The organism is Aeromonas enteropelogenes (genome assembly GCF_000819845.1).
Lineage (GTDB): Bacteria > Pseudomonadota > Gammaproteobacteria > Enterobacterales > Aeromonadaceae > Aeromonas > Aeromonas enteropelogenes.
Map to the genome: position 1 here is coordinate 54,224 of NZ_CDCG01000006.1, position 55,782 is coordinate 110,005.

The following is a 55,782-nucleotide window of genomic DNA, read 5'->3' on the forward strand; positions in this document are numbered from 1 at the left end:
GGTGGCCACCTGCTGGGACGTTTTTTGCTGTCGTTTGGTCATTGTTATTCCTGTGAATAGAGGTTGCACATAAAGAGACGCTCGAACACATCTTTCGGGTATTCGTCTTTCAGCTCCTCGATGTCGATGAGGTTGCAACCAAGGCGAATGGCATCCTCGATGGTGATGACGTAACGCCACTGCCGATCAGGGCAGATGCGGCCGCCGTCTCGCAACTCATCATTCCCGGGAAAATAGATCCTAAGTCGCTGGGTGAGGTTCATGTGTCGCCACGTTTCACCAGACCAGAACTGTCTTGCTGTACCGCGGCGATCAGATACTGTGGAAAAGTAAGTTTTGCGCCAGCGCTTATGCATGGCCATGGAACTGGCAAGAGATAAAATCTTTCCGCAGTCTTCAGACCAAAAGTATTCATCGACATAGACATGGCCAGCCTTGCCAGCGAACGTGTGGGAATCGAGCGAGAGAAAGTGCAACTCGGCCCCGTTAGACAGGATGATGGGGCTGCTGTCTGTCAGGGTGATACCGAGGAATCTCTGGGCAATAAAGCGGACGAGTTCGCGGTAAACATCAGCCATCTCTGGGGTGCTGGTGAGAAATATCTGGTTGTCACCGGTCAGCACAGCATCTTCCAGCGCTTCGCCGGAGAAGTAGTAAGACATGCCGACCTGATGGGCTTTCAAGATGTTTCGGGTGCGCGGCAATGCCGAGTCGTTCTTGGCATCACGACAACGAAGTTGATAGCCAAACAGGGATTTTAACCATCCATCAAAGTGCTCTTGGGTTATGTGACTGATATCGTTTTTCATGCGGCCTTCTTGCTGGTTACCCAGGTGGATTTACGTTTGCGGTTGGTATCGAGCGGCTCGTTGGCCACTGCGTGAGCGATGGCAAAAAACACGTCAGCGTGTCCGGTCACATTGTCCCGAGCGGCACGGAACGTCATCTGGCCGCCGCCAGTGGTGCTGCGCTTGATGGCGAGGAACGCCAGCGGGATATCCCGATCTGAGCCGTCCCACTCGATGCGGTTCGCCTCCACCACATCGATCATCTTGAGTACCAGCCGCGATTTGCTCTCGATGCTGTAGTTGATGGGGTGGCACACCCCTTTGAAGGTGGGCTTCAACAGGTCAAACACCCCGGAGCCGATGCCGGAGACATCGACCCCGAGATAGGTGACCCGAAACTTCTTGGCGATGCGCTCGATCTCCTGCGCCTGAAACTGGAAGTTGAGACCGCGCCAGTAGTGCTTTTCCAACACACGGAACCGCTCACCGGCGACCATGGGCGGGGCAACCACCACCAGGGTGGCGTTGTCGCGGGTGCGGCTCGGGTCGTAGCCCATCCACACCTCACGCCGCCCGAACGGGTCAGGCCGCCCGGGCTTGTAGTCCTCCCACCGGCTCGGGTCCACCCCTGCCCGCTCCATATCCTGGAACTTGAACACCGACAGGGCATCATCGATAAACCGGCACATGTAGAGGCGATCGAACACCTCTTCGGGGTACTCGTCCTTGAGCTCCTCGATGTCGATGAGGTTGCAGCCAAGGCGAATGGCATCCTCGATGGTGATGACGTAACGCCACTGCCGATCGGGGCAGATGCGGCCGCCGTCGCGCAGATCATCTTCACCAGGGAAATCGATGGCCACCCGGCTCGGGCGCTGGCCCTTCCAGCGATCCCCCGTCCAGAACCGGTACGCTTCGTGCACCTTGCTCGATGGCGTTGAAAAGTAGGTCTTGCGCCAGCGGCTCTGGGTCGCCATGGCGCTGGCCACGTCCGACAACTTCTCGAAGTTGGGGATCCAAAAATACTCATCGATGTAGACGTTGCCGGAACGGGACTGGGCGCTGTTGGAGTTGGTCGAGCAGAAGTGCAGCTCGGCCCCGTTCGACAGCACAATGGGGTTACCGGTCAGGGTGACGCCGAGGAAGGTATGGGCAATCTTGCAAATGTAGGAGCGGAACACCTCCGCCTGGGCACGGGTGGCTGACAGGAATATCTGGTTGCCGCCGGTCAGTACCGCATCTTCCAGCGCCTCACCGGCGAAGTAGTAAGTCATGCCGACCTGACGGGATTTCAGGATATTACGGGTGCGTGGCAGTGCCGGGTCGTTCTTGGCCTCGCGGCAGCGCAGCTGATAGCCGAACAAGGTACCAAGCCACTCGGCAAAGTCTGCCTCGGTGAGGTGGCCGATCTCGTTCTTGCCCTTCTTGCCACCCTTCCCTTTACGGCCTCCGCCATCCTGCCCGCCCCTGCTGCGCGGGGAACGGTCGGGGGCTGGCTCGTCACCGGATTCACGGCGGGCGGTCAGCGCCTGCTGGCGCTCGGCCCATTTGAGAGCCTTCTCTTTCAGGCTGACATGGTGCCCGACAAGTCGGTCGATTTCGTCGAGTTCTTCGGGGGTTTTCTTCTCTCGGCCAAGCAGAGAGTGCAGGCGGCGGGCAATGGCATCCTCCACCGCCTCTTCGGTCAGCAGGTCACGCCAGCCGTACTTCTCGGCCCAGAAGTAGACTACCCTGCAGGAGTTAAGGCCAAGTTCGTCCTTGATCTCCTGGGGTGTCCAGCGCTTAAGATAAAGCCCCCGCGCAGCATTGCGGATCTCTTCGGGATACGCCACGGCGCCTCCATCTTGTGAATGATGGCGCCATCATAGCCAGCCCCCCGCCCCCACTTATCGCCCTGATGTTCCAACCAATTCGGATATCCCCACGGATCCGAATTGCCTTGAACACAACCGGATGAATACCCCTTGCCGACCCGATAGCCTGAGCCCGTATCAATTGGGAGCAGGCATGAACGAATCAACCTTGAGAACTGGCTTTGTCTGTATCGCCACCGAAGGCAAAGCGGTGGATGGACGAGACATAACTCGCGAATGGCTGGTCGACATGGCCGAGACCTACGACCCGACCTATTACACCGCCGTCATCTGGCCAGAACATGATCGCTGGTCAAGCTATGGCACGGTGCAAGCACTCAAGACCGAAGAGGTAGACGGCAAGCTCAAGCTGTTCGCCGTACTCTGCCCTAATCGGGATCTTGTCTACTGGAACCAAAACGGCCAGTACCAGTTCTGCTCCATCGAGCCGTTCGAGCAATTCGCCGATCTGGGCCGCACCTATCTGATTGGTCTGGGCGTCACCGACCAGCCTGCCAGCACCGGCACCACCCAACTCAAGTTCAGCAAGAGCAGCAAGGGCCAAGTCATCGGCACCAGCGAACCGCTGGATCTCTCCATGCTCAAGCTGCCCAAACAAGAAAAGCCGGATGGCTTTATGACCAAGCTCTTCAGCTTGATGGCCAGCCATGGTGAACCTGAATCAAAACCAACCCCCAGCCATCCAGAGGATGAGGAAATGACCAAAGAACAGTTCGAACTGCTGAACGGGACTCTGACCAGTCTTGGTGCCCAGTTCGCAAGCTTCAGCGCGAAGCTGGATGCCAAACCGGAAGTAAAGACCGATCCGGTGACTGAACCGAAAGACGAAGGCGACAAAAACAAAGTCACTGATGACCAGTTCAGCAAGCTGAACGAGACCATCACTGGTCTGGCCGCCACCGTCAGTGAGCTGAAAGGCCAGATCGACAAGTTCTCCGTTGAAGTGCCGGGTCAACGACCTGATGCGCTCGGCGGTGACGATACCCCCACCGCATATTAAGGAGCGACCGTGAGTCAGACCCTAACCGTCCAGGCACGTCAGCGCCTCGAAAAATACAGTGCTGCCTTGGCCAAGACCTATGGCATCCCAGTCAACGCGCTGGACAAACAGTTCAGCGTCATCTCCGGCCCAGTGGAAACTGGCCTGCGTGCTGGCCTTCTCGCCTCTGTCGAGTTCCTGAGCCTCATCACTTGCATGGATGTGGATCAGATCAAGGGCCAGGTGGTGCAAGTCGGCATCGGCAAGCTGTTTACTGGCCGCAAGAAAGATGGCCGCTTCAACGGCAAGATCGGCGTGGCTGGCAACACCTACGAGCTGACCGAGACCGACTCCTGCGCATCACTGGACTGGGCGACCCTATGCGTCTGGGCCAACGCTGGCAGCGAGGGTGAGTTCATCAAGTTGGTCGGTGAGTTCATCAACACTGCATTCGCCCTCGATATTCTGCGGGTCGGCTGGAACGGCGTATCTGCCGAAGAGACCACCGACCCTGCGGCCCATCCGCTGGGTGAAGACGTCAACAAGGGTTGGCACCAGATCGCCCGCGAGTGGAACGGCGGCAGCCAGATCATCAAGGCGGAAGCGGGTAAGAAGATCTACTTCGACCCGGACGGCAAGGGCGATTACAAGACCCTGGATGAAATGGCGTCTGACCTGATTAACACCACCATCGATCCGCTGTTCCGCCAAGACCCGCGTCTGGTGGTGCTGGTTGGTACCGATCTGGTAGCAGCGGCTCAGGCCAAGCTCTACAGCGAAGCCACCAAGCCGAGCGAGCAGATCGCCGCCCAGAAGCTGGCAGAGTCGATTGCCGGTCGCAAGGCCTACATCCCCCCGTTCTTCCCGGGCAAGCGGATGGTGGTCACCACTCTGGATAACCTGCACTGCTACACCCAGCGCGGCACCCGCAACCGCAAGGCCGAAGATAACCAGGACAAGAAGTGCTTCGATAACCAGTACTGGCGGATGGAAGGCTATGCCCTGGGCGAGCACCTGGCCTATGGCGGCTTTGAAGAGGCAGACATCGAAATCGGTGCTGCTCCTGCCGCTCCCGCAGAAGCGGGTGCGTAAACCATGAGCTCACCCGGTCAACGTCACAAGCAGCGAGTTCATGCCATGCAGGGGGCCGAACAGGCCGCCTGCACTGGCGTGGCCACCGGTGCGGTGGCTGACAGCCTGCACCTGCAAATGATTGCCCTGGAGCAGGACATCGTTCGCCTGCGCAAGCTGGCCCGCATTGGGGACCGGGTGAACATGAAACGCGACGAGCTGATGCCCAAATACCGCCCCTATGTGGAGCGGTATCTGGCCAGCGTGGCCGAGTCCGGCCAGTCCTACCAGAACGAGCTGTTTCAAAGGCTGGTGATCTGGGCCTTCGATGTGGGCGACTTCGACACCGGCATCGCCTGGGCCGAGCTCGCCATCACTCAAGGACAGCGCACCCCGAACAACATCAAGCGCGACTGGGCCACCTTCGTGGCCGACACCGTGCTGGAGTGGGCCGAGAAGCAAGCGGCCGAGGGGCATGCCGTCGAGCCATGGTTCTCCAGGGTATTCGACAAGGTGCGCAACGAGTGGCGCCTTAACGAGAAGCTCACCGCAAAGTGGTTCAAGGCTGCGGGTTGCCTGCTGCTGCGCGACCAGGACGGCCAGCCACGCCCCAGCGCAGTGGGTGACAGCGCCACCCTGGAACAAGCAGCCCACTGGCTGATCCAGGCCGAGAAGCTGCACCGCAAAGCGGGGGTAAACACCCTGCTGCAAAAAATTGCCATGCGCCTGCGGGCGCTCAATCCGGAGCAATAAGACTCTCCGCGCCACCGCACCCCGGCGGGGAGGATAGGCAAGCCGCAAGGCCACCGCCGAATCCTGTGATCCGTGGCTTCAGGGGTGCACCTTTTCTCGCCGCGTCATCGGCGACCTGAGTGATCGGGGAAGTGGTGTTCACATTGGCAAGAATCGACAGAGGGTCAGAGATGTTTGCAGGCAAGGATATCGACTACAGCGCAGCCACTATCCGCAATGACGGGTTTTGGCCTGATGTGGCCGTGGCTGACTTCGAGCGCCGCCGCGCCCTGCCTGCCGACCTCGACCAACAGACCACAAGCGCCGCCCTGCTGGCTGCCGTCTCTGAAATCAACCTGCAACTGGAGATGCGTCAGGCCGCGCTGATGGCCGAGGGCTACGCCAGCGCCGCCGAGGTGCCGGGGCCGAGCCTTGAGGGCGGCACCAATGCGCTGACAGAGCAGTATCTGGCAGCCGTGTTTGCCCGTGCCAAAGCGGCCCTCTTGCCGGAGTTCGCCAGCGTCACCGAGCGGGCCGCCGCAAACAACCAGGTGGAGCGATCCACAGACCAACGCGCCCAGCTGCTGGCCGAGAGTCAGCAACTGGTGCGCAGTATCAAGGGCAAGCGCCGTGCGGGGGTGTCCTTGATATGAGTGAAGGCATGAACGAACAGCAGGCCCAGGGATATTTCCTCCACGCTCTCCACGCCGAGATCCTGCGGGTGCTGCCAGCCAAGTGCCACAAGCATCTGGATAGCTGGATGGAGAACGGCACCATCCGGCTGGAGCCAAAGAACATGGGCCCCACAGGGGTAGATGTGGCATGGCTCACCTATCAGGCGGTGTTCACCGTCGAGCAACTGCCGTTTCGCGAGCTGGATCCGGCCATCGTGCTGGCCTCGGTGGCCGCCTGGGTGCAGGAGCATGACGATTTTCGCGAGCAGTTCGAGCTGGCCGATCCCGAATACGCCGTCACCCCGAACGATGAGAAGACCGCCGATCTCGAGATCCAGCTCGCCTTTACCGAGCCGCTGCGCCTGATCGAACACCCCAAGGGCCCCATCAACTGGATGGGCAAACGCTGGAACGTGGCCCCGTATGAAATCTGGGTAGCTGACCACATCGATATGAACGTCGGTGACACCGGTCATCACCAGATCGGTGACCCGTCATGATCACCATCACTCTCGACACCCAGCGCAGCAAAGACCAGCTCAATCTGCTGGCCCTGCCGCCAAAGAAGCGCCAGCGGCTGGTGTGGCGAGCAGCCAACGAGATGAAGAAGCTGGCCGCCCGCAACGTGCGTCAGCAGCAAGACCCCAACGGCAATGCCTGGGCACCACGAAAACGGGGCAAGCGCAAGATGCTGCGCGGCCTGCCAAAGCTGCTGGTGATCCATGAGCCAAGCCAGGACGTGGCTGAACTCGGGTTCAAAAAGGGCTCGATGAATGTTCATGCCGGGGTAGTCGCCAACACCCACCAGAAGGGACACACCTACAAGGTGACCGCGGCCAGTCGGCGCCGTATCGCCTCCAGCGATGGCGGCAAGAACAAGCAGGCAAGCAAGGCGCAGGCCCGCAAGCTGCGCGAGCTCGGCTTCAAGCGTCCAGGCAAGCGCAAGCGGGCATACCGCTCTGCCTCGCTCGGATGGATAACCGGAAATCTCAACTACGCGCAAGCGGGGTTGCTGATCAAGAAGCTCAAGGACGAGCCGGTGAAAGAGAGCTGGGAGATTGAGCTGCCAGCCCGCCCGTTCCTCGGCGCCAACACCAAGCAACGAGAGCAAGCCTTTGCCCGTGCCCTGCAAAGCATCAACTACGGCTGGGACGTCAACAAGCAAGAGATGAAGAGGAAATAACGCCATGTGGCCTTATGTACAGATCAACAACTTGAACCAGATGCAGGGGCCCGTGACGGAAGTCGAGCGCCACCTGCTGTTCATTGGCACCGCGCCGACCAACACCGGCAAGCTGCTTTCGCTCAACACCCAGAGCGACTTCGACAAGCTGCTGGGCGAGGCCGACAGCGAGCTGAAAACCAACCTGCAAGCCGCCATGGTCAACGCCGGTCAGAACTGGACGGCTGCCGCCTTTGTGCAGCCAACCGACATGGACTGGAAAGATGCCGTCCGTGAGGCCCAGAAGACCCAATCATTCGAGGGCTGTGTGGTACTGGGTCAGGAGTGGGACGAGGCGAAAATCAACGCGGCCCACGCCCTCAACCAGGAGCTGATCGCCAAGTGGGGTCGATGGCAGTTCATGCTGCTGGTCGTGGCGGGCATCGTCACTACCGCAGAAGGTGGCCAGGACTGGAGCGAGTACGAGGCTAAGCTGGTCGCGCTGCAAGATGGCATCAAGGCCGAATCCGTCACCCTACTGCCGCAGCTGTGGCCGAACCTCGCCGGGGCCTATGCCGGTCGCCTGTGCAACCGTGCCGTGAGCATTGCCGATACACCTTGCCGGGTACAGACCGGCGCTTTGGTTGGGCTGGGTAACAAGCCAAAGGACAAAGACGGGGTCGAGCTGCCGCTGGCAACCCTGCAAACCCTGGAACAGAACCGTTATTCGGTGCCGATGTGGTACCCGGACTATGACGGCATCTACTGGGCCGATGGCCGCACCCTGGACGCCGAGGGCGGAGACTACCAGGTGATCGAAAACCTGCGGGTGGTCTACAAGGTCGCCCGCCGGATGCGGGTACGAGCCATTGCCCGAATCGGCGATCGCTCGTTCAACTCCACCCCGGGCAGCACGGCCGCCGCCATCCTCTACTTTGGCAAAGACCTGCGCACCATGGCCAAGGCAGCCACCATCGATGGTAAGCCGTTCCCGGGCGATATCGCCTCCCCCAAAGACGGCGATATCACCATCCAGTGGATCGATAAAAACCACGTCTCCATCTACGTGAAAGTCCGCACCGTGGACTGCCCCAAGGGGATCGATATCAACATCATGCTCGATTTGAGCATCAACAACGGGGAGGGCTAACCCATGACCAGACGCATTTCAGGCCAGAGCTTCGATACCGAACTGATGGGCGCCATGGTGCACGTCGAGAAAGCCAGCCTATCCATCACCGACAACAGCGCCGTGGCGCAAACCCGTGGGATTCCTGACGGCTATGTCGATGGGGATGTGGCCGCAGAGCTGGAGTTCGAGCTCGATGCCAAGAACTTCACCCTGCTGAGCGATGCCGCCAAGCGGGCCGGTAGCTGGCGCGGGATGAAGCCTGACGATGTGCTGTTCTACGCCGACACCGGCGACGAACAGATGAAGGTGGAAGCCTTCGGCGTGAAGCTGCAGATCTCTGACCTGCTGGATGTTGACCCCAAGGGGGGCAGCAAGGGGGTGCACAAGATCAAGGGTTTCGTCACCTCCCCCGACTTCGTTCACATCAATGGCGTGCCGTACCTCTCCGAAGACGACACCCGCCACATGAAGGGCTAACGGATGGATCTGATCGACCGTGCCACCCAACACGCCGAGCGGATGCTGGCGGCCCAGCTGGATAACCAGCTAGGCCGCAGCCACCACCAGGGCGAGAGCCTGCACCACTGCGAGGAGTGCGGCGATCCGATCCCGGAAGCGCGCCGCCTGCATGTGCCGGGTGTGCGCCTGTGTGTCAGCTGCAAGAGCCGCGCAGAACGGCGCGGGCAATAACGAGAACGGGATATGAACCCTATGCCAAACAAAGACCCCACCCTCTGGGCTGCCCTGCTGGCCTGGTTGATGGATAACTGGCCCGCCGTTTCCGGGGCTCTGCTGGCGTTGAGCATTTCATTTATGCGCATCACCTATGACGGCGGCAGCGGGCGCCGCCGCCTGATCGAATCAACCATGTGCGGCCTGATCACCTTGGCCGCCGCATCCGGTACCACCCTGCTCGGCGTCCCCTATGAAGCAGCCCCGTTTATCGGCGGTGTGGTGGGGCTGCTCGGGGTAGACATCATCCGCGAGCGGGCCAAGTTGGTGTTCAACAAGAAGGGAGACAGCAATGCCGCGCAGTAACTGCCACCCGCAGGTGGCCGCCTTTCTCGACATGATCGCCTTTTCAGAAGGCACCAAGGGCCGGGGCGATGACGGTTACAACAAGCTGGTCAATCCGGCGGGGTTCTTCACCGACTACCGCACCCATCCGAACGTGCTGGTGCAGGTCAATCAGACCCTGAAAAGCACCGCTGCGGGCCGCTATCAGCACCTGTCAAAGCACTGGGCCCACTACCGCGATCAGCTCGGCCTGCCGGACTTTGGCCCCGAGTCGCAAGATGCCTGGGCAATCCAGCTGATCCGCGAGCGCAAGGCACTGGACGATGTGCTCAAGGGCCGCATCAGCCAAGCGATCGCCAAGTGCGCCAACATCTGGGCCAGCCTGCCGGGCGCCGGTTATGGCCAGCGCGAACACAAGCTGGCTGATCTGCTGGCCAAGTTCACTGAGTTCGGCGGGGTGCTGGCATGAACATCCTCAAGGAGTTGTTCTCCAACGTGCTGTTCGTACTGGTGCTGGTCCTGCTGGTAACCATACGAGCAGGCTATGGGGTGCTAAAAGAACGCACCAAGGCGCTGGCTGATGCCGACAGCACCATCAGCACCTTGCAGTTGGCTAACCAGTTGATGGCCGAAGACCTCGAAACTCTCTCGAAGAAGGAATCGGGCTTGCGCGCCCTGCTTGAACACCAGAACGCCGCCTTGGCCGATCTCGACCAACAGAACAGGAAGACCGCCGATGAACTGCAACAAGCCTTGGCCACGCCACCGGAAGGCCGCCCGAACTGCGCTAGTGAGCCTCTGCCTGTTGGCGCTCTGCGCCTGCTCCAGCCAGCCCCAGACCGTGGTGCAAACCAAGGTGGTGAAGCGGCTACCGCCGCCGGGGCTGGTACCAAACTGCCCGGAACCTGAATTCACGGGGACGACCTACGGTGATGCCGTGCGGTTTATCCCCACCCTGCAGATGGCCATGCGCCGCTGCCAAACCCAAATCAACACCCTGAACCATTGGATTGAACAAGAGGAAACCACCCCATGACCACACCCATCATCACCCTGGACGTTGCCGGTAAAGAGTTGAAGTTCGCCCCCACCATGGTGGCCTACAACGGCTTTATCAACGACATGATGCCAAGCGACAAGGTAGCGCCGGCCCACAACTACCTGAAAAAGATCGTCTGCCAGGAGAGCAAAGAGGCGCTCGATGAGCTGCTCAAACGCCCGGGCGCGGCGCTGCAGTTGGCGGGTGCCATTAACCAGCAGTTCGCCCCCGATCTGGAGATCACCGTAAAAAACTGACGGCGCGCGCCGAGGCCATCGAGCGCAATCACCTGGAGCAGGCGCTGGCGCTGCGGCGCCACTACCTGCCCCATGACGATGACGATATCGACAGCCTGGCCCGCGCTATCTGGTTAGACAAGCACGTAAGAGAGTCCCACACCGCCGCAGTGGCCGAGGGCATCGCCAAAGCATTCAACGGATAACGGCCTATGAACTGGATGGAAAAATTGATGATGCAGGTGACTTTGGTGGATCAGGTCACCAAACCCCTTGCAGGCATCAATGCCCAGATGGACAAGGTCAGCAAGGCAGGCCGTCAGGGCTGGAGCAGCATGGCAATGGGGGCCACCACGGTGGCCGCCGGTGGCATGGCGATCCAGTCTGCTCTGGGCCCAGCCATCGAAATGGATCGGGCGCTGGGTGAAGTGGCCTCGCTCGATGTGAAAAAGGATGTGCTCGGGGCGTTGGGGCGCGAAGCTCTGGCCCTATCGGTGAAGTACGGCGAATCGGCAACCGAGATTGTCCGTTCCTCCTACGATATCCAATCCGCGATCGCGGGGCTGGAGGGTAACGAGTTGCCCGCCTTTACCCGCGCCTCCACCACCTTGGCCAAGGCGACCAAGGCCGACACCGCCACCATCACCAACTACATGGGCACCATGTACGGCATCTTCGAGCAGCAGGCCAAGATGATGGGTAAAGCCAACTGGGTGGAAGACTTGGCAGGCAAGACCGCTACAGCGGTGCAGATGTTCAAGACCACAGGCCAGGGCATGGCCGACGCGTTCGGGGCAATTGGCGCCAACGCCACCGCCGCCGGGATCTCGATGGATGAACAGTTCGCCGTGCTCGGCCAGCTGCAAGCCACCATGAGCGGCGGCGAGGCCGGTACCAAGTTCAAGGCGTTTCTGGCTGGTGTGGGCGGTGCCCAGAAGGCTCTGGGTCTGCAATTCACCGATGCAGCGGGAAACATGCTGCCGGTGCTCACCGTGCTGGACAAACTCAAGGCACGCTATGGCGAAACCCTGAGCGTGGCCGAGGGTGACGAGCTCAAGAAGGCATTCGGCTCGGATGAGGCGGTCAGCATGATCAAGCTCCTGATGACCAACACCAAGGGACTCGCCACCAACATCAACGCGCTGGCCAACACCCACGGCATGGGCAAGGCCGAACAGATGGCCGCAGCCATGACCGACCAGTGGCAGCGGGTCGAGCAAGCCTGGTTTGCCATTCGCGCCGCCGCGTTCGGGGTAGTGTTGCCAGCCATCAATGCCGTGGTGGGCGCCTTTGCAGATGGCGCCAACGATGTGCTGCGCTGGACGCACCTCTTTCCGAACCTGACCAAGCTGATCAGCTATGCCGCGCTGGCAATCGTGGGTTTGAGCATGGTTACCGGCACTTGGATGCTGGTTGCCGGTATCGCCAAGCTGGCCACGCTGGGGCTAGGTATTGCCTGGTCAATCATCATTGCCCCGCTCAACCTGCTGAAAGCAGGCCTTGCATCGTTTCGCGCCATCATGCTGGCCGTCAACATCGCCATGTATGCCAACCCTGTCGGGCTTATCGTGGCGGGCATCGTGCTGCTGATTGGTGCGGTGGCAGCAGTCATCTACTACTGGGACGACCTGAAAAAGACCTTCTCTGACTGGGGCGTGTTCCAGTTGCTAGGCAAGTCCATCGACTGGCTGATCGACAAGCTGAACATGATCCCGGGCGTCAACATCGAAGCGGGATCGATGCCGGACTTGAACCTGCCGAACCCTGCCAACATCAACGCACCGCTCGCTCGCTATCGCGAAGGGAGCAATGGCTCAGGAATTCCGTCCGGTGGTCTGGGCCAGCAGCTGATCCAGGCCAACGCCGCCGCGACCAGCGCCAACCAGAAACCGGCAAAAGCTCTGAGCATCGGGGAAGTTCATAACCACTTCCAGAACCCGATGACCCCTGAGCAGATGGCCGAAAACGCCTGGCTGGAGACCCCGTGATGAGTGATGCCAAGTACATCGATATTTGGGTGGTAGACGGGGCATGGCAGCTCGATGCCGGTGGCCAGCCCCGTTACACCCAAGACCGCCACAGCATCGGTCAGGACATCAAGCACCGGATCATGGAGTCCGGGCTGGCCCGCAAGCTGATTGGCGAGCGCAGCCCGACCCTGCGCGCCGATGTGATGACCGAGATCGAGCTGCTGGTTGAGAACGACGAGCGACTGGTGCCGGGCACCATCGTGATCAGCGAAGAAGCCCCCGAGCGGGTACTGGTCACCGCTCGCACTTATGAATTTGGCGATCTGGAGGTAACCCTGTGAACCTGCGCCCCAACGTGGATTTTATGACCCTGCTGGCCGAGACCGGCGTGCCGACCACCGAGCAGGCCATGGAGGCAGAGCTCAAGAAAGAGGTCGAGGCCGCCGGCTCCCTTATCACCAACGACAGCGATGTGAGCCCATTCTGGCGGCTGGTACGCGGCGTGGTGATTACCCCGGCGCTCTGGCTTATCCGCACTCTACTGGCAGGTCACGTGCTGCCAAACACCTTTGCCGCTACCGCCACCGATGCCTATCTCGACCTCAAGGCGTGGGATGTGGACTTGACCCGCAAGGGCGCCCAGAAGACCCGCGGGGTGATCAACTTCGTCAAGGCCAACCCGAGCGAAGCAGCCACCATCCCGGCCGATATCTGGATCAGCACCGAGCGCATCAACGGCACCATCTATCGGGTCAAGCCGCTGCAAGCGGTGGTGAGCCCTGCCGGTGAAGCGGTGGCTCGCGTGGTGTGCGAGGCAGAGTTCGCGGGCGCCGCCTGGAATCTGGCGCCGGGCTATTACAACCTGCTGAGCGAACCGGTCACCGGCATCTTGTCGGCCCGTAACGATGACAAGGAGTGGATCACCACCCAGGGGGCCGATGCCGAGAGCAACGATGCGCTGGGGCTGCGCATTCAGAACCAGTTCTCGGCAGTAGGTCGCTATCACATCGATGCCATTTACCGCTCGATGCTGGCAAGCGTCGCGGGCATTCGGGCCGATCACATCTTCTTCGAGCATGAAGCGCCGCGGGGCCCAGGTACCGCCAACGCCTACATCCTGCTGGAGGTGGGCGCCACACCGGCCAGCCTGATTGCCCAGCTTAACGACTACGTGGGCCGCCAGGGCAACCATGGCCACGGAGATGACCTCTTTGTGATGGCGATGCCGGAGACCCAGCACAGCCTCACGCTGGAGCTGTGGCCGGTGGCCAACCTCAACGACGACCAGAAAGCCGCCCTCAAGCAGGGCGCGGAATCGCTGGTAAAAGCGGCGTTTCGCCAGTCGGCGGATTTTCCGGCCGTGACCAGAACGTGGCCACAGGCCAGATTCTCCATTTCACAACTGGGCAAAGAGCTGCATAGCCAGTTCCCGCACCTGCTGAGCCTCAAGTTTGGGCAGGAGGATATCGTCTCGGGGATCTCCATCCCGCGTCTGACCGCGCTGGAGGTCACCCTGCATGACTGATTCACCCCGCATAGATCACAACGCCAATGCACCGGCCATGCCCAATGCGTCTGCCCCGTGGTGGGAAGATGGCCAAACCATCACCGATGGCGTGAAGGAACCCGCCTTTTTGGCGCGCGGTGTCATGGAGTTCTGGCAGTCGATCCGGCGCTGGTTGCTGGCGCCGCTGGCAGAGCAAGACCCGCTGACCTGCTCTCTCTCACTGCTCAACCTGCTGGCATGGGAGCGGGACATTACCCGCTTTGAATCTGAACCGCTGGAGCTGTTTCGCAAGCGGGTCAAGTTCGCCTTTGTGAATGCCCGTGACGCGGGAGAGGTCGCCGGATTCAAGCGCATATTCGAGCGCCTGGGCATCGGCTGGTGTGACATCCACGAACGGCAAGCCGGTGCGCCGTGGGACGTCATCACCATCGAGGTGACCGATAGCAGCATCGCCAACAACCAGAAGCTGATGGAGACGCTGATCCAGCACTATGGCCGCACCTGCCGCCGCTATCGCTTTCAGGTGGTTTACCCGGTCGCCGGTCACATCGGCTATGGCCAGTTTGATATGAGTCAGGAGGTATTTGCCGCCAGCCTCACCCCGCACAAAGCCAGATATCGGCTGGCACCTGGACACATCCAGATGATCCAGCACGTCTATGGCGCAACGCTGAAAACCAAGGAGACCCGATGAGCCAAGTCATCACCAACGCATTCGAGACCTATTGGCAAGGCTGCCTCACCGATCAGGTGCCAGTGGTGCTCGATGAGGTCGTGCTGGCGGATATTCCCAATCTGGATATCACCGCCCCCATCGACCCGAATACCGGCCTGCCGCCGCAGGCGCAGATTGTCCATCGCCATCCGGTGGATCAGCGCGGCCGCATCAACAACAACGCCGTGGCGTATTCCATCGTGATGGATACCACAGTGGGCAACTTCTCATTCAATGCCATGTATCTCATCAACAAGGCCAGCGGCATGGTCGGGATGATTGTTTACAAGGGGCGAGAGACCAAAACCAAGACTGACCAGGCGACAGGTACCACCGGCAACAGCCTGGTGAAATCGATGCTGATGGAGTACGACCAGGCGGCCACCGCCACCGTGACCACCGTTGAGGCAGGCACCTGGCAGATTGACTACTCCGCCCGCCTGCTCGGCATGGACGAACAGCTGCGCCTGCAAGCGATCGCCTGCTTCGGGTCATCGGCCTTCTTTGGCGACGGATTCAAGCTGATCAACAAGGCGGGCAGCTACAAAGTGCAGCCGGGGGTGGCCATGGTCGGCGGCCTGCGTATTCAGCTGGATGCTGAACTGGCTGTGACGGTTGGGGCCAAGCCGGTCGGAGTGTGGGTGGATGTGCATCACGCCGGCACCATCCTGAGCCGCTGGGATAACCATATCGAGTTCAAGACCAGCACCACAGAGCTGACTGATTACACCGACAGCAACGGCTATCGCCACTATGTGGCCAAGCTGGGGGTTGTCGAAGCCAACGCAACCGTCACGGACAAGCGTCCAGCCAATGAGTCTGCCGACCTGTGGGCCGCGTTGGAGGCGCTTCGCAAGCAGACGGAGCAAAGCGCCAGTGACATGGCGAAAGCGCTGGCAGACCATGCCAAGGGGAGAAACCACCCATCTGCCACCACCACCGAACAAGGGATGGTACGACTGGCCACGGTAGAGGAAGCGCTAGCCGGAAATAGTAACACCCTCGCAGTGACACCTGAGGGGCTGGATGCGGTGATCGGGGAGAGATTCCTGGCCGCGGGCTCGGCGTTACCAGCAACGAACATCGGCCCGATCTGGCATGACGACTATGCCAGTTGGATGACATGGCAGGTATTTACCAAGAATGGGGCGGATTATCGGGGGTATGCCTCGGTGGATCTCGGTGCCCTGCTGCTCGATACACAGCCGACCCCACGACAAGGCTACATCAAGTCGGGCGTGCAAAACCTCTCTCGCACAACCTATGCCGCTTTGCGCGCCTGGGCAATGCACCACGGTCGAATGGTTGCGCCTGCTGCATGGCAAGCAGGCTCGATTGTATGTGCAGACAATGCAGACAACTCGACATTTCGGGTATACGACGTGCGCGGCGAGTTCATTCGGGCGTTTGATGACGCCAGAGGGGCAGACCCGGCGCGTGTTTTCGGCAGCTGGCAGAACGGGACGCACATCACCGGGGATCTCGATATCTCCCCAACAGTGCATGGCATTGGAAACCTAACGTCAACAAACGTTGATCCGGCTGATGGTGTTCCTAGACAAATTTTTACCATCAACCCGACCGGTCAATCTACGACAGAGGGCTATTGGGGCAGGGTTAGACCTAGCAACACGGCGCTTTTGGCAACAATAAAGTATTAAGGTGGCTCATGATTATCTATCACTATGACCCGCGCACTGGTTGCGCAATGGAACAGGGCGTTGCAGACATTAGCCCGCTGGATAACGCCGCCCTGATGCCCGCATTTTCTACCAAGACCCCTCCGCCTGATGAACTTGGTGAGCATGAGTGCGCCCGGTATTTAACAGCTACCGCTGTAGTGCCTGTGTGTCACGATGATGGTAAATGGGTGCGCTCACCAGACTGGCGGGCTGTACCGCTATGGAGTACGAAAAGCGGCGCGCCGGTGTCGATCACTGAACCGGGGGTAACGCCTCAACAAATCGATGCGACAACAGAGCCATATCCGGGCCCCAGCTATATCTGGCGCGATGAACAGTGGCAGGAAGACCCTGCGATAAAGTATCAGCTTGCCGAACAGGCGGCGGAACAGGAACTGGCCCAGCGTCAGGCATACGCCAGTATCGAGATATCACGTATCAAACCTGCGGTTGATGGTGGCTACGCCAAACCAGAGGATGCTGCACTGTTGCCACAGTTGCAGCGTTATCTCTACGAACTGCCGGATGTGAAAGGGCAAGCCGGGTGGCCGTTCTCTGTTGCATGGCCGGAGATACCGCAGTGAGTTGGACGCAAGGAGCGCTGCACTGGCCAACAAGCGTCGAGGCGATACACACCAGCGCCAGCGGGGTGCTTGGCCAACTGCCAGACAGCCAGGCTGGCGCCGTGGCCCGCTTGCAAGCTATGGCGCCAAGGGCACAATACCGCCCCACGTCTATCAGCCAAGCCGCTGCCGCGTTGGCAGGGCTGCGGGTTGAGCTTGATCGGCTGCTGGTCACCGGTCGCTGCATGACCGTGACCCCCTATCAGCATGGGGTGGGCCAGCACCAGGGCAACCAGTACAGCCTCGCCGCCCCCAACGCGGTGGCCACCCTTGCCGCCAAGTTGCAGGACGGGGCCGATCCCTTGCTGCCGACTGGCCAGCTGCACGCCATCGCCTGGCTGGTCACCGGTAACAGCGAAACCGCGCTGGCCGATGCGTTGGCGCCGCTTTGCGCCATCCTGCCGCTGCCGGAGTGGTGCGCGGCTCTGCGCCGCCTCACAGCCAGCAACGATGCCATGAGCAAACCCACCGCCGCCAAGGTGCCACGCTGGAAGGCTGATGAGCCGCTGGTATGGGATCCGCTGCGCTCGACTCGCTCACTGCTCGGGGGCGAGATCGCCCAGCTGGAGAGCCTGGCACAGGGGGCCACCACCCCGATCGCCCAACTGGCCACCCTGGCAGAACGACGCTCTGCCAGACTGACCGAGCTCGAACAGGCACTGGGAAAGCTGACGGCCATCAGTGGCCAGCTGTGGCACTGGCAAGCACAAGGTGATGCTGCAAGCCTGGCCGCCCAACTGGGCCAGAGCAGCCCGCCAGACCATAGCCACAGCGTGACGGTCGGCGCCCTGCTGCTCTCCCCCTCCCCGCTCACCTTCTGGCAGGAGTTAACCCGATGAGCCAAACCGCCATGCTCACCCTGGACGGTGAGCCGATTGTGATGAAGTCGATGCGGATCTCTGTATCGATGCAGTTTCAGGACAAGGACAGCAGCGGCCAAACCAGCTCGACCAGTAGTTCGGAGCAGGGGGAAAAGGCCAAGGAGCTCGATGTCTCTGGCCTTGTTCCATTCAATGACGAGAAGACCCTCGGACGCTTGTTTGAGCTGGCCGATGCTAAAGGCGATGGCGGCAAGCGCCATATCTACCGGGTCGGGTCGCTGCTGGCCAAGTCGGTTAAGGTGCGTCAGGCCAAGTTCGCCGGGCGCATCACCGCCAGCGAGCAGGAGGGTCTGCTGGCGTGGCAAGTGCAGTTCACCCTGCGCGAGCACAACTCGGTGCCAGAGAAGCGGGAACAGCGGATGCCAAAGGCACCGGCCACCGTAGGCCAGAGCACAGCGAATGCCAAACCGGCCAAGCCTGCCGACAGCAACAATGGGAAACCAGCCACTGAGCAAGAGCAACTGAGCTCATGGGAGCAGGCCATCAAGGGACTTGATGACAAACTGGGAGACGTGATGGCGTGAAACTATCGACCTATCTCACTCTGGGCGGCCAACCGGCCAACCTCATCGACCACGATATCGTGCTTGATATCTCCGCTGGAGGTCGTGCCGCCATCACCATCGAGGGGGCCGCAAAGAAGGGGCAAACCCTGACCGTGGATCTCGGCTACAACGGAGAGCTGCGCCGCTGGTTTACCGGATATGTCTATGACGTGCAGCCCGCCAGCAATGGCGCCAGCAAGCTGCTTTGCCGAGAGCTGGCAGGGATACTGGGGAGTGCATTTCCGGTCAGCCTTCAGCATGCCACCCTGCGCGGTCTGCTGGCCTGGTTGAGCGACCAGACCCAACTCACCTTTTTGCTGCCGGATGGGGCCGACTATACCGATCGGCCGATCCCCAACTTCACCAGCGCCGGCACCGGCTATCAGCTGCTCAACAACGCCGGTCGCGCCTTTGCGGTGCCGGACTTCATCTGGCATCAGCAACCGGATGGCGCCATTTTCGTGGGCAGTCATGCCCATAGCCGTTGGGCGGATAAGCCAGTGGAGCTGGATCCGGCTTTCTCTGGCCGCCAGGCGGGCAACACCCTCACCACCGCACCGATCCCGGCCATGCGCCCGGGCGCACTCGTCAACGGCAAGCGGGTGGAACGGGTACGCCTGAAGGGTGACGAGATGACCCTCACCACGGCAACACCAGGTAAACCGGTGAAGTCGCCGGAGCGGCGCAAGATGGAGGGCGAGTTCCCCGAGCTGGCCGACAATATGCACCTGCCCAAGTTCGGGCGGGTAGAAGCCATCAGCGACAGCGCGGCCGCTGGCCAGCTCAATGATCCGTTTCGCCCGCGCTATGCGGTGGACGTGCAACTGCTGGGCGAGGATGGCCAGCCGGACAAGGCAGCCCCACTCTATCGCGCCGTGCCGCTGCCGGTGATGTTCGGCGGGCCCGAGCAGGGGATGATGCAATTCCCCATCGAGGGAACCATAGTGGAGCTGGGGTTCGCCTTCGGTCGCGCTGACCGGCCATTCATTCGCACCGTGCTGGGTACCGGCTGGCCGCTGCCGGACATCGCCCCGGGCGAGCAGCTCCAGCAGCTGCGGGCCGAGGTGTTCAGCCGCACCGATACCGTAGGCAACCAGAGCCGCCATACCGACCGCCGCCAGCATGACAAGGCGCTGCTGATACACCGCGAGGCGGATGACTACCTGGGCGAGTTCGGCCAGCACCGCCTCACCACCCATCAACACAGCGTGGAGCAGATCGGGGCGATGAAGCGCATCGAGGCGCTCGGGGCCATTGAACTGCTGGCCGGAGATGACTTGATGGCGGGGAGCCTGGGCAACATGAGCCACACCGCAGCCGGTGATCTGGTGGAGGTGATCGGGCAACTGCGCCGCAGTGTGGCCGGAGAACTCCAGCACTTCGAGGCACCCCGTTCGTGGATGGGTAGCGAGGGGGTGAACATCTTCGGGCTGCTGCTACAGCTGATGAACGTGGTGGAGCAGCTGGCCGCCTCTGCCGCCAGTCACAACCACGGTGGACCAGGGCCAACCAATGCCACCGCATTCAGCAACCAGAGCCAGAAGGCCGCAGATCTGGCGGCAACCCTATCCCCCATCATCGAATAACCCACCGAGCAAACAAGCAAAGAAGGCCCCGCATCTGCGGGGCCTTATTCTATCTGCCTGACAGCGCCTGAGCATGGCCAGGGAAGGACGCCGCATGTTAGGGGCACCATCAGGCAGGCGCACAGCATACGTGAAGCACAGGGCCGCGCACAGCCGCCAGCGCATGCCAGAGAAGCCCACGGCGGCGGCGGCGTCACGGAATCCGCGCTCTTCCGCTCCCGCCTGCGCGGCTCATCAAATAAATTTTTTGCAAAAGTGGATTACCGCAAAACCATATGCCCAGGCCGCGCCAGATAAAGGATCTCGGGCGTGTTGAGGATCTGCAAAGAAGGATCTTTTTTTCACTGTTTTGCAGTTATTGCCACCGGATTTAAGCAGGTGAAGAAATGCAAGTTGTTGATTTTTCTGGGGCGTGCGTGTTTTCCGTGTGGATTGGGACGATCTCGGGGGATCTCGTTGTGCGCGGCAGAATTGGCTAAAGCTCTTATATTTCAGTTTGTTAGGTTCATATTGAGTGATTGTGGAAACTGAAATTTTGAAACAGCACAGAGCAGGAAGGGAGATGCGCCGAGTGCACCACGGAAAAGAGGTTTTTTACTATTTGTGTCCGGTCACGCTATGCGTTCACTGCGCAACGCATAAGGATGTGACAAGCGGGATTAAAGTGACAATAATGCCACAGGCGTGGACAATTTGTGGGCACACAAAAAGAAAAAGCCAATAAAAACAATACCTTAAACAAACAAAAAAGGAGGCCGAAGCCTCCTTTTATTCGTGTTCTGACAGGCACTTACAGTGCTTTCAGGATAGCCTCGACGCTGGCCTTGGCATCGCCAAACAGCATCTGGGTGTTCTCCTTGAAGAACAGCGGGTTCTGCACACCGGCATAACCGGTATTCATGGAACGCTTGAAGCCGATGACGTTCTGCGCCTTCCACACTTCCAGCACCGGCATGCCGGCGATGGGGCTGCCCGGATCTTCCATGGCGGCCGGGTTGACGGTGTCGTTGGCACCGATCACCAGTACGGTATCGGTATCGCTGAAGTCTTCGTTGATCTCGTCCATTTCCAGCACGATGTCGTACGGGACCTTGGCTTCCGCCAGCAGCACGTTCATGTGACCCGGCAGACGACCGGCCACCGGGTGGATACCGAAGCGTACCTTGACGCCACGATCACGCAGCTTCTGGGTGATCTCGGCCACCGGATACTGGGCCTGCGCCACCGCCATGCCGTAACCCGGGGTGATGATGACGGAGCTGGAGCTCTTGAGCAGCTCGGCCACGTCTTCGGCGCTGGTCTCGCGGTACTCGCCCATCTCCTGGTCGCCGCTGGAGGCAACGCCGTCGGAGCCGAAGCCACCGGCGATCACGGAGATGAAGGAGCGGTTCATCGCTTTACACATGATGTAGGACAGGATGGCACCGGAAGAACCCACCAGGGCACCGGTGACGATCAGCAGGTCGTTGGAGAGCATAAAGCCCGCCGCCGCCGCCGCCCAACCGGAGTAGGAGTTCAGCATGGAGACCACCACCGGCATGTCGGCGCCGCCGATGGAGGCAACCAGGTGCCAGCCGAAGGCAAACGCGATCAGGGTCATCACCAGCAGGGCGAAGGTGGAGCCACCCGCGTTGACGAAGTAGATCATCAGCAGCACAGAGACCACCACGGCCAGCAGGTTCAGCTTGTGGCGGTGCGGCAGCATCAGCGGCTTGGAGGAGATGAGACCACGCAGCTTGCCGAACGCCACCACGGAACCGGTGAAGGTCACCGCACCGATGAAGACGCCCAGGAACACTTCAACCAGGTGGATGTTCAGCATGGCGCCGGTCAGGTGCTCAACTTGGGCCACGCTGGCCGCCTGTTCGAACGCCGCACGGGCGGCCGCCAGGGTGGCGTCCAGATTGGAGGTGATGGGCACCACCACCTCGGCCGGAGCCGACGGGTGCAGATCGATGAAGCTGTTAAAGCCCACCAGCACGGCCGCCATACCCACGAAGCTGTGCAGCACGGCTACCAGCTCGGGCATCTCGGTCATCTCGACCTTGAGTGCCAGACGCACGCCGATGGCACCGCCGATCACCATGGCCAGAATGATCCAGTGGACACCACTGGTTTCCGGGTTGAACACGGTGGCGAGCAGGGCGATGGCCATACCCGCGATACCGAACAGGTTGCCATGCTTGGCCGTCTCTTGCTTCGACAGTCCCGCGAGACTGAGGATGAAGAGCACGGCGGCAACGATATAGGATGCTGTTACCAGTCCTTGAGACACGTTAAACCCCCTTAATCCTTACGGAACATCTTCAGCATGCGCTGAGTGACGGTGAAGCCGCCGAAGATGTTGATACTGGCAATCAGCACGGCAATAAACGCCAGCGCGGTGACCAGAGTCGACCCTTGCCCGATCTGCAGCAGGGCACCGACCACGATAATGCCGGAGATGGCATTGGTGACCGACATCAGCGGCGTGTGCAGGGCGTGAGAGACGTTCCACACCACGTAGTAACCGACCACGCAGGCCAGAACGAACACGGTGAAGTGAGAGAGGAACGCGGCCGGCGCCACGGCAGCTACCCAGCCAAAGGCGGCGATGCCCAGGGCACCCCAGACAAATTTCTTGTTGGAGGGCTTGGCCTCTTCTTTCTTGGCAGCCGGTTTGGCGGCGGCCGGGCTCGAAGGGGCGGCAGAGACGGAGATGGCGGGCGGCGGGAAGGTCACTTCACCGGCCTGGATCACCGTCATGTTGCGCTGCACCACGTCTTCGAAGTTGATGGCGACGTTGCCGTCCTTCTCCTTGCACATCAGCTTCATCAGGTTCACCAGGTTGGTGCCGTAAAGCTGGGAGGATTGGGCAGGCAGACGACCCGGCAGATCGGTATAGCCGATCACCTTGACGCCACGATCGGTGACGTGCAGCTGGCCCGGCACCGTGTATTCGCAGTTGCCACCGGCCTGAGCGGCCATGTCCACGATCACCGAGCCCGGCTTCATGCTGTCGACCATCTCTTTGGTGATCAGCTTGGGTGCTGGCTTGCCCGGGATCAGGGCGGTGGTGATGATGATGTCCACCTCTTTGGCCTGCTGGGCGAACAGCTCCATCTCGGCCTTGATGAACTCTTCGCTCATCACCTTGGCATAACCATCGCTGGAGGAGCCATCCTCGCCACCGAAGTCCAGCTTGAGGAATTCCCCACCCATGGATTCGATCTGCTCGGCCACTTCCAGACGGGTGTCGAAAGCGCGCACGATGGCGCCGAGGGAGCCGGCGGTACCGATGGCGGCCAGACCGGCCACACCAGCACCGATCACCAGCACCTTGGCGGGCGGGACCTTACCGGCTGCGGTGATTTGACCGGTAAAGAAGCGGCCGAACTCGTGGGCGGCTTCCACCACGGCGCGATAGCCACCGATGTTGGCCATCGAGGAGAGGGCGTCGAGGGACTGGGCACGGGAGATCCGCGGCACCATGTCCATCGCCATCACATTGATGTTGCGCTCGGACAGCTTCTTGACCAGCTCGGGGTTCTGGGCGGGCCAGATGAAGCTCACCAGGGTGGCACCATCCTTAATTTGTGCGATCTCGGCATCGGTCGGCGCGTTGACCTTGAAGATAAGGTCGGCTTGCCAGACATTCGGCACCACGCTGGCACCGGCCGCCTCGAAGGCAGCATCATCGAAGCTGGCCAACTGGCCTGCGCCAGACTCGATGGCGACCTCGAAGCCGAGCTTTTTCAGCTGCTCGACGGTAGCCGGGGTCGCTGCGACCCGGGTTTCACCGGCGAGACTCTCTCTCGGTATTCCAATCTGCATGACTATTCCCTGATGGTTAATAAACAATCGCTGCCCAGTGTCTCATTTCTGACGAAACAAGACAGGACCAAAGTGCAGGTCCAGGGCTCTTTGTTATGAAAATCAGTAGGCTTTACCGCAACCTCCTGTCATGGTCAGGCCCCCGCTTTTCAGGCGCGAAGGTGATTAGTATCAAATTTTGGAGTTTTATTACAACCGCAGTCCCGACGGCGCTCGTACAGAATTCAGCCCATCCCTGGTCGCGATTAAAAAAAACAAACCAAATTAGAGGCTTATACCAGTAAAAACGGCTGAAAAAAGTGATCCAACCAGTCAAAAAAAATGTTTTACCGGCCCTCTATCTTAGCGTTTTTTGTTATTACGAAATCCGGCCGTGTCTCATTTTTCGCAACGAAATGCCATAAAGTAACAATTTAATAACGAAAGAGGGCCGTTCGACCGCCAAATGGCGGGCGTAGGCCCCACGTATTCAATCGTTTCGCGCAGATGATGGTAAGGGTATGCCGTTACCAGGCGGCTTCATAAATATGCTGACTCTGCACCAGGTCGATGTCGCCGTGCTCGCCGAGTCGGGTCATGCCGTGTTCCGCCAATTTGCCCAGCAAGGCATCGATGTCGAGCGAACCCAGATCGTAATCCCGCAGCCGGGTCTTGAGCCCCATCCGGGTGAAGAAGTCGCGGGTGGCGGCAATGGCCCCGTCGATGCGCTCCGCTTCGCTGCCCTCGCGCAGATCCCACACCCGCTCGGCGTATTGCAGCAGCTTGGCGTGTTTCTGCTCGCGCTTGGCCTCGAGCAGGGCAGGCAGCACTACCGCCAGGGTCTGGGCATGATCCAGGCCATAGAGTGCAGTGAGCTCGTGACCCAGCATGTGGGTGGCCCAGTCATGGGGCACACCGGCACCGATCAGGCCGTTGAGGGCCATGGTGGCACTCCACATGATGTTGGCGCGCACGTCGTAGTTTTCCGGCTCGGTCAGCGCCTTGGGCCCCTCCTCGATCAGAGTCAGCAGCAGCCCTTCGGCGAAGCGATCCTGCACCTTGGCGTTGACCGGGTAGGTGAGGTACTGCTCCAGAATGTGGATGAAGGCATCCACCACGCCGTTCGCCACCTGACGCGCCGGCAAGGTATAGGTGAGCACGGGGTCGAGCACGGCGAAGCGCGGCATCACGAAGGGGGAGAAGAAGTGCTGCTTGTCGCCGGTGCGCTTGCGAGTGATGACGGCCCCCATGTTCATCTCGGAGCCGGTGGCAGGCAGGGTCAGCACAGTGCCGAGCGGGATAGCGGAACGCACCTCGCTGCCGACCGTCTCGAGAATGTGCCAGGGATCCCTGGCCGGATCGTAAGGGGTAGCTGCGGCGATAAATTTGGTGCCATCCAGCACGGAACCGCCACCGACAGCGAGCAGGAAGTCGACCTTCTCGGCACGGGCCAGTTCGACCGCGCCCATCAGGGTCTCGTAGGCGGGGTTGGGCTCGATGCCGCCAAACTCGAACAGGGTCATGCCCGCCAGTTCAGTGCGGATCTGCGCCAGCAGGCCGCTGCGCACCACGCTGCCACCACCATAGGTGATGAGAACACGGGCATCGGCGGGCAGCTGCTCGCGCAGTTGGGCGATCTGGCCCTTGCCAAACAGGACCTTGGTCGGGGTATGCAGGGTAAAGTTGTTCATCGGTATCACCTTCTCTGACAGCTGTGCGGCAGGGCCGCGAAATCATGATTGCATTTTTCTCCTGAACAGCCATACCATCAAGGTCACATTCTGCTTTTTTATTGCCTATTTCTGCAAGCGCACCAATTTAAAGAACAAGGGGTTCCATGCCTGACCGTTACACCGACCTGGCCACCAGGCTGACTCGCCACGTCACCGCTCCCGGCATCACCCCCTCCCCGGTGGAGCAGGTGAACCTCATCTACACCACCGAGTACCATGGCCGTACCCCGGTGCTCTACCAGCCGCGGATGATAGTGATCCTGCAGGGGCACAAGGTGGGTTACCTGGCGGATCAGGTGTTTCGCTACGATCCCAACCATTATCTGCTGATGACCCTGCCGCTGCCTTGCGAGTGCGAATGCTTCGCCTCCTCCGAGCAGCCCCTCATCGGCTTCACCCTCGAGATCAATCTGGTCACCCTGCAGGAGTTGCTGCTGGAGTTGGGTGATGCCCTGCCCGCGCCGGCCCCGCAGAAGAGCGGCGTACACTCGGTTCCCATGTCTGAGGCCATGTTCTGCGCTGCCGAACGGCTGATCGATCTGATGGACAACCCCCTCCACGCCAGAGTGCTGGGGCCACAGACGGTGCGGGAAATGCTGTTCTATGCTCTTGGCGAGGGAGGTGGCCCGGCCCTGCAGGCGCTGGCCAACCGTCACAACCATGTGGGTCAGATCGCCCGGGTGCTGCGTATGATAGAGCAACGTTTCGCCGACAACCTGACCATGGAAGAGTTGGCGCGGGAGGTAAACATGAGCGTGTCTGCCTTCCACCACCACTTCAAGGCGGTCACCTCTACCTCACCGCTGCAGTACATCAAGTCGTTTCGCCTGCACAAGGCGCGCCTGATGATGCTGCATGACGGCGTCAAGGCGGGGGCGGCGGCTGCCCGGGTCGGTTACGAGAGCAACTCCCAGTTCAGCCGGGAGTTCAAACGCTTTTTCGGCAGTACGCCGACGGATCAGGCCTCCCGCTTCCGGGAAGGCCAGCTGCGTATCATCGAAGGATAACAAGAGAGGGACTACCCATGCGTTCACTGTTTTGTCTGCTTGCCACCTTGTTGCTGACGGCCTGCACCGGCCTTGCCGACGGCATTCGCCCGGTCACCGGCTTCCAGCTCGACCGCTATCTTGGCACCTGGTACGAAATCGCCCGCCTCGATCACGGCTTCGAGCGGGGACTGGAGCAGGTGAGCGCCACCTACAGCCTGCGGGACGATGGCGGCGTCAGGGTGATCAACCGCGGCAAGCAGAGCGATGGCAGCTGGCGCGAGGCCAAGGGCAAGGCCTACTTCGTCGATCGGCCGGATGAGGCCCGGCTCAAGGTGAGCTTCTTCGGGCCCTTCTATGGCGGCTACAACGTCATCGATCTTGACCCCGACTACCAGCTCTCCCTGGTGACCAGCTACAACCACGACTACCTCTGGATCCTCGCCCGCTCCCCCAATCCGCCCAAGGAGAAGGTGGCTGCGCTGGTCGCCAAGGCCAAGGGGCTGGGCTTTGCCACCGACCAGCTGATCTGGGTCAAGCAGACTCCCTGAATCGTCAGGATCAACAAGGGCAGCCCGCAGGCTGCCCTTTTTCATGAAAATAACCGGGAGGTCAGAGCCGGAAGCGGCCTATCTCCTGCTCCAGCCGCTCGGTCAGTGCCTTGAGCTCGGCCGCCTGGGCTGCTTCTGCACCTGCCTGCTCGGCCAGCTCCTGGGAGACATGGCGAATGTTCTCGGTGTTGCGACTGATCTCGCTGGTGACCGAGGTCTGCTCTTCGGCCGCCGCTGCGATCTGGGTCGCCATGTCGCTGATGGAGCCGATCGCCTCGTTGATCCGGGCCAGGCTGTGGTTGGCGGACTCGGCATCCTCCACGCTGGTGCCCGCCAGCTGACGGCTGGTCTCCATGCCGTCGACCGCGCGCCGGGTAGTCTGCTGCAGGGTCTCGATCATCTGCTGGATCTCGGCGGTAGAGTCGTGGGTGCGGCGCGACAGCACCCGTACTTCGTCCGCCACCACCGCAAAGCCGCGCCCCTGCTCACCAGCCCGGGCTGCTTCGATGGCGGCATTGAGCGCCAGCAGATTGGTCTGCTCGGCGATCCCGCTGATGGTCGCCAGAATGCCGCTGATCTTCTGGGCATGGGAATCCAGTTCATGGATGACCTGGCTGGCATCGGCCACTTCATCTGCGAGCCCGGTGATGCTGCGCTGGCTCTGGCCCACCTGGGATTGACCGGCGATGGCCAGCTGCACCGCTTCTCCGGCGGTAGTGGCCGCAAACTCGGCATTGCCGGCGATCTCCTGGGTGGCGGAGGCCATCTCGGTCACTGCGGTGGCCACCATGACGATCTCGTCCTGCTGCTGGCGTACCCGCTGACTACGGGCATGGGCGCCGGCGGCCTGGGTGCGGGACTGGCCAGCCAGCTCCAGGGTGACGTCCCGCAGCCGGCTGACGATGCCGTGCAAGCGGGCCACAAACTGGTTGAAGCTCTCGGCAAGCTGGCCCACCTCATCCTGACTGCGGGTCTTGATATGAACGGTGAGATCCCCCTCGCCATGGGCGATGTCGTGCAGGGCGTTTGCCACCCGGCCCAGATCCGCAAACAGATATTTGAACAGGGCGGTCAGCAGGGAACTGAACAGCAGCAACAACACCAGGGTCAACCCCATCAGTTGCCACAACAGGGTGGTGAGCGGCGCTTCCAGCACGTCGCGGTACATCACCATGGCGAGCAACCAGTCGGTACCGGGCACTGGCTGCACCGCCAGCAATACATCGCGACCATCTATGTTGGCGGCATGCAGCTCGCTGTTTTCACGTCCCCACTGCTGGAAGGTGGCGGCCGACAGATCAGGCGCCAGTTCGGAGACCTGCTTGAGTGCCAGCTTCTTGTTCGGGTGGCCGACAATCAGGCCGCTGTTGTCGAGCAGCATGGCGTAGCCTTCCCCCTGCACCTGCATCGCCAGCACTTCATCGATCAGCTTGTCGAGCGCCAGATTCGCCCCCACTGCCCCCACCAGCGTCCCCTGATGACGAACCGGCTCGGAGAGAGTCACCACCAGCTTCTGCATGGTGACGCTGACATAGGGGGCAGTGATGATGAGTTGGCCCGCCTTGAGCGCATCCTGATACCAGGGGCGCTCGCGAGGGTCATAGTTGCCGGTATTGAGCGAGGGATCCTGGCGGGTCATCACCCCCTGCTCCGAACCGAAATAGGTGAGCCCGAAGCCCCCCGAGGTGAAGGCCTGCTTCAGGTGAGGTACCAGTTCGGCCTGGGGATTGTCGGCGATCAGGCTGACCAGGGCGTGCACCACATTCTTGCGGTCCGCCATCCAGTCACCGATGGCCACCGAATAGGCGTGACCATAGTTGACCGCTTCGCTCTGGATGGCGTTCATGGTCCGGGATTTGAGGGTGTGAAATGCCACCACACCGAGCAGTGATGCCATCAGCAGCACCACGCCAAGGCTGGTTGCCAGCAATTTGCCGCGCAAAGAGAGTGTCATGACTACGAATCCTTGTTGTTGTATCGGGCAGGGAAAAGGCCCTACTCATTTGTGGTTATCGGCGGCGAGATGAACAGACTTTAGTGAATCTGTATATTTTCACATCCATCAACAACACAAGGCGCTATCGGTGAGAAAAGAGACAAAATTCCATGCTGACAAGCAGAGGTATGCCGCCAGATTGATGACAGCGACGCAGAGGGCAAATGGGGTCAAAGGAAGGTGCAGAAATGCGAAAGGCCAGCTCAATGAGCTGGCCTTTCTGAAAATGGCAGGGGCGGCAGGACTCGAACCCGCAACCATCGGTTTTGGAGACCGCTGTTCTACCAATTGGAACTACGCCCCTGCAACAAACGAGGCGTAGTATACAAAGTGGAGATCAAAGGTAAAGGCTTTTTTCACACTTTCGCTGCGATTGCACAAATCCCGAACAAGTCGCGGTGATTTGCGCAGCAATGCGGGATAACTTGCTGTATTTGCAGCCTCATCAGGGTAGGAATGGGCCATAAATGGGGGTAGGGTAAAGTGTGGAACAGGGAGGTTGTCCATGCTCAATTACCGATTGCTCCAGCAACTGGCGCCGCTTAACTTCAGGGATGAAAGCAAAACGGAGTCGCTGTCCGATTATCTCGCCCGGGTAGCCCCGCTGGTGCCCTTTATTCCGGAAAATGTGCTTTCTCAGTGGATTTATCGCCATTGGCGCGGTTTTGAGTCCAACTGGAGCTTTATCGATCTCGCCAACTACCGCTTCGAGTGTGAACGCTGGCCCACCGAGCGCCTGATCACCCAAGTCGATTCCCGTCATATGGAGGTGATCGAACGCTGGGGCGAGATGCTGCAAAACAATCGTTACGTGCGTCGCTCCTGGCTAGGTGACTACATGCTGGGCCATGGCACCTGGCCCGAACCCATCATAGTGCTGATCCCGGGGGAAGAGGATCACCACCCGAGTGGACAACCGCTGCCAGGTCCCTGTTGTCTGCTGGAGGGACACCACAGACTCGGTTATCTGCGCGCAATGGCCCGTGACAGCGAGCCATTGCAAAGCGAACACCAGGTGTGGGTTTGTCGGCAACTTCACGACACATAAACGTTTTTCAACACCAAAAAGGCATCTGAAATAAAATTTTGACAAATAAAAAACCAGCCCTATAATCTGTCCGGTTTTGAAAAAGGTCGGGACATAAGATGCCGTTTTTATTGCAAACAACAGCCTTGCAAACGGGTGGAACACACCAGTGCGGCCCCGTTGTTTCCGGTTTCCGACCCAAAGATCTCCCGTTATTTTTTGAAAAAAGCCCCTGTTTCAGGGGCTTTTTTTTGTGCCTGAAAAACCTTCATTGATGCCAAAGGGAATGCAGACGATGACCAATCCACTCTATAAGAAACATGTCATCTCCATCTCGGACCTGACCCGGCCCGAAATGGAACTGGTAGTCGAAACCGCACAACGGTTGAAGGCTGAACCCAACACCAGCCTGTTGCAAAACAAGCTGGTCGCCAGCTGCTTCTTCGAAGCGTCAACCCGTACCCGCCTCTCGTTCGAGACTGCGGTCCAGCGCCTGGGCGGCAACATCATCGGCTTTGCCGACGGTGGCAACACCAGCGCCAAGAAGGGCGAGACCCTGGCCGACTCCATCAAGATCATCGGCTCCTACAGCGATGCGGTAGTGATGCGCCACCCGAAGGAAGGCGCAGCTCGCCTCGCCTCCGAGTTCTCTCGCGTGCCGGTCATCAATGGCGGTGATGGTTCCAACCAGCATCCGACCCAGACCCTGCTCGACCTCTTCTCCATCCGCGAGACCCAGGGCAAGCTGGACGGCCTCAACGTCGCCTTCGTCGGTGACCTGAAATATGGCCGCACCGTGCACTCCCTGGCTCAGGCCTTAAGCCTGTTCAACTGCCGTTTCTTCTTCATCTCCCCGGAAGCGCTGGCGATGCCGGACTACATCTGCGAGGAGCTGGAAGAGAAAGGCATCCAGTTCAGCGTCCACGAGACCATGGAAGAGGTGATGCCCGAGCTGGACATCCTCTACATGACCCGCGTCCAGAAAGAGCGCTTCGACGAGACCGAATACAAGCACATGGCCGCCAAGTTCGTGCTGGAAGTGGCCACCCTGGAAGGGGCCAAGCCCACCATGAAGATCCTGCACCCCCTGCCCCGCGTCGACGAGATCGATGTGGCGGTCGACAAGACTCCCCACGCCTACTACTTCGAGCAGGCGGAAAACGGGGTCTATGCACGCCAGGCTCTGCTGGCACTGGTACTGAACGAAACTGTCTGAGGGGAACATCATGTCTGAGAAGAACCAACTGCAAGTCGAAGCCATCCGTCACGGCTCCGTCATCGACCACGTCCCCGCCGGCCAGGGCATCAAGATCCTCAAGCTGTTCCAGCTGGTGGAGACCCAGGAGCGGATCACCGTCGGCTTCAACCTGAAATCCGGCGCGCTGGGCAAGAAAGACCTCATCAAGATCGAGAACACCCGCCTGACCGAACAGCAGGCCAACCAGCTGGCGCTGTTCGCCCCCAAGGCGACCGTCAATATCATCGAAGACTTCAACGTGGTGAAGAAGCACCAGCTGGAACTGCCCGAGTTCATCGCCGGCGTGTTCCACTGCCCCAACTCCAACTGCATCTCCCACAACGAGCCGGTGGACAGCTACTTCCGGGTACGCGAGGTAAAAGGCGTGGTCCGGATGAAGTGCAAGTACTGCGAGAAATCCTTCACCCAGGATATCGTCAGCGAGCGTTATTGATATCTGAATGGGCCCTACGGGGCCCATTTTTGAACCCTGTCACATCACCAGATTCCCAGTCAGTTATAATTTGCCATCCAAAGATGGTTATCCCAGCTCATTCCCTGCCAGCATCATGATTGCCAGTATTTTTTGCTGCTAACCAGCGAATATGGCAGATATCGAGCACTTGTTTCCTGTCATCGTCAAAGGAAGTTGCCGTGGTCAAAACACTCAGCCGCCCCGTTGCCCAGGAGCCCGAACTGGCCCAGCTGGATGCCTGTCGCCAGATCATCGGCCAGCACTGTTACAGCACTCAGGAAGAGATCCGTCGCGAGCTGTCGGAGCGCGGCTTCGCCGATATCAGCCAGTCCACCATCTCCCGTCTGCTGCGCCGCCTCGGCGTCGCCAAGGCGCAAAATGCCAACGGCAAGAAGGTCTACACCCTGGTGGACGAACAGCTGGAACCGGCCGGCAGCACCCGCTCCATCCACGAGATGGTGCGCGCCGTGGTGCACAATCAGCAGATGGTGCTGATCCATACCACTCCGGGCGCCGCCACCGTGGTGGCCCGTCTGCTGGATCGCAACGCCAACCCGGAGATCATGGGCGCCGTCGCGGGCAACGACGTGGTACTGGTCGCCCCCCGCCACATCAGCCGCACCCGCCAGGCCCATGCCGCCGTGGTGCGTACCCTGGAGCAGGCGCGCTAGGCCCTCCCCCGCATGCAGCGAGGCGACCCCAGGGTCGCCTTTTTATTGCCCGCTTGTCACCGGGAGCGCTCTTCCGCTTCGCTTGCCCCTCCCCTTATGACCCAGGCGATAGAACCACAGCCGCCTGTTGCACATATAAAAAAACGGGAGCCTGCAGGCTCCCGTTTGAATATGGAAAGAGGGTGGTCAGATCAGGGTACCCACGCTCAGGCAGACCACGATCAGTATGGTCAGGATGCCGAGCAGCGGTGCCACCCACTTCAGCCAGCGCACATACGGCACCTTGGCGATAGCCAGGCCACCCATGACCACGGCGGAGGTCGGGGTTACCAGATTCACCAGACCGGAGGCGGACTGATAGGCAGTCACTACCAGGTCGCGGCCCACGTTGGCGAAGTCGGCCAGCGGCGCCATGATCGGCATGGTCAGCACAGCCAGACCGGAAGAGGACGGCACCAGGAAGGAGAGCACCACTTCCAGCGCGAACATCACGTTGATGAATACCACGGTGGAGAGGCCGGTCACGATCCCTTCTGCGCTGTTCAGGATGGTGTGGGTGATCATGCCGTTGTCCATCACCACCACGATACCGCGGGCGATACCGATGATGAGGGCCACACCGAGCAGGTCGCGGGCACCGTCAATAAAGTTGGAGGTCAGCTCTTCCTCGCTCATGCGGGAGATGAGGCCCACGATGATGGCGGAAGCCAGGAACACACCGGAAATCTCGGCCATCCACCAGCCCAGTACGGCCACACCGTAGATCATCACGGCGAAGGCTGCGACGAAGATACCCAGCACGATTTTGCGGGTAGTGGTGAACTCCAGCATCTCGTCGCTCTTGTTGCCGAGGAAGTGGGCACGGTTCTCTTCCCACTTGTCAGCCACCAGGGACTTGCTTGGATCGTTGCGCACCATCTTGGCGTAACGCATCACGTAGGCAACGCAGATCAGCCAGCCGGCGATCAGCATGGCCACGCGCAGCCAGATACCGTCGGTGAAGGAGATGCCGGCGGCGTTGGCGGCGATAACGGTAGCAAACGGGTTGATGGTGGAGCCCAGGGTACCGATACCGGCACCGAGCAGCACGGTGGCGGCGGCGACGACCGGGTCAAAACGGGCGGCCATCATCACCGGTACCAGCAGGGTGTAGAACGGCAGGGACTCTTCCGCCATGCCGTAGATGGTGCCCCCTGCGGCGAACAGCGCCATCAGGATGGGGATCATCCACTCTTCGCGGCCGCGCAGGCGAGCGGTGACACGCTCGATACCGGCGTCGATGGCGCCAGTCTTGGTCACGATGCCGAGAAAGCCACCGATGATCAGGATAAAGAGGGAGACGTCGATGGCGCCTGCCTCATAGGTATCGTGGTTGTAGAGACCATCGATAGGGGCCAGCAGCACGTCGACGATCCCCTGGGGATTGCTCTCAACCTGCTTGTAGGTACCCGCCACCGGCACTTCCTTGCCGAGGGCTTCGTTCATGGTCATCTCGTATTTGCCGGCAGGCACTACCCAGCTCAGGGCGGCTACCAGGGCGATCAGCACAAACAGTATCGTGTAGGCTGACGGGAACTTGAATTTGGTCATGGTCCAGCTTCCTTCTGTGGTGTGGTATCCATGCTGGCTGCGGGTTGTAGGGTTAGAGGTATTATTCCGCTGTCACATGGTCGAAAAGCCGGGGGTCACCCCCCGGCACCACTACTGCGACCTTAGTCGCCCAGCGTAGCAACCATCACTGCCTTGATGGTGTGCATCCGGTTTTCGGCCTCGTCGAACACGATGCTGTGCTCGGATTCGAACACGTCCTCGGTCACTTCCAAGCCTTTCATGCCATATTTGTCAGCCACTTCCTTGCCCATGGTGGTTTCATCGTTGTGGAACGCCGGCAGGCAGTGCATGAACTTCACATCCGGGTTCTTGGTGGCGTTGATGACGTCCATGTTGACCTGATACGGAGTCATCAGTTTGACGCGCTGATCCCAGGCTTCTTTCGCTTCACCCATGGATACCCAGACGTCGGTGTAAAGGAAGTCGGCACCCAGCACGCCCTCTTTCACATCTTCGGTCAGGTGGATACGGGCACCGGTCTCTTCGGCGATCTGGCGGCACTGGGCAACCAGCTCTTCTTCCGGCCAGAAGGCTTTCGGAGCAACCAGGCGGATGTCCATGCCCATCTTGGCAGCGCCGACCATCAGGGAGTTACCCATGTTGTTGCGGGCATCACCCAGGTAGGCGAACTTGATTTGATCCAGACGCTTGCCCTTGCCGTGCTCCAGCATGGTCATGAAGTCGGCCAGAATCTGGGTCGGGTGGAACTCGTTGGTCAGGCCGTTCCATACCGGTACACCGGCATAGGCACCCAGCTCTTCCACGATTTCCTGGCCGTAGCCACGGTATTCGATACCGTCATACATGCGGCCCAGTACACGGGCGGTGTCCTTCATGGACTCCTTGTGACCGATCTGGGAACCGCTCGGGCCAAGGTAGGAAACCTGGGCCCCCTGGTCGAAGGCCGCCACTTCAAAGGCACAACGGGTACGGGTAGAGGTTTTTTCGAAGATCAGGGCGATGTTTTTGCCGACCAGGTGCTTGCGCTCGTAGCCACCGTATTTGGCTTTTTTCAGGTCGATGGCCAGGTCGATCATGTATTGGATTTCGCGCGGGGTGAAGTCCAGCAGTTTCAGGAAGTTACGGTTACGCAGATTAAAAGCCATGATGAGTTCTCTCTATATTTATTCAGACCAAGTAGGGCAGTGTTATTGACTACGCATTCACGGTGCGAGTGGCGACGATGTTGGTACCGGCTTCACCCTTGAGGATGGCCAGGCCATCTTCCAGAGAACCGATCCCGACCATGCCACCGGTCGCTTTGACAAATTCACAGGACGCTTCGATCTTCGGCCCCATGGAACCGGCATCGAACTTGACCCCTGCCAGCTCGTCCGGGCTGGTCACCCGCAGCGGGTGCTGGGTCGGCTTGCCCCAATCCAGATAGACGGCATCGGCATCGGTCAGGATCAGCAGGGCGTCGGCCTTGATCTGCTTGGCCAGGTAGGCGGCAGACATATCCTTGTCGATGACGGCTTCGATACCGGTCAGGGTCTGACCGTTCCAGGTCACCGGAATACCACCACCACCGGTACAGATGATGAGGTGGCCCTGGGCGATCAGGGTTTCGATGGCATCGCCTTCCACGATCCGCTGGGGCAGCGGGGACGGCACCACGCGACGGAAGAACTTGCCGTCAGCCTTGACCACCCAGTGCTTCTCTTCGGCCAGGGTGCGGGCTTCGGCTTCTTCATAGACGGGGCCGATAAATTTGGTCGGATTGGCGAACGCCGGATCCTGCGGGTCTACCTGCACCTGGGTCAGCAGGGCGGTGACGTTGCGGCTCGGCATCAGGTTCTTCAGCTCCTGGATCAGCATGTAGCCGATCATGCCCTGGGACTCGGCGCCCAGCACATCCAGGGGATAGGGAGAAACCTTGGTATAGGCGCTATTTTGCAGGGCGAGCAGGCCGACTTGCGGGCCGTTGCCGTGCACCAGCACTACGTTGTACTCCTCGGCGATGCGAGCGATGGTCTTGGCGGCAGTTGCAATATTCTTGCGCTGGATGTCGGCTTCAAGCGGCTCACCACGACGGAGCAGTGCATTACCACCCAGAGCGACGACGACAGTTGGTTTTTTCATAGTGGTTGATCTCATGTGCTTGTCTGTGTGGCGCCAGCCTCTGCCGGCGCCACGCCGTATCATCAGATGCTGTCGCGTTCCATCGGGCAGCTCATGCAGCGGGCGCCGCCGCGGCCACGGCCCAGTTCTTCACCCGGGATGGGCAGAACTGTGATGCCAGCTTTGTCGTACTTCTCGTTGGTGTAGGTGTTGCGCTCGTAACCCACGACCACGCCAGGACGTACGGTCAGTACGTTGTTGGCATCGTTCCATTGCTCGCGCTCGGCCTCGAAGCTGTCGCCACCTGTGGTGATGAGCTTGAGCTGATCCACGCCCAGAGCCTTCTCGATGGCGGTAACGAAGTAACCCTCTTCCTTGATGTTCATGCCGGTAGCACCACCCGGAGTCAGGCTCCAGCAGTTCACATCTTTACGGATGACTTCCGGATAGACGGAGAAGGTGTCGATATCCATGTGGGTCATGACGGTATCCAGGTGCATGCAGCTGCGGTGTTTCGGCAGTTCCATGGCGATGACCTGTTTGGCCTGACCGTGTTTGAACAGGTTGCGGGCAAGGTGCTCAACCCCTTGCGGAGTGGTGCGCTCGGACATGCCGATGAGCACGGAGCCGCGGCCAATGACCAGTACGTCACCCCCTTCGATGGTGGAGTTGTCGTAGTCACGCTCCTCGTCACCGAAGTACTTGATGAAGTCCTGACCGGCGAACATGGGGTGCCAGCGGTAGATGGCCTTCACATGGTTGGTTTCGCGGCGACGAGCCGGTTTGGCCATCGGGTTGATGGAGACGCCACCATAGACCCAGCAGGAGGTGTCACGGGTAAAGAGGTGGTTGGGCAGTGGCTCGATGATGAAATCGGTCGGTGCGTGCATGCCGACTACCATGTTGACGCCACTGTAAGGCATCTCGGAGTAGGTCAGGCCACCGGAAAGAATGCGGGCCAGTTCGCGATGCGGCATGTCAGCCAGGAAGCAGCGCACATCGTTGGCAAAAGAAGTACCGAGGCGATAGTCGGAGACCTGGTTTTGCAGCAGCCAGGCTTTGGCTTCTGGCACATCCAGGGTTTCGGCCAGCAGATTGGTCAGCAGGAAAACTTCGACATTCTGATCGCGCAGCACCTGAGCGAATTTGTCATGCTCCTGACCGGCGCGTTCAACAGACAAGACGTCATCAAACAGCAGGTCCTGGCAGTTGGAGGGGGTCAGACGCTTCAGACTGAGGTTGGGGCGGTGCAACATGACACGGCGCAGTTGGCCAACTTCAGAACCTACATAAAATTTGCTCATGATTATATTCCGTTTAGCAGTGGTCCATGCGAGTGATTGAATAGATTCCTTCTATTCATGCTCGTGGCTAAGGCGGGATATTCTTTATGTAGGGTATTCGGCTTGTGTTCTATCCTGCCTTTGCCTTTCGAGAGCGAGGTTAGACCTGCCAATGAAGTTAAACTTAGACATTGATCACATTCACTCAGAACTGAATAAATTCACGAAGAGATCTTTGACTGGGGTAGCAGAAATGGCATTTCCCCATTCAGACAACTTGAATAGATAGCTAAAAAAACGCCTTTAAATTTCATAAATAAATCTATTTGATTCAATCGCCCCCTCTCTAAAGGGGTAATCCAAAACAATTAAATTGTTAAATTTCAATAAATTAACTTCATAATTAATTTTAATGTGAATTTTGCATTCACTTTTATGAATAATTCACTATTTTTATTCCGCTATCGAGAGAAATAAATAGTCATATTTCAAATTTTCACTGCATAAATCTTTTCTTGCTCCAGATCATGGCATTGTCGTCACGCCCCATGAGCCTTGCCTCATATCCTCCTCCTGATGCCTGTCTTGCTCCATGAATATGCACACAGCCAGCATCTTGCCAATCAACCATTCATCCTGCGACAGAGGGACCAGTTCGGCACTTTTTTCATTAATTGAATTTATTCATCCTCCTTGCGCCACTCCAAACCTCGGCTTAACTCAAAAAGTGATTTAGATCACATATAAACGGTGTTAACAAGGAGTCGTTATGAAGATGAAATCCTTACTGCTGCTCGCCAGCCTGTTGCTGCCCGTGGTACCGGGTATCAGTCTGGCGGAGGGAGCCCCAGCCATGCCCATGGTGGTCTGCCAGGTCGATCAGGCTCCCCAGATGCTGGTGCCCGAATATGTCTGCCGCTGGCAAGGTGGCATCCAGCGTTACTAGCCCGCTGCGCGAGAGGAGCCATCTCCTCTCGCCTTGTCTTGAAGAAAGCCCCTCCTATACTCAAAACAGCTGTGTCATCAGGGAAAGGGGCGCGACAATGATCCTGCTGGTTGGTGGAGAGAAGGGAGGCAGCGGCAAGAGTTGCCTGGCACAAAATCTGGCTGTCTATCTCAGGACCCAGTTTCAGGGGGAAGTGCTACTGGTGGACTGCGATCCGCAGCGCACCACCTCGGACTGGATCCAGGAACGCAACGACAATCCCGACCTACCCCAGATCAATTGCGTGCAGCTGTATGGCAATATCCGCAACGATCTCATCAGCCTGAAGAATCGCTACGACTACGTCATCGTCGATTGTGGCGGCCAGGATAACCGGGCATTGCGCTCCACCATGGCAGTCGCCACCCATGCCCTGATCCCCCTTCGCCCCAAACGCCGCGATCTCAAGACCCTGCCGCATATGGAAGATCTCATTACGACCTGCAAAATGGTCAATCCGACCCTCAATGCGGCCGTGGTGCTGACCCAGTGCCCCGCCCTACCCAACCAGGCAAAGCGTATTCTGGAGGCGAAGGAGGTCTGTGCATCGTTTGGCGTCGATGTACTCAATGCCATTACTTATGGCCGCAATGTCTACGACGACAGCGAGGAGAAGGGGCTCTCGGTAATGGAGATAGAACCGGATGGCAAATCCGCCGAGGAGATCCGGACCATCGCCAAAGAATTTCTGACATTGGGAGTGTGATATGGGCCTTGCCGATCTGAAGAAAAAGCACCAGTTGCATCACCAGAAGAAATTTACCGTCGACGAATTCATTGAGGACGCGGAGTTCTATGCCAAGGGCAAACCCAAGGTGGTCAGCCTGGAGCTAAGCCTGCACAGGGATGAGGCTCTCTCGGCGTTGGCATTCATCGAGCGCGGCGATCATCTGAAGCCCAGCTATAAAAAGGCTACCTTCTCCATGAGTACGGCGGCCATCAGCGAGCTGGGCAGCCTGACACAACAGGATGGCATGAACAAATCCCTGTTGCTGCGTCTTTTCACCCACTACTTCGCCTCCCTTAGCCCTGAGGAGCGCCAGACCATCTATGAGCGACTGAACCAGCAACTTTAATACCCTCTTTCACCTCGCCATTACCTATGGCATCCCTCCTGACTTCATTCCTGGCAAGCCCCCTATCCTGTTGCACCAGCAACCAACCAGCGCATGTAAGAGATCTGCCATACAAACCGTAAGCAAATGCCGTAAAAGCTCCTCGAAATAATCGGAAAAGGCGATCCTAAAAAATGACAACAACACACTTAATTAATTGTTTTCATACAAAAAATAAAAACATTAGCACTTTCTTAAATTAGCAAAATAAAAACGTTTTTCACCCTGGCGTTGTACGCAACCGGAAAATCCTTATAGTTACTCATGCACGGACGCGATGAAGTCGGTCAGGAAGACTGGCTGCTAGGGTTGGGCAAATGGACTCACCACAGGATGTGGTAAAGGACACCTCCCGGGATGGAGAAAGTGCGGCGAGAAAGGATGACTCGTCAGGCCAAGATGGCTAAAGGACACCCCAAAGGATTGGGAAGGGGAAACCTAAAGGAAGAGGTAAACAGTCAGGGATTGCAGGGAGCAACTTCGTTCAAGGATCTGAGCGATACGACTACCGGGGGCGACGCAAGTCGCCCCCATCTTTTTATCTGCGTTTTCCGCTCACCCCATATCGAGCGTGTTTCCCAGTCGCAAATACACAGCGGGCGCCAAATGGCGCCCGCTGTGTATTGTCAGATCACCCGCGAAAACTGCTGTTGGCGCGCCTTGTTACGCAAGTAGACATCGAAACACATGCAAATGTTGCGAATGAGTAGATGCCCCGTGGACGAAACTTCCAAGCCTTCATCGGTCATACGAACCAGGCCATCGTCGACAAAGGTCTGCAACAGCTTGAGGTCATCGGCGAAGTACTCTTTGAAAACCAGACCATGCTCTTGCTCTACCGCAGCAAAGTTCAGACGAAAATCGCAGATCAGCCGCTTGATTACCTCACGGCGGATTAGGTCATCCCGATTGAGCGAGCATCCCTTCCACTGGGCATGGCCCAGCTCGTTCACTTGGGCGTAATAAGCCTTGAGCTCTTTCTGGTTCTGGGAATAGGCATCGCCGATCATACTGATGGATGAAACCCCCAACCCCAACAGATCGCAGTCACCCTGAGTAGTATAGCCCTGGAAGTTGCGGTGCAGCTTGCCTTCACGCTGGGCTACGGCCAGCTCGTCATCAGGTTTGGCAAAGTGATCCATGCCGATAAACTGGTAACCCCGCCCGGTCAGGAAGGCGATGGTGTCCTGCAGCATGGCCAACTTCTCTTGTGGCGCAGGCATATCCTCTTCTTTCAGCTTGCGCTGGGCAGCAAAACGGCTTGGCAGATGCGCATAATTGAAGATGGAGAGACGCGCAGGATCCGTTTTGAGCACTTCTTTCAGGGTGTGATGGAAGCTGCTCTGATCCTGATGTGGCAGACCATAGATAAGGTCGAGGTTGGTAGAACGAAAACCGAGTTCACGCGCCCGCTCCAGCATGGCGCGAATAAAGTCGTTATCCTGTTCGCGATTGACGGCTAGCTGCACATCCTTGTTGAAGTCCTGCACACCCAGGCTGATGCGGTTGAAACCAACCTCCCGCAGTACATCCAGCATGGTGAGTTCGATCTCGCGGGGGTCGACCTCGATGCTGAACTCCCCCTGTTCGGCAAACCGGAAGTGTTCACGCAACATGCCCATCAAACGACGGGTTTGGGCTTCGTTTAGATAGGTTGGTGTACCACCTCCCCAATGCAGCTGGGTCACCAGACGATGTTTGAACAGGGGGGCCTGCGCCTTGATCTCTTGCTCAAGGTGATCAAGGTATTCATCGGCCTTGTGCTGGTGGCGAGTGATCACCTTGTTGCAACCGCAGTAATAGCAAAGCTTGTGGCAGAAAGGGATGTGCACGTAGAGCGACAGATTGCGTTCGGGATACTGACTGGCGGCCTGGACAAAATCGTCGTAACCGAAGCTCTCATTGAACTCCAGCGCGGTAGGATAGGAGGTATATCTCGGGCCACTGTAGTTGTATTTTTCGATCAGGGCCTGATCCCACACAATCTGTTCTGCTTGCACGCTCGCTTCCTCTCTTCTTGTTATTGACGGCTCACTGACTCAACTGCAGATCTTTCAACTGGGCGACATCCTTGAGGATCTGGGTCTCCAGCTCGGCTTCATAGCCACTGCGTTCAAGATCCAGCTTCATCACCTCGTTGCGTTTGAGCGCACGGCGTGCCTCGTGAGTCGGCATCTCTTTCACCTTCTCGTAGAGGCCATAAAGGCCCGGGAATTCAGCAGCAAAAGCGCGTCCTTCCTTGATCTGCAAGGCATCCAGCAGATTAGTCAGGCGAATAGCCCCTTCGGAATAATCACACTGTCCTTCCAACACGGCATGGGCGATCACTCGCACGCTATCCAGGATCCGCTCGTTACGCGCCTTGATCGCCTGTAACTGCATCTCTTGCTGCCGTTTCAACCGGGCCAGCAGCATGCCGGCATAAATCGCCAGACCTGACAAAATCAGGCCGCCCAACAGGGCGGCCAGCATCCATCCACTCATCACTTCTTCTTCGGTTCGGGTTGATAATCAACCTGGGTGAAACGATCCCACAGCTCCTCTTCAGAGGCCGGCTGTTGAGGTTCATCGTATTCAGCTTCCTCATCGGCGAAGGAGAACTCCTCTTCATCATCGTCGTTGTCGATGATGCCAAGTTCATCCATCAGCTCCTGATAACGATCAACACGCTGATCGACCCAGGCCTGCTCGGCGGCATCCAGCGTCTCACCGGCATCGAGACGATCCAGCAGGGCATTCAGACGATCATCATTCTCGATGGCCGCCAGTTCCTGCTCCGGAGTCATCGCCAGCTTCTTCTCTTTCACCGGCTTGGATGCTGCCGCCTTGATGCTCTTCTCTTCAACAATCAGAGCAATCGGCTTGCGAGAGCCGATACGGGGATCTTTTGCCTGTTTGGCGCCGGATTTTTTGCCTTGCTGTTCGACCTGCTGGCGAGAGCCCGCCTTCAGCCCCTTACGTTTGGCAGCCCGTTTACGCTCACGACCTTCCTGAGCACTGGCTTCTGATTCTTTGCGCTTGCCAGCAGGCTTGCGAGTGGGTTGTTTGGCAGACATGAATGGCTAACTCCGAAAATAACTTGGTTTGAACCCTATCCGGGGTGGTGTCACCCGGCGGGACACGATACGGGGAGCAGTGAGGCTGGAACAAGAGCAGGAACCCGCACCAATCCGGCCTTTTCAGGCCACTGAACACCGCAGGATCGGTATCCTCTGGGCATATTGCTGGTATTTTGACACAGAATGGCGGGCTGGGTTAATGACCCAACAGAAAAAAGGCAGCCGAAGCTGCCTTGATATGTGTATGCGAACACCTCCCGAAATGGCAAGACCGCGTATTTCATCCGTCCGTAACGGCAAATGATCACATCATATCCGGGTAGGGTCTTCCTGACCTTGTTATTGAGTCGTCCTGAATGTGCGTGTGCTTGCTTGACCCACGCCGACAACATCCTGTTATCGCGAAGGAGAATGCGCATCCCGCCCCCCCATCCCGCTCCGGAGATGGTCACCATCCTGATCCTTCAATCCCTTGCCGACTCCAAAGAGCCCATGGCGTCCACCATGCCTGACATCCTGTTGTCACTGCGTCCTGCAATGAGCCTTTCGGAGAAATCCTTTGCATTAATGGTATCAACACCATAAAGCGGCTCAATCACTCAGGGATCAATTCTATGCATCATAAAAGTGCATTTTCAATTTAACTACATGATTAATTGAGGCTATTTGAAAAGACACAGAGATATTTGAGCCTTGGCCGACCCGATAAATGGAAGATCTCTTACAAACAACAAGGACTATTACGAGAATGGAAAGGTGAAAGCAAAAACAACGGGGAGCAGAAGCTCCCCGTTATGCAACCCTACAATGCAATCGTCTAATCAGTGCAGTCCGGCAATATACTTGGACAACACATCGATATCTTGATCGGTCAGTTTCTTGGCCACATCGCGCATCATGCCATTCGGATCGTTATCCCGAGTGCCAGCACGGAACTTGGTCAACTGATCCTTGATGTAAGCCGGATGCTGCCCGGACAAATTCGGATACTTGGCCTGCTCAACTCCGGAACCGCGCGGACCATGACAGGCGGTACAGGCAGCCAAACCACGACTCAAGTCACCTCCCATATAGAGAGCCTTGCCTGCTTCGACGACATCGTCAGGGACGGCGATCGGCGTCACCTTCTGGCTGGAGAAATAAGCCGCCAGATCATCCATGTCCTGTTCAGACAAAGGCAATGCCATCGGCCCCATCACGGGCGCGACCCGACCAGTTTGGCCGGAAGCGGCTGCCTTGAGTTCAATCAACTGCTTTTTGATATATGATGCGTGCTGACCAGCAATTTTGGGGTACATATCAACCAGGCTGTTTCCGTCCGGTCCATGACAAGCCGCACAAACGGCAGCCTTGGTCTGTCCCGCAGCGGCATCGCCTGTGGCTTGTGCCATCCCCGTTACGCCAACCATCAGAGCAAGAGTAATGACTAGGTTCTTCATGGCGTTCCAACTTTTCGTTATTAGGCTTCCAGATCCCATGCCGCTGAAGGCATGTTAAAATAAACGCGTTTAAGCGACGCCATTTTACACTATTTTACAAAAAAGTAACTCCATAACCCTCTATCTCCATAGGGAATTTACGTTGGATACACAAATTCTGAATTTCAATAAGGTGCATTTTGTGACCAGCGCACCCGACATCCGCCACCTGCCAAATGATGGGGGTGTCGAGATCGCGTTTGCAGGCCGTTCCAATGCCGGCAAGTCATCTGCTTTGAACACCTTGACCAAACACAAGAACCTGGCTCGGACCAGTAAGACCCCAGGTCGTACCCAGCTCATCAATCTGTTCGAACTGGAACCGGGCAAACGCTTGGTCGACCTGCCAGGCTATGGTTATGCCCAGGTTCCGCTGGAAATGAAGCTCAAGTGGCAAAAGTCACTGGCAGAGTATCTGCAGCGTCGTGAGTCATTGAAAGGACTGGTGATCCTGATGGACATTCGCCACCCGCTCAAAGACACCGATATGAATATGCTGGAGTGGAGTACTCACCGCGAGTTGCCGGTAATGCTGCTGCTGACCAAGGCGGACAAATTGAGCCCGGGCCCCCGCAACAATCAGGTGATCAAGGTACGTCAAGCTGTTGCCAGCCTGGGTCCGCAGATCCAGGTGGAAGCCTTCTCGTCACTCAGCAATATCGGCGTAGAAAAGCTGGCGAAGACCCTGACCGACTGGTATCTGGCCGGTGCGGATGAAGGTCTCGTCGATGCCGACGAACAGGAGTCTAGCGAGGAGTAATCCGCTCCTCGTCTTTCCTTGCAATTGGCGGAGATCCCCCTCCGCTGATTGAAAGGGTTTCAGATTGATATTTTCTCTCCATTCTTTCTCCCTATCCCCACCCCTTAGTCGCATCAACAGAGTCATCCTTAATTATCAGATAGATAGAGATTTAATTCTCAAAGAGAATTAACATTTCAAAATTCTGATATCGTTTTCACACTGGTGCGTGCAAGAAGTAATAAAATCATCTAAAAAGACAATATTGTAATTTAATTACATTGCACGCACGAGACGGGATAAAAATGAGGCCGAATGACAGTGCTGTCACCCGGCCTGAAACAAGAAGTTCAAAAAATTGGGAAGAAGCTGATTCTTGAGAACCACGACGATAGGTATTTCCTCAAGAAGCACCTCATTCTAACAAATGCACTGACAAATTAAAGCATTTACTCTAAATGCTGCGCATAAAAAAACACCCCGACGAGAATCTCATCGGGGCTGCTATTCAGCCACATTCAATTACGTGAAATAAAAGGTCTGAAAGATAGAACATCTTACCTCTGTACCCTACGCCGAGAATCGTACAACAAAGCAGCAAAAAGTGAAAGGAATTTATGTAATTAAATTCCAAACACAAGATTGAACAAAAAATCTTTATTTTTCATTTAGATAAAAAAATCCCCAGTACGAATACCGGGGAGTTATAAAGGTGACTAGCTAGCACTTCCTCAACTATCTAGTTAGTCCACGGCGGGCCATGGAAGTTCCGACGCAAAGAAAAAAAACTTGAAAAAATCAAAGATAGATGGCGCCATCTTCGCCAAACTCTTGTTCTTCAATGAGTTTTTCCGCTATATCCTCAATGTCAAAGCGCACACTTTCGAATGCCCGCACTATGTCATCTTCCTTCGTCAGTACAAGCCCGGTCATTTTCTCCAGTCTGCGGCGGCTGATGTAGCAATTGATCAGCGCACCCATCTGCTGGGCCGGGAAGTGCACCCGCTGCTCTTGAGCTTGCCACTCCATCAAGTCGGGAAAAAAAATACCTTGGTTCATAGGATCCCCAGATTACGCTTCAGCTCTCTCAATACTTGTTTAGTACCTGGCCGGATGCCACGCCACACGGTGAACGCCTCTGCGGCTTGCTCCACCAGCATGCCCAGTCCGTCCATGGTATGACGGGCCCCCTGTTGCCTGGCCCAGGTGATGAAAGGCGTGTCCGTAGCACCATACATCATGTCATAGATGGCGATATCAGCATGGATCAGGGCAGGCGACAGCGGAGGCAACTCACCTTGCAAACTGGCAGAGGTTGAATTGATGACAAGATCGAAAGATCCGCTCAGCTGTTCATAAGTTTGCGCCGTTACCGTGCCCAAATCACTAAACTCGGCAGCCAGCTGTTCGGCTCTGGCGTGAGTACGGTTGGCAATCACCAGTTCGCGTGGTTGTTCTGCTAATAACGGCGCCAAGGCCCCACGAGCCGCGCCACCTGCACCCAGCAACAAGATCCGGCAACCAGCCAGAGACACCCCATGGGATTTCAGGTCGGCTACCAGGCCGGCGCCGTCGGTATTGTCTCCAAGCAACACACCATCGTCAGTCAGCTTGATGGTATTGACGGCCCCGGCCCGCTTGGCCCGAGGGCTCAGTTGATTCACCAATGCGAACGCCTGCTCTTTAAATGGCACCGTGACGTTGCACCCCTTGCCCCCCTGGACAAAAAAATCGTGCAAGGCCGCGGCAAATTGATCGACGGCAGGCTCGGCCAGCCCATATTCCAACTCTTGTTGAGTCTGTCTGGCAAACAGGGTGTGGATGAAGGGAGATTTGCTATGGCGCACCGGGTGGCCAAAAACCAGATAATGATCCATCAAAGCATTCCAGCAGAGGGCGATGTCCCGATTTAACGGGTTTTCCCTCTCAGGGACAAGCCGAATCTCGGCAACAGAAAGGGGCCGCAGGCGGCCCCTTTTGTCACAGCCACTCTCGAGGTGTGAGGTAATCGCTGTAGAGCAGGGCCTCCGGGCTACCTGCAGCAGGCTGCCAGTCATATTCCCAGCGCGCCAGAGGCGGCATCGACATCAGGATGGATTCGGTGCGCCCCCCTGTCTGCAACCCGAACAAGGTGCCACGGTCATAAACCAGGTTGAACTCTACATAGCGGCCACGTCGGTAGAGCTGGAATTCTCGCTCCCGCTCACCATAGGGCAAGGCCTTGCGTCGCTCGACAATCGGCAGATAAGCCTCGAGATAGCCTCGGCCCACCGCCTGCATGAAGGCGAAACAGTCGGCAAACGGCCAACGATTCAAGTCATCGAAGAAGAGGCCTCCTACCCCACGTGTCTCGTTGCGATGCTTGAGATAGAAATAGCGGTCACACCACGCCTTGAACTCGGGGTAAATCTCCTCGCCAAAGGGCTGGCAAAGATCATGGGATATCTGATGCCAGTGCCGCACATCCTCTTCGAACGGGTAAAACGGCGTCAGATCGAAACCGCCCCCGAACCACCAGATGGGTTCTTCACCCTCTTTCTCGGCAATGAAAAACCGGACATTGGCATGACTGGTCGGCACATAGGGGTTGTGCGGGTGGATCACCAGCGACACCCCCATGGCTTCGAACCGGCGCCCTGCCAACTCGGGACGATGGGCAGTCGCCGATGCCGGCATCGCATCACCATACACGTGGGAGAAGTTGACCCCACCCTGCTCAATGACGGCGCCATGGCGCAGCACCCGGGTACGGCCACCGCCGCCCCCCTCGCGCAGCCAGGCATCCTCAACAAAGTGTCCAGTGCCATCGGCCTGTTCCAGACCACGACAGATTTCGTCCTGTAGCTGCAACAGGAAGGCCTTGACCTTGACCACATCCGGTTTGCTCATCTTGTCTCCAGTGAGGCAGGATCTGTTCGCCCTGTCCTTGTTATTGTGCGATTGTGGCGCCCTCGACGCCCGTCATAGCCAAGCCAGGTTCACCACCCGGGTCAGGAAGCCCGGATGATGGCGCCGGTTCTGGCATCCTTGATTTCTGATGGATTCGCCTGACCACCAACCTCTCCGGGCAGAATATAGGCCAGCTGACTTGCCAGCAATTCTCCGATATCCGCCACTCGGCGGGCAGGCTCCTCACCGGTCAGGTTGGCACTGGTAGAGACCAGCGGCTTGCCAAAAGCACGGCACAGGGCCTGCACCTGAGGATGTGCCGTCACCCGAACAGCCAGAGTATTGAACTGGCCAGTCAACCATGAAGGGGTATTTGGTTTGGCGGGCATGATCCAGGTAAAGGGGCCAGGCCAGCTCTCTTCAACCCGTTGACGCTGTTCATCGCTCAGCTGATCCAGGTCGATATAATCCTGCAACTGCGCCAGCTCGGCTGCGATCAGGATAAGGCCCTTCTCCACCGGACGTTGCTTGATGGCCAGCAAGCGCTGGACCGCCGGCTCGGAATCAGGATCACAACCCAAACCAAATACGGCCTCGGTGGCATAGGCAATCACCCCTTCCTGGCGAAGGGCGGCAACGGCGAGTTCAAATTCATTGGACATAACACATGCGGCAGTCGGGCTGCCACCTCATCATTGGGTTGAACCTGTTACATGACAGCCACCGCTGTGATCTCCTTTCCAGAGAGGAAAATAGCGCTCAATCGGATAACAGTCACATCATTTAATCTACGTTGAGTCGTACTTGCAGTGCCGCATCCCTGGCTACCTTCTCCTCGACCTTGAGCTGGCGTTTGGCACACCCTTGGCTGCCCACGCATCATCCCTCACCACCAGCATCTGAGCAACCAGCTCTTTGAGTAAACCACTATCGATGGGACCCCCCATCATGGAGCGGGCGCGATGCCGGCAATGACCTGTCTGCTGAACCGCTCGGCCAATGGCACATATTGAGACCTGGCAGCCACGGGCCTCTAGGTCGGTCACCGACTGGGAGATGACTGGCAGAGTACGGAGATGACGCTGACTGCAGCCTTGATCTCAAACGAGTTGAGCTTATCGAAAGCAGTCTGCATTACGGGAAAGGTTGGATCAGAACCCATTGATACGTTAATGAAAGGCTATGTATGGCAGGTATTACACTAACCTAAGGAATTGAATTTACTAGCAATGCTGCAACTTGGTTGTGCAGCGGACTTATAATCGCTCACTTTGATGGCCACATTTCTTCTGCGGGCACACCCAGCGCAACGCCCCCCTCACTTTTTTCTCCACCATGATGCCCCAACCACACTCGGGACATGGCATGGGGATGGGTTTGTCGTTCACCACATATTTGCAATGGGGGTAAGCATCACAGGAGTAAAACTGCTTGCCATAGCGGGAGGTTCGGCTCACCAGATGCCCCTTGCCACAATCAGGACACAGGATCTGGGTGTCATCGCTTTCCTGCAGGGATTCGATATGCTGGCAGGCCGGATACTGGGTGCATCCCACAAACAAGCCATAACGCCCCTTTTTGATCGCCAGGGGATGACCACAATCTGGGCAGGCCGAACCTTCGAGCACTTTCTCTATGTCGCGACCGGATGGCGTCAGGGAGCGGATATAGTCGCAGGAAGGGTAGGCGGAGCAGCCAAGAAACAAGCCATGTTTGCCCTGACGGATCACCAGCTCGGCGCCACATTGCGGGCAGGGCTCGCGCTCGAACGCATGCTCATGGGCAGAGAAGAGGTGGTGATCGATTTTTGACATGTGCCGCGCCTTGAAATCCAGATGTTCCAGATTCTACCAGCGCGGCGGCGGACTGTCAGTGGATGACGCCGTCTGACTCGTCAAACACCAGCTCTTCCATCTGCTGATAAGCGTTTTCACTGCCGGGGACGTTGAACAGCACCATCATGACAACCCATTTCAGGTCATCCAGCTCGATATCCGGCTTGTCCAGCTCGAGCAGGCGCTCGATGCAGATTTCACGGGTTTCGGCATTCAGTACCTGAGCCTGCTCCAGGAAGAGCAGGAAGCCACGACATTCTGTGCTGAGGCGTGCTAGCTCTTGCGGGGCGTAGATACGCATCGAGCCTTGCGCGCTGGCGGTGACGTACACCTCCCGCTCGCTATCATGCAGATTGGCCAGCCGCTCCAGCCAGCTGAGCGCTTTTTCGATCTCGTCTTTGTCGAAACCGGCACGGCTCAACTCGTCGGTGAGCTCGTCCTGTTCCACCATCACATCTGCATCGCTGTGGATGTAGGTCTCGAAAAGGTACATCAATACATCAAACATGATTCGCCCTCCTCGTTCTGACGTATCCACCGGCTACCGCCATCACTGCCCCGGCCAGTTCCAGCTCCACCAACCTGCCCAGTACCACTTCGACAGGGAGCTGAGCCCGTTCGGCGACGGTATCCACGCTCGTGGTCTCATAACCTACGTTATCCAACAAATCGGCATAAGGCAATTCGCTATTAATCTGTGACGAAGGAGCCACTCGTTGCCTTTGCCAAGATCCCATCAACATGGGCAGCTCTTCCACTATATCGGCTGCATTCAGCACAAGTTTGGCACCTTGTTGAATTAATCTGTTGCAGCCCGTCGCTTGTTCATTTTGAGGGGCACCGGAAACCGCAAAAACCTCGCGCCCCTGCTCAAGCGCATAACGAGCGGTGATCAGCGAGCCACTCTGCTCGGTCGCCTCCACCACCAGAGTCCCCAAAGAGAGGCCGCTGATAATGCGATTACGGCGAGGAAAATGCTCGGCAAGCGGCCCCTTGTCCGGCGCAAACTCGGAGATAAGCAAACCACCACGCTCCAGGATACTAACCGCCAGCCCCTGATGACGCTTGGGATAGATGCAGTCAAGACCGGAGCCCAATACGGCAAGTGTGACACCGCCACTCGTCAAGGCCTGCTGATGACAGACGCCATCGATCCCCAGTGCCAATCCTGAGGTTATCGCCAGCCCGCACGTTACCAGCTCTGCACACAGACGCACTGCATTGTCTTTGCCGGCATAGGTAGGATGACGTGTGCCGACCATGGCCAGCTGCGGCAATGCCAAGGCTGACAAATCGCCACGACAATAGAGCAGCAAGGGTGCCGCCGGGATTTCCCCCAGCAAGACCGGGTAGGCAGGATGATCACAAGGAACAAGATGATTACCGGGATCACTGGCCCACCTCAGCCCCCCTTCAACAACCGGTGATGGCCATCTTAACTGTCTGATCTGCTCGGAGGAGAGTCCCATGCCATGCAGACTGGCTTCATCGCTCTCAAACAATGTCAGGATGTCGCCACCCACCCGTTCCAGCAAACGAGAAGCCGTCACGGGGCCAATACCCGTGACGGCTTCCAATGTCAGCCAGAGGGCCAGCCGCCCGTCGGGATAGTTCACCTCAGAAATGGGTAACCTGATAACCCGAACTCACCATGTCGTTGCTCTGCATGATGAGACCGTAACTCAGCTTGTCATACACCTTGAACAACATGACTCTGGCAATGGCTTCAGAAGGCAGAGCCGCTTTGCGGTTGTTGCTGTGAAACACCTTGTCATAGACAGATGACAGCTCTCTGTACTGCACCTTGCCATTCTTGGTCACCAATCCAGCCCCCGGGCGACGTATGTCCAGCACATCCCCCGCCGCCAGCAGATCCCGGCTTCCCTTGTTGATGAGCACCACATCAAATTTGCCACCACCGCGCGTTTTGTTTGGCAAGTCAACAATATAGCCAGGGGTAATGGTCGGCGCAGCCTTGGGCATAAATACCGCGGGCAGGCTCTCTTGCTCGGGCAATACCATCACCTTGTCACCCTGCATGACTTCACGCTGGTTATGGGTGAGGGTTGCCTCGGTCCGGTTGCCATCCAGGCGGGCCACGGCACGGATCGTGCCAGCAAAAATCGCTTCCTGGCCAAGCAATTCACCCGTTTCGCGATCCTTGTAGATGACGCCGGGATGATAGATGCCATAATTCTGGCCCGGAACCAGATCCCCTTGCACGTAGAGGGTATCCCCCTCCAGCATGCCAATATGTTTCTTGTCCGACCCCAGCACATAAGGCAAGCTCTTCTGCTGGCGAGTGTCCGCCAGAATATGATCGGTTTGCAGGAAGGGGCCTATCTCGCTGATGGGCAGCGTGGGAATCGGGTTGGCCTTGTTCTCGTAACGGCTCTTGGGGCTGAGACGGATGACCTGCTTGCCCCCCTGCGTCGCTTTGCCCAAGCGTGGTTCGCCATTGACCCAGCTCAGGTGCAGCACATCACCGGGGTAGATCCAGTGCGGATTGGCAATCTGCGGATTGATGTTCCAAAGACGGGGCCAGAGCCAGGGCTCGGCCAGATACTTGCCGGAGATATCCCACAGGGTGTCTCCTTTCTGCACCACATAGCTCTCGGGGTAGCCTGCTTTCAGCTTCAGCTGATCGGCCAGAATGCCCTGACTCACGGTGGCCAGCAGGCAGGCAAAGATGGTTTGCTTCAGATACATAACACTCCCTGTTACTTCTGCGCGCAAAGTGTTGCTGTTTTTTGTCGGCGTAAATGACTAGAATTACGCCAATATTGACTGCATTTATACGAAACTAAAGAAAAAACTATGGCCATTCTAGATGTATTGCGTTTCCCCGATGAGCGTCTGCGTACAATCGCAGCCCCTGTCGAGACCTTTACACCCGAGTTACAACAGATTGTAGATGATATGTTCGAAACCATGTACGCGGAGGAAGGCATTGGCTTGGCCGCGACTCAGGTCGACATTCATCAGCGCATCATAGTGATCGATGTCTCTGAAAACCGTGAACATCCTCTGGTATTGATCAACCCGGAGATAATTGCGCAGAGTGGCAGCACTGGTATCGAAGAAGGCTGCCTCTCCGTCCCGGGCAGCCGGGCTCTGGTTCCCCGTTTCGAACAGGTCAAGATCCGGGCTCTGGATCGTCACGGCAAGCCCTTTGAACTGGAGGCCGACGATCTGCTCGCCATCTGCATCCAGCATGAGATGGATCATCTGATGGGCAAACTCTTTGTGGATTACTTGTCGCCGCTCAAGCGCCAGCGCATCCGCCAGAAGCTGGAAAAAATGGCCCGAGAAGATCGCAAAGCCCTTTGAGGATCTGCTGCATTGAATAAGTTGAAACTGATTTTTGCCGGTACTCCCGACTTCGCCGCCCGTCACCTGGCGGCGTTGTTGTCTTCCGACCATGAGGTCGTCGCCGTTTACACCCAGCCGGACAAGCCGGCCGGCCGCGGCCAGAAACTCACCGCCAGCCCGGTCAAGGAACTGGCCCTCGCCCATAATCTGCCGGTCTACCAGCCCGCCTCCCTGCGCAACGAAGAGGCGCAAGCTGAACTGGCGTCACTGGGCGCCGATCTGATGGTCGTGGTGGCCTATGGCCTGATCCTGCCCAAGGCCGTGCTCGATACCCCCCGCCTCGGCTGCATCAATGTGCATGGCTCCCTGCTGCCGCGCTGGCGTGGTGCTGCTCCTATTCAGCGTGCTATCTGGGCTGGCGATGCCGAGACCGGCGTGACCATCATGCAGATGGATGTGGGGCTGGATACCGGCGCCATGATCCGCAAGGTGAGCTGCCCCATCGCAGCCGACGAGACCTCCACCAGCCTTTATGACAAGCTGGCCGAGCTGGGCCCACAAGCCTTGGTCGATACCGTCGATGCCATGGCAGCCGGCAACACGACCGCCGAGCCGCAGGACGATGCCCTGGCCAACTATGCCCAGAAGCTCTCCAAGGAGGAGGCCCGCATCGACTGGACGCTGGATGCCGTCGCCATCGAGCGCTGCATCCGCGCCTTCAATCCCTGGCCCATCAGCTGGTGCGAGGTCGCCGGCCAGACCATCAAGGTGTGGCAGGCCGAGGTCATCGAGCACGAACACGGCCAACCGGCCGGCACCCTGCTCAAGGCCGACAAGCAGGGAATCGACATCGCCACCGGCAAGGGTGTGCTGCGCCTGCTGACCCTGCAACCGCCCGGCAAGAAAGCCATGTCCGTCACGGATCTGCTCAACTCTCGCCGCGACTGGTTTGAACCCGGCACGCAATTAAATTGAAACAAGCGGGGCTCAGGCCCCGACTTGCGCATTTAAGGTAATCATATGAAAACACGTGCACAGGCCGCTCTCGTCATTCAACAGGTGCTGGATCAGGGCCAGTCCCTCTCAGCCGTACTGCCTGCTGCCCAAGAGAAGGTTGCGCCTCGCGATCGCGCCCTCCTGCAAGAACTCTGCTACGGCACCCTGCGCTGGCTGCCCCGCCTCGATGCGGCGGTCGGAGAGATGATGGACAAACCGCTCAAGAACAAGAGCCGCATCTTTCACTACCTGATCCTGGTCGGCCTCTACCAGCTCATTTACACCCGCATTCCGGCCCACGCCGCCGTGGCCGAGACCGTCAATGCCGTCAAGCTGCTCAAGGGATCTTCCTTGCGCGGCCTCATCAACGGCGTGCTGCGCAACTTCCAGCGCAGCGCCGAAGTCATTCTGCTGCGCATCGACCGCGTCCCCAGTATTCGCCTCGGTCATCCCGAGTGGCTCACCAAGCGCCTGCGTCAGGCCTATCCCGACGAGTGGGAATTCATCATGGAGGCCAACAACCAGCGCCCGCCCATGTGGATCCGCAACAATAACCAGCGCCAGAACCGCGACCAGATGCTGGCACGCATGGCCGAAGCCGGCATCAATGCGGTGGCTGGTGAAGAGGGTGAGGATTGCATCCTGCTGGAACGCCCCTGCGACGTGACCAAGCTACCCGGTTTCGAGGTGGGTGACTGCTCGGTACAGGATGGTGCGGCCCAGCAGGCCGCAGCCCTGCTCGACCCGCAGCCGGGTGAGTGGGTGCTGGATGCCTGCGCCGCCCCCGGCGGCAAGACAGCACACCTGCTGGAGCGCCAGCCCAAGCTGGCAGGCGTTGTCGCGGTCGATGCCGACGAACATCGCTTGACTCGAGTACGGGAAAACCTGGAGCGCATCGGCCTCACCGCCCAAGTGATCCACGGCGATGCCAGCGCGCCGGAACAGTGGTGGCCAGAGGGGCAGTTTGATCGAATCCTGCTGGATGCTCCCTGCTCCGCGACCGGCGTCATCCGCCGTCACCCCGACATCAAGTGGCTGCGCCGGGATCAGGACATCCGTGAACTGGCCGAGCTGCAGCGCCGCATCCTCAACGCACTCTGGGCAAAGCTGAAGAGCGGCGGTACCCTGCTCTACGCAACTTGCTCCGTACTGCCGGAGGAAAATCGCGAACAGATCCGCGCCTTCCTGGCGGCGACGCCGGATGCCACCCTGGTGCCGCTGCACGCCCAAGACACGCCGGAGTGCCCGGGGCGTCAGTTCCTGCCGGGCGAGGCCGAAATGGACGGCTTCTACTATGCCAAGCTGATCAAGCAGTGAGCCCGGCATGTCCGGCATCATTCTGGAGTCCCGCCTGGCCTGTGCTGGCGGCCCCTTTTACCGCACCAACGTGAGTAAACGGTCCGTATGAAGATCATCATTTTGGGCGCCGGCCAGGTCGGCGGCACCCTGGCCGAGAACCTGGCCGGGGAGAACAACGACATCACCATCGTCGACACCGACAGCGAGCGGCTGCGCGAGTTGCAGGACAAGTTCGATCTGCGGGTGGTCAATGGCCACGGCGCCCACCCCAAGGTGCTGCGCGAGGCTGGGGCCCAGGATGCCGACATGCTGGTAGCCGTCACCAACAGCGACGAAACCAACATGATCGCCTGCCAGGTGGCCTACTCCCTGTTCAACACGCCGAACAAGGTGGCGCGGATCCGCTCGCCGGCCTATCTGACCGAGCGGGATCGTCTGT

Annotated in this window: 61 protein-coding genes and 1 tRNA gene (2 of these 62 only partly in view); 38 read left to right on the top strand and 24 right to left on the bottom strand. The window is 58.5% G+C overall.

Annotated elements, in window-relative coordinates:
• The 3 genes in view from BN1123_RS02810 to BN1123_RS02820 are tightly spaced (at most 2 nt apart) and all read right to left on the bottom strand, a layout consistent with a single transcriptional unit that may run on beyond the window.
• On the bottom strand, window positions 1-42 hold the 5' portion of the coding sequence (locus tag BN1123_RS02810; protein ID WP_042025233.1) for a phage portal protein. Its footprint begins 975 nt before the window's first position; the window shows 42 of its 1,017 coding nt (coding positions 1-42); its start codon is at window positions 40-42; the stop codon falls past the left edge of the window.
• A 2-nt stretch (window positions 43-44) separates the two neighbouring features.
• A complete protein-coding gene (locus BN1123_RS02815; RefSeq protein ID WP_052449236.1) occupies window positions 45-809 on the bottom strand; it encodes a terminase large subunit domain-containing protein in 765 nt (254 codons plus the stop codon).
• Window positions 806-2,620: a terminase large subunit domain-containing protein gene (locus tag BN1123_RS02820; protein WP_042025234.1), complete on the bottom strand. Its 1,815-nt coding sequence runs from the start codon at window positions 2,618-2,620 to the stop codon at window positions 806-808. The genes BN1123_RS02815 and BN1123_RS02820 overlap by 4 nt, the downstream gene beginning before the upstream one ends.
• Before the next feature lie 175 nt (window positions 2,621-2,795).
• Here BN1123_RS02820 and BN1123_RS02825 point away from each other — a divergent pair, with 175 nt between their 5' ends.
• The 24 genes from BN1123_RS02825 (at window position 2,796) to BN1123_RS02935 (ending at window position 20,213) form a co-directional block, all read left to right on the top strand.
• Window positions 2,796-3,662, top strand: coding sequence for a GPO family capsid scaffolding protein (locus BN1123_RS02825; RefSeq protein ID WP_042025236.1), 867 nt, complete (start codon window positions 2,796-2,798; stop codon window positions 3,660-3,662).
• Window positions 3,663-3,671: 9 nt separating this feature from the next.
• Window positions 3,672-4,733 carry a phage major capsid protein, P2 family gene (locus BN1123_RS02830; protein WP_042025237.1) on the top strand — a complete coding sequence of 354 codons (1,062 nt, stop codon included), beginning with the start codon at window positions 3,672-3,674 and terminating at the stop codon, window positions 4,731-4,733.
• A 3-nt stretch (window positions 4,734-4,736) separates the two neighbouring features.
• The gene (locus BN1123_RS02835; protein WP_042025238.1) at window positions 4,737-5,465 is read left to right on the top strand and encodes a phage terminase small subunit; all 729 of its coding nucleotides are present in this window, start codon (window positions 4,737-4,739) and stop codon (window positions 5,463-5,465) included.
• Window positions 5,466-5,635: 170 nt separating this feature from the next.
• Window positions 5,636-6,097 (top strand): head completion/stabilization protein, encoded by a 462-nt coding sequence (locus tag BN1123_RS02840; RefSeq protein ID WP_042025240.1) that lies wholly within the window; start codon window positions 5,636-5,638, stop codon window positions 6,095-6,097.
• Complete coding sequence (locus BN1123_RS02845; RefSeq protein WP_172401207.1) at window positions 6,094-6,618, top strand: phage tail protein; 525 nt, start codon at window positions 6,094-6,096, stop codon at window positions 6,616-6,618. The genes BN1123_RS02840 and BN1123_RS02845 overlap by 4 nt, the downstream gene beginning before the upstream one ends.
• Window positions 6,615-7,301 (top strand): phage virion morphogenesis family protein, encoded by a 687-nt coding sequence (locus BN1123_RS02850; protein ID WP_042025241.1) that lies wholly within the window; start codon window positions 6,615-6,617, stop codon window positions 7,299-7,301. The genes BN1123_RS02845 and BN1123_RS02850 overlap by 4 nt, the downstream gene beginning before the upstream one ends.
• Window positions 7,302-7,305: 4 nt before the next feature.
• On the top strand, window positions 7,306-8,430 hold the full coding sequence (locus BN1123_RS02855) for a DUF2586 domain-containing protein (protein WP_042025243.1): 1,125 nt from the start codon (window positions 7,306-7,308) through the stop codon (window positions 8,428-8,430).
• Window positions 8,431-8,433: 3 nt separating this feature from the next.
• Window positions 8,434-8,889, top strand: coding sequence for a DUF2597 family protein (locus BN1123_RS02860; RefSeq protein ID WP_019838945.1), 456 nt, complete (start codon window positions 8,434-8,436; stop codon window positions 8,887-8,889).
• Window positions 8,890-8,892: 3 nt separating this feature from the next.
• Window positions 8,893-9,102, top strand: a complete 210-nt coding sequence (locus BN1123_RS02865; RefSeq protein WP_042025244.1) for a TraR/DksA family transcriptional regulator — start codon at window positions 8,893-8,895, stop codon at window positions 9,100-9,102.
• Between the two features lie 21 nt (window positions 9,103-9,123).
• Complete coding sequence (locus tag BN1123_RS02870) at window positions 9,124-9,450, top strand: phage holin, lambda family (protein ID WP_019838947.1); 327 nt, start codon at window positions 9,124-9,126, stop codon at window positions 9,448-9,450.
• On the top strand, window positions 9,437-9,898 hold the full coding sequence (locus BN1123_RS02875) for a glycoside hydrolase family 24 protein (RefSeq protein WP_042025245.1): 462 nt from the start codon (window positions 9,437-9,439) through the stop codon (window positions 9,896-9,898). The genes BN1123_RS02870 and BN1123_RS02875 overlap by 14 nt, the downstream gene beginning before the upstream one ends.
• Window positions 9,895-10,338 (top strand): phage protein, encoded by a 444-nt coding sequence (locus BN1123_RS02880; RefSeq protein WP_042025246.1) that lies wholly within the window; start codon window positions 9,895-9,897, stop codon window positions 10,336-10,338. Before BN1123_RS02875 ends, BN1123_RS02880 begins: the two co-directional genes overlap by 4 nt.
• Entirely contained in the window at window positions 10,220-10,465 is a 246-nt protein-coding gene (gene lysC, locus BN1123_RS21795) for an Rz1-like lysis system protein LysC (protein ID WP_224212330.1), read from the top strand. The genes BN1123_RS02880 and lysC overlap by 119 nt, the downstream gene beginning before the upstream one ends.
• On the top strand, window positions 10,462-10,725 hold the full coding sequence (locus tag BN1123_RS02890) for a putative phage tail assembly chaperone (RefSeq protein ID WP_029299933.1): 264 nt from the start codon (window positions 10,462-10,464) through the stop codon (window positions 10,723-10,725). Before lysC ends, BN1123_RS02890 begins: the two co-directional genes overlap by 4 nt.
• A gap of 50 nt (window positions 10,726-10,775) precedes the next feature.
• On the top strand, window positions 10,776-10,910 hold the full coding sequence (locus BN1123_RS21990; RefSeq protein ID WP_412149462.1) for a DUF6890 family protein: 135 nt from the start codon (window positions 10,776-10,778) through the stop codon (window positions 10,908-10,910).
• Window positions 10,911-10,916: 6 nt separating this feature from the next.
• A complete protein-coding gene (locus BN1123_RS02895) occupies window positions 10,917-12,692 on the top strand; it encodes a phage tail tape measure protein (RefSeq protein ID WP_042025249.1) in 1,776 nt (591 codons plus the stop codon).
• A complete protein-coding gene (locus BN1123_RS02900) occupies window positions 12,692-13,015 on the top strand; it encodes a DUF2590 family protein (RefSeq protein WP_042025251.1) in 324 nt (107 codons plus the stop codon). The genes BN1123_RS02895 and BN1123_RS02900 overlap by 1 nt, the downstream gene beginning before the upstream one ends.
• Window positions 13,012-14,199: a baseplate J/gp47 family protein gene (locus tag BN1123_RS02905; protein ID WP_042025252.1), complete on the top strand. Its 1,188-nt coding sequence runs from the start codon at window positions 13,012-13,014 to the stop codon at window positions 14,197-14,199. The genes BN1123_RS02900 and BN1123_RS02905 overlap by 4 nt, the downstream gene beginning before the upstream one ends.
• Window positions 14,192-14,875 carry a phage tail protein gene (locus BN1123_RS02910; RefSeq protein WP_042025253.1) on the top strand — a complete coding sequence of 228 codons (684 nt, stop codon included), beginning with the start codon at window positions 14,192-14,194 and terminating at the stop codon, window positions 14,873-14,875. Before BN1123_RS02905 ends, BN1123_RS02910 begins: the two co-directional genes overlap by 8 nt.
• Window positions 14,872-16,557, top strand: coding sequence for a phage tail-collar fiber domain-containing protein (locus BN1123_RS21620; RefSeq protein ID WP_052449237.1), 1,686 nt, complete (start codon window positions 14,872-14,874; stop codon window positions 16,555-16,557). Before BN1123_RS02910 ends, BN1123_RS21620 begins: the two co-directional genes overlap by 4 nt.
• An 8-nt stretch (window positions 16,558-16,565) precedes the next feature.
• The gene (locus tag BN1123_RS02920) at window positions 16,566-17,162 is read left to right on the top strand and encodes a tail fiber assembly protein (protein WP_042025254.1); all 597 of its coding nucleotides are present in this window, start codon (window positions 16,566-16,568) and stop codon (window positions 17,160-17,162) included.
• On the top strand, window positions 17,159-18,040 hold the full coding sequence (locus BN1123_RS20665; protein ID WP_082037450.1) for a hypothetical protein: 882 nt from the start codon (window positions 17,159-17,161) through the stop codon (window positions 18,038-18,040). Before BN1123_RS02920 ends, BN1123_RS20665 begins: the two co-directional genes overlap by 4 nt.
• Window positions 18,037-18,606, top strand: coding sequence for a baseplate complex protein (locus BN1123_RS02930; protein ID WP_042025255.1), 570 nt, complete (start codon window positions 18,037-18,039; stop codon window positions 18,604-18,606). The genes BN1123_RS20665 and BN1123_RS02930 overlap by 4 nt, the downstream gene beginning before the upstream one ends.
• Entirely contained in the window at window positions 18,603-20,213 is a 1,611-nt protein-coding gene (locus BN1123_RS02935) for a hypothetical protein (protein WP_042025256.1), read from the top strand. Before BN1123_RS02930 ends, BN1123_RS02935 begins: the two co-directional genes overlap by 4 nt.
• 790 nt (window positions 20,214-21,003) lie before the next feature.
• Here BN1123_RS02935 and pntB read toward each other — a convergent pair.
• The 3 genes from pntB to yqhD all read right to left on the bottom strand — a co-directional run bounded on the left by pntB (window position 21,004) and on the right by yqhD (window position 25,696).
• Entirely contained in the window at window positions 21,004-22,488 is a 1,485-nt protein-coding gene (pntB, locus tag BN1123_RS02940; protein ID WP_042025258.1) for a Re/Si-specific NAD(P)(+) transhydrogenase subunit beta, read from the bottom strand.
• Window positions 22,489-22,499: 11 nt separating this feature from the next.
• A complete protein-coding gene (gene pntA, locus BN1123_RS02945; protein ID WP_042025260.1) occupies window positions 22,500-24,026 on the bottom strand; it encodes a Re/Si-specific NAD(P)(+) transhydrogenase subunit alpha in 1,527 nt (508 codons plus the stop codon).
• 506 nt (window positions 24,027-24,532) lie between these two features.
• On the bottom strand, window positions 24,533-25,696 hold the full coding sequence (gene yqhD, locus BN1123_RS02950; RefSeq protein WP_042025261.1) for an alcohol dehydrogenase: 1,164 nt from the start codon (window positions 25,694-25,696) through the stop codon (window positions 24,533-24,535).
• A gap of 146 nt (window positions 25,697-25,842) precedes the next feature.
• Between yqhD and BN1123_RS02955 the strand changes: the two genes are divergently transcribed.
• Both BN1123_RS02955 and BN1123_RS02960 read left to right on the top strand, forming a co-directional pair.
• Window positions 25,843-26,745 carry an AraC family transcriptional regulator gene (locus BN1123_RS02955; RefSeq protein WP_042025262.1) on the top strand — a complete coding sequence of 301 codons (903 nt, stop codon included), beginning with the start codon at window positions 25,843-25,845 and terminating at the stop codon, window positions 26,743-26,745.
• Window positions 26,746-26,762: 17 nt separating this feature from the next.
• Window positions 26,763-27,275 (top strand): lipocalin family protein, encoded by a 513-nt coding sequence (locus tag BN1123_RS02960; protein ID WP_042025263.1) that lies wholly within the window; start codon window positions 26,763-26,765, stop codon window positions 27,273-27,275.
• A gap of 61 nt (window positions 27,276-27,336) precedes the next feature.
• On the opposite strand, the gene BN1123_RS02965 is transcribed toward BN1123_RS02960, so the two are convergent.
• Both BN1123_RS02965 and BN1123_RS02970 read right to left on the bottom strand, forming a co-directional pair.
• Window positions 27,337-29,229 (bottom strand): methyl-accepting chemotaxis protein, encoded by a 1,893-nt coding sequence (locus BN1123_RS02965; protein ID WP_042025264.1) that lies wholly within the window; start codon window positions 29,227-29,229, stop codon window positions 27,337-27,339.
• Between the two features lie 269 nt (window positions 29,230-29,498).
• A tRNA-Trp gene (locus tag BN1123_RS02970) sits at window positions 29,499-29,575 on the bottom strand.
• A gap of 201 nt (window positions 29,576-29,776) precedes the next feature.
• On the opposite strand from BN1123_RS02970, the gene BN1123_RS02975 reads away from it, so the two are divergent.
• The 4 genes from BN1123_RS02975 (at window position 29,777) to BN1123_RS02990 (ending at window position 32,681) form a co-directional block, all read left to right on the top strand.
• Window positions 29,777-30,319, top strand: a complete 543-nt coding sequence (locus BN1123_RS02975) for a hypothetical protein (RefSeq protein ID WP_042025265.1) — start codon at window positions 29,777-29,779, stop codon at window positions 30,317-30,319.
• A 274-nt stretch (window positions 30,320-30,593) separates the two neighbouring features.
• Complete coding sequence (gene pyrB, locus BN1123_RS02980) at window positions 30,594-31,514, top strand: aspartate carbamoyltransferase (RefSeq protein WP_042025267.1); 921 nt, start codon at window positions 30,594-30,596, stop codon at window positions 31,512-31,514.
• Window positions 31,515-31,524: 10 nt separating this feature from the next.
• A complete protein-coding gene (gene pyrI / locus BN1123_RS02985; RefSeq protein ID WP_026455957.1) occupies window positions 31,525-31,989 on the top strand; it encodes an aspartate carbamoyltransferase regulatory subunit in 465 nt (154 codons plus the stop codon).
• 200 nt (window positions 31,990-32,189) lie between these two features.
• Window positions 32,190-32,681, top strand: a complete 492-nt coding sequence (locus tag BN1123_RS02990; RefSeq protein ID WP_042025268.1) for an arginine repressor — start codon at window positions 32,190-32,192, stop codon at window positions 32,679-32,681.
• Window positions 32,682-32,867: 186 nt separating this feature from the next.
• Here BN1123_RS02990 and BN1123_RS02995 read toward each other — a convergent pair whose 3' ends face one another.
• The 4 genes from BN1123_RS02995 to arcA form a co-directional block, all read right to left on the bottom strand.
• Entirely contained in the window at window positions 32,868-34,271 is a 1,404-nt protein-coding gene (locus BN1123_RS02995; RefSeq protein WP_042025269.1) for a YfcC family protein, read from the bottom strand.
• Window positions 34,272-34,393: 122 nt separating this feature from the next.
• Window positions 34,394-35,398 carry an ornithine carbamoyltransferase gene (argF, locus tag BN1123_RS03000; protein ID WP_042025270.1) on the bottom strand — a complete coding sequence of 335 codons (1,005 nt, stop codon included), beginning with the start codon at window positions 35,396-35,398 and terminating at the stop codon, window positions 34,394-34,396.
• Between the two features lie 49 nt (window positions 35,399-35,447).
• A complete protein-coding gene (gene arcC / locus BN1123_RS03005) occupies window positions 35,448-36,374 on the bottom strand; it encodes a carbamate kinase (protein WP_026456278.1) in 927 nt (308 codons plus the stop codon).
• Between the two features lie 62 nt (window positions 36,375-36,436).
• Entirely contained in the window at window positions 36,437-37,657 is a 1,221-nt protein-coding gene (arcA, locus tag BN1123_RS03010; RefSeq protein ID WP_026456279.1) for an arginine deiminase, read from the bottom strand.
• Between the two features lie 748 nt (window positions 37,658-38,405).
• On the opposite strand from arcA, the gene BN1123_RS21625 reads away from it, so the two are divergent.
• The 3 genes from BN1123_RS21625 to BN1123_RS03020 all read left to right on the top strand — a co-directional run bounded on the left by BN1123_RS21625 (window position 38,406) and on the right by BN1123_RS03020 (window position 39,697).
• Window positions 38,406-38,582 carry a hypothetical protein gene (locus tag BN1123_RS21625; protein ID WP_197064432.1) on the top strand — a complete coding sequence of 59 codons (177 nt, stop codon included), beginning with the start codon at window positions 38,406-38,408 and terminating at the stop codon, window positions 38,580-38,582.
• Window positions 38,583-38,679: 97 nt separating this feature from the next.
• Window positions 38,680-39,327, top strand: a complete 648-nt coding sequence (locus tag BN1123_RS03015; protein WP_026456280.1) for an AAA family ATPase — start codon at window positions 38,680-38,682, stop codon at window positions 39,325-39,327.
• 1 nt (window position 39,328) lies between these two features.
• Window positions 39,329-39,697, top strand: coding sequence for a hypothetical protein (locus BN1123_RS03020; RefSeq protein ID WP_042025272.1), 369 nt, complete (start codon window positions 39,329-39,331; stop codon window positions 39,695-39,697).
• Between the two features lie 665 nt (window positions 39,698-40,362).
• On the opposite strand, the gene hemN is transcribed toward BN1123_RS03020, so the two are convergent.
• From hemN to BN1123_RS03040, 4 genes are all read right to left on the bottom strand, one after another.
• Window positions 40,363-41,736, bottom strand: a complete 1,374-nt coding sequence (gene hemN / locus BN1123_RS03025) for an oxygen-independent coproporphyrinogen III oxidase (protein ID WP_042025273.1) — start codon at window positions 41,734-41,736, stop codon at window positions 40,363-40,365.
• Between the two features lie 31 nt (window positions 41,737-41,767).
• Window positions 41,768-42,208 (bottom strand): DUF2489 domain-containing protein, encoded by a 441-nt coding sequence (locus tag BN1123_RS03030; RefSeq protein WP_042025274.1) that lies wholly within the window; start codon window positions 42,206-42,208, stop codon window positions 41,768-41,770.
• An 11-nt stretch (window positions 42,209-42,219) separates the two neighbouring features.
• A complete protein-coding gene (gene yihI, locus BN1123_RS03035; RefSeq protein ID WP_042025276.1) occupies window positions 42,220-42,792 on the bottom strand; it encodes a Der GTPase-activating protein YihI in 573 nt (190 codons plus the stop codon).
• 824 nt (window positions 42,793-43,616) lie between these two features.
• Complete coding sequence (locus tag BN1123_RS03040; RefSeq protein ID WP_026456285.1) at window positions 43,617-44,234, bottom strand: c-type cytochrome; 618 nt, start codon at window positions 44,232-44,234, stop codon at window positions 43,617-43,619.
• A 142-nt stretch (window positions 44,235-44,376) separates the two neighbouring features.
• Between BN1123_RS03040 and yihA the strand changes: the two genes are divergently transcribed.
• Window positions 44,377-45,033: a ribosome biogenesis GTP-binding protein YihA/YsxC gene (yihA, locus tag BN1123_RS03045; protein ID WP_026456286.1), complete on the top strand. Its 657-nt coding sequence runs from the start codon at window positions 44,377-44,379 to the stop codon at window positions 45,031-45,033.
• Between the two features lie 777 nt (window positions 45,034-45,810).
• Here yihA and BN1123_RS03050 read toward each other — a convergent pair.
• From BN1123_RS03050 to BN1123_RS03085, 8 genes are all read right to left on the bottom strand, one after another.
• A complete protein-coding gene (locus BN1123_RS03050; RefSeq protein WP_042025278.1) occupies window positions 45,811-46,071 on the bottom strand; it encodes a DUF1488 family protein in 261 nt (86 codons plus the stop codon).
• The gene (gene aroE / locus BN1123_RS03055; protein WP_042025279.1) at window positions 46,068-46,889 is read right to left on the bottom strand and encodes a shikimate dehydrogenase; all 822 of its coding nucleotides are present in this window, start codon (window positions 46,887-46,889) and stop codon (window positions 46,068-46,070) included. Before aroE ends, BN1123_RS03050 begins: the two co-directional genes overlap by 4 nt.
• 103 nt (window positions 46,890-46,992) lie before the next feature.
• Window positions 46,993-47,901 carry an oxygen-dependent coproporphyrinogen oxidase gene (gene hemF, locus BN1123_RS03060; protein ID WP_042025282.1) on the bottom strand — a complete coding sequence of 303 codons (909 nt, stop codon included), beginning with the start codon at window positions 47,899-47,901 and terminating at the stop codon, window positions 46,993-46,995.
• Between the two features lie 101 nt (window positions 47,902-48,002).
• Window positions 48,003-48,563, bottom strand: coding sequence for an L-threonylcarbamoyladenylate synthase type 1 TsaC (locus tag BN1123_RS03065; RefSeq protein ID WP_042025283.1), 561 nt, complete (start codon window positions 48,561-48,563; stop codon window positions 48,003-48,005).
• Window positions 48,564-49,157: 594 nt separating this feature from the next.
• Entirely contained in the window at window positions 49,158-49,715 is a 558-nt protein-coding gene (locus tag BN1123_RS20675; RefSeq protein ID WP_026456704.1) for a DNA topoisomerase family protein, read from the bottom strand.
• Window positions 49,716-49,770: 55 nt separating this feature from the next.
• Window positions 49,771-50,244 (bottom strand): DUF494 family protein, encoded by a 474-nt coding sequence (locus tag BN1123_RS03075; RefSeq protein ID WP_026456705.1) that lies wholly within the window; start codon window positions 50,242-50,244, stop codon window positions 49,771-49,773.
• Window positions 50,237-51,352: a DNA-processing protein DprA gene (gene dprA, locus BN1123_RS03080; RefSeq protein ID WP_042025286.1), complete on the bottom strand. Its 1,116-nt coding sequence runs from the start codon at window positions 51,350-51,352 to the stop codon at window positions 50,237-50,239. Before dprA ends, BN1123_RS03075 begins: the two co-directional genes overlap by 8 nt.
• Window position 51,353: 1 nt before the next feature.
• Window positions 51,354-52,445 carry a LysM peptidoglycan-binding domain-containing protein gene (locus tag BN1123_RS03085; protein WP_042025287.1) on the bottom strand — a complete coding sequence of 364 codons (1,092 nt, stop codon included), beginning with the start codon at window positions 52,443-52,445 and terminating at the stop codon, window positions 51,354-51,356.
• Between the two features lie 108 nt (window positions 52,446-52,553).
• Between BN1123_RS03085 and def the strand changes: the two genes are divergently transcribed.
• The 4 genes from def to trkA form a co-directional block, all read left to right on the top strand.
• The gene (gene def / locus BN1123_RS03090) at window positions 52,554-53,066 is read left to right on the top strand and encodes a peptide deformylase (protein WP_026456707.1); all 513 of its coding nucleotides are present in this window, start codon (window positions 52,554-52,556) and stop codon (window positions 53,064-53,066) included.
• A gap of 12 nt (window positions 53,067-53,078) precedes the next feature.
• Complete coding sequence (fmt, locus tag BN1123_RS03095) at window positions 53,079-54,023, top strand: methionyl-tRNA formyltransferase (protein WP_042025288.1); 945 nt, start codon at window positions 53,079-53,081, stop codon at window positions 54,021-54,023.
• A gap of 45 nt (window positions 54,024-54,068) precedes the next feature.
• Window positions 54,069-55,361 carry a 16S rRNA (cytosine(967)-C(5))-methyltransferase RsmB gene (rsmB, locus tag BN1123_RS03100; RefSeq protein WP_042025289.1) on the top strand — a complete coding sequence of 431 codons (1,293 nt, stop codon included), beginning with the start codon at window positions 54,069-54,071 and terminating at the stop codon, window positions 55,359-55,361.
• A gap of 87 nt (window positions 55,362-55,448) precedes the next feature.
• A protein-coding gene (gene trkA / locus BN1123_RS03105) for a Trk system potassium transporter TrkA (protein WP_042025290.1) crosses the window boundary here: on the top strand, window positions 55,449-55,782 show its beginning. 1,043 nt of this gene lie beyond the right edge of the window; the window shows 334 of its 1,377 coding nt (coding positions 1-334); its start codon is at window positions 55,449-55,451; its stop codon lies beyond the right edge, outside the window.

What these genes read in the sequence shown, in the direction of transcription:
- BN1123_RS02815 (WP_052449236.1), bottom strand. Translation starts at nt 809, where the DNA reads ATGAAAAACGATATCAGTCACATAACCCAAGAGCACTTTGATGGATGG.
- BN1123_RS02825 (WP_042025236.1), top strand. Translation starts at nt 2,796, where the DNA reads ATGAACGAATCAACCTTGAGAACTGGCTTTGTCTGTATCGCCACCGAA.
- BN1123_RS02835 (WP_042025238.1), top strand. Translation starts at nt 4,737, where the DNA reads ATGAGCTCACCCGGTCAACGTCACAAGCAGCGAGTTCATGCCATGCAG.
- BN1123_RS02840 (WP_042025240.1), top strand. Translation starts at nt 5,636, where the DNA reads ATGTTTGCAGGCAAGGATATCGACTACAGCGCAGCCACTATCCGCAAT.
- BN1123_RS02845 (WP_172401207.1), top strand. Translation starts at nt 6,094, where the DNA reads ATGAGTGAAGGCATGAACGAACAGCAGGCCCAGGGATATTTCCTCCAC.
- BN1123_RS02850 (WP_042025241.1), top strand. Translation starts at nt 6,615, where the DNA reads ATGATCACCATCACTCTCGACACCCAGCGCAGCAAAGACCAGCTCAAT.
- BN1123_RS02855 (WP_042025243.1), top strand. Translation starts at nt 7,306, where the DNA reads ATGTGGCCTTATGTACAGATCAACAACTTGAACCAGATGCAGGGGCCC.
- BN1123_RS02860 (WP_019838945.1), top strand. Translation starts at nt 8,434, where the DNA reads ATGACCAGACGCATTTCAGGCCAGAGCTTCGATACCGAACTGATGGGC.
- BN1123_RS02865 (WP_042025244.1), top strand. Translation starts at nt 8,893, where the DNA reads ATGGATCTGATCGACCGTGCCACCCAACACGCCGAGCGGATGCTGGCG.
- BN1123_RS02870 (WP_019838947.1), top strand. Translation starts at nt 9,124, where the DNA reads ATGCCAAACAAAGACCCCACCCTCTGGGCTGCCCTGCTGGCCTGGTTG.
- BN1123_RS02875 (WP_042025245.1), top strand. Translation starts at nt 9,437, where the DNA reads ATGCCGCGCAGTAACTGCCACCCGCAGGTGGCCGCCTTTCTCGACATG.
- BN1123_RS02880 (WP_042025246.1), top strand. Translation starts at nt 9,895, where the DNA reads ATGAACATCCTCAAGGAGTTGTTCTCCAACGTGCTGTTCGTACTGGTG.
- BN1123_RS02890 (WP_029299933.1), top strand. Translation starts at nt 10,462, where the DNA reads ATGACCACACCCATCATCACCCTGGACGTTGCCGGTAAAGAGTTGAAG.
- BN1123_RS02895 (WP_042025249.1), top strand. Translation starts at nt 10,917, where the DNA reads ATGAACTGGATGGAAAAATTGATGATGCAGGTGACTTTGGTGGATCAG.
- BN1123_RS02900 (WP_042025251.1), top strand. Translation starts at nt 12,692, where the DNA reads ATGAGTGATGCCAAGTACATCGATATTTGGGTGGTAGACGGGGCATGG.
- BN1123_RS02910 (WP_042025253.1), top strand. Translation starts at nt 14,192, where the DNA reads ATGACTGATTCACCCCGCATAGATCACAACGCCAATGCACCGGCCATG.
- BN1123_RS21620 (WP_052449237.1), top strand. Translation starts at nt 14,872, where the DNA reads ATGAGCCAAGTCATCACCAACGCATTCGAGACCTATTGGCAAGGCTGC.
- BN1123_RS02920 (WP_042025254.1), top strand. Translation starts at nt 16,566, where the DNA reads ATGATTATCTATCACTATGACCCGCGCACTGGTTGCGCAATGGAACAG.
- BN1123_RS02930 (WP_042025255.1), top strand. Translation starts at nt 18,037, where the DNA reads ATGAGCCAAACCGCCATGCTCACCCTGGACGGTGAGCCGATTGTGATG.
- pntA (WP_042025260.1), bottom strand. Translation starts at nt 24,026, where the DNA reads ATGCAGATTGGAATACCGAGAGAGAGTCTCGCCGGTGAAACCCGGGTC.
- yqhD (WP_042025261.1), bottom strand. Translation starts at nt 25,696, where the DNA reads ATGAACAACTTTACCCTGCATACCCCGACCAAGGTCCTGTTTGGCAAG.
- BN1123_RS02955 (WP_042025262.1), top strand. Translation starts at nt 25,843, where the DNA reads ATGCCTGACCGTTACACCGACCTGGCCACCAGGCTGACTCGCCACGTC.
- BN1123_RS02960 (WP_042025263.1), top strand. Translation starts at nt 26,763, where the DNA reads ATGCGTTCACTGTTTTGTCTGCTTGCCACCTTGTTGCTGACGGCCTGC.
- BN1123_RS02965 (WP_042025264.1), bottom strand. Translation starts at nt 29,229, where the DNA reads ATGACACTCTCTTTGCGCGGCAAATTGCTGGCAACCAGCCTTGGCGTG.
- BN1123_RS02975 (WP_042025265.1), top strand. Translation starts at nt 29,777, where the DNA reads ATGCTCAATTACCGATTGCTCCAGCAACTGGCGCCGCTTAACTTCAGG.
- pyrB (WP_042025267.1), top strand. Translation starts at nt 30,594, where the DNA reads ATGACCAATCCACTCTATAAGAAACATGTCATCTCCATCTCGGACCTG.
- pyrI (WP_026455957.1), top strand. Translation starts at nt 31,525, where the DNA reads ATGTCTGAGAAGAACCAACTGCAAGTCGAAGCCATCCGTCACGGCTCC.
- BN1123_RS02995 (WP_042025269.1), bottom strand. Translation starts at nt 34,271, where the DNA reads ATGACCAAATTCAAGTTCCCGTCAGCCTACACGATACTGTTTGTGCTG.
- argF (WP_042025270.1), bottom strand. Translation starts at nt 35,398, where the DNA reads ATGGCTTTTAATCTGCGTAACCGTAACTTCCTGAAACTGCTGGACTTC.
- arcC (WP_026456278.1), bottom strand. Translation starts at nt 36,374, where the DNA reads ATGAAAAAACCAACTGTCGTCGTCGCTCTGGGTGGTAATGCACTGCTC.
- arcA (WP_026456279.1), bottom strand. Translation starts at nt 37,657, where the DNA reads ATGAGCAAATTTTATGTAGGTTCTGAAGTTGGCCAACTGCGCCGTGTC.
- BN1123_RS21625 (WP_197064432.1), top strand. Translation starts at nt 38,406, where the DNA reads ATGAAGATGAAATCCTTACTGCTGCTCGCCAGCCTGTTGCTGCCCGTG.
- BN1123_RS03015 (WP_026456280.1), top strand. Translation starts at nt 38,680, where the DNA reads ATGATCCTGCTGGTTGGTGGAGAGAAGGGAGGCAGCGGCAAGAGTTGC.
- BN1123_RS03020 (WP_042025272.1), top strand. Translation starts at nt 39,329, where the DNA reads ATGGGCCTTGCCGATCTGAAGAAAAAGCACCAGTTGCATCACCAGAAG.
- BN1123_RS03030 (WP_042025274.1), bottom strand. Translation starts at nt 42,208, where the DNA reads ATGCTGGCCGCCCTGTTGGGCGGCCTGATTTTGTCAGGTCTGGCGATT.
- yihI (WP_042025276.1), bottom strand. Translation starts at nt 42,792, where the DNA reads ATGTCTGCCAAACAACCCACTCGCAAGCCTGCTGGCAAGCGCAAAGAA.
- BN1123_RS03040 (WP_026456285.1), bottom strand. Translation starts at nt 44,234, where the DNA reads ATGAAGAACCTAGTCATTACTCTTGCTCTGATGGTTGGCGTAACGGGG.
- BN1123_RS03050 (WP_042025278.1), bottom strand. Translation starts at nt 46,071, where the DNA reads ATGAACCAAGGTATTTTTTTTCCCGACTTGATGGAGTGGCAAGCTCAA.
- aroE (WP_042025279.1), bottom strand. Translation starts at nt 46,889, where the DNA reads ATGGATCATTATCTGGTTTTTGGCCACCCGGTGCGCCATAGCAAATCT.
- hemF (WP_042025282.1), bottom strand. Translation starts at nt 47,901, where the DNA reads ATGAGCAAACCGGATGTGGTCAAGGTCAAGGCCTTCCTGTTGCAGCTA.
- BN1123_RS03065 (WP_042025283.1), bottom strand. Translation starts at nt 48,563, where the DNA reads ATGTCCAATGAATTTGAACTCGCCGTTGCCGCCCTTCGCCAGGAAGGG.
- BN1123_RS20675 (WP_026456704.1), bottom strand. Translation starts at nt 49,715, where the DNA reads ATGTCAAAAATCGATCACCACCTCTTCTCTGCCCATGAGCATGCGTTC.
- BN1123_RS03075 (WP_026456705.1), bottom strand. Translation starts at nt 50,244, where the DNA reads ATGTTTGATGTATTGATGTACCTTTTCGAGACCTACATCCACAGCGAT.
- BN1123_RS03085 (WP_042025287.1), bottom strand. Translation starts at nt 52,445, where the DNA reads ATGTATCTGAAGCAAACCATCTTTGCCTGCCTGCTGGCCACCGTGAGT.
- def (WP_026456707.1), top strand. Translation starts at nt 52,554, where the DNA reads ATGGCCATTCTAGATGTATTGCGTTTCCCCGATGAGCGTCTGCGTACA.
- rsmB (WP_042025289.1), top strand. Translation starts at nt 54,069, where the DNA reads ATGAAAACACGTGCACAGGCCGCTCTCGTCATTCAACAGGTGCTGGAT.